The organism is Heyndrickxia sp. NPDC080065, from assembly GCF_050281185.1.
Lineage (GTDB): Bacteria > Bacillota > Bacilli > Bacillales > Bacillaceae_C > Heyndrickxia.
Map to the genome: position 1 here is coordinate 1 of NZ_JBNNWS010000026.1, position 54975 is coordinate 54975.

Below are 54975 nucleotides of genomic sequence, written 5' to 3' on the forward strand. Positions count from 1 at the left end.
GCGGTCAATTTCGGGGTCCCTTTAGGGGCTTTGTTGGTAAAGTGCCCTTATAGGGCGAAATTAAAACCGCCGGTTCTACCGGCGGATACTTACTTATTAAAATTCGTTTATTTTTATTAATCCCACATCTAACCTCTCACATTCAGAAAGGAGATGTCAATACTGCATAAGCTATTATCTATTCAAGCATTAAGAGGGAATCATAAATATTATTCCTATTTCCTGGGAGCGATCTTTCTACTCTTTTCGGCCATTATAGGCATCGCGGTTGGAAGTGTTTATGTTCCAATTAAAGAGATTATACAAATCATTGGTTCAGCAATTTTTCATTTTCCTTTAAGTGAGACGGTTGATCCAATGAATACAAATATAGTTCTGGATATCCGTCTTCCTAGGGTTATTTTAGCAGGATTGGTAGGTGCATCTCTTGCGATTGCCGGAGCAGCCTTTCAAGGTTTACTCAGAAACCCTTTAGCAGACCCATATACTTTAGGTGTTTCGTCTGGGGCTTCTGTTGGTGCGGTTATCACTCTCTTCTTTCATATTTCTTTACCTGTAATTGGAATGTTAACCTTGCCTTTAATGAGTATTCTAGGCGCGTTTATCACGATTTTCTGTGTATTATTATTTGCTCGAAAAATAGAACGCTCAATGAAAGTAGAGACCATTATTCTAACGGGAATTATATTTAGCTCTTTTTTTAGTTCTTTCATTTCATTAATTATTGCCTTAACTGGGGATGAATTAAGGCAAATTATTGGTTGGCTGCTCGGGAGTGTCTCCATGCGGGGTTGGAGTTATATTTTCATTATCGTACCTTTCTTTATTATCGGGTCTTTGTTGCTATTAATGAATACTAAAGAGTTAAATGCAATGTCACTTGGTGAGGAGAGAGCTCAACATCTTGGGGTTAATGTAGAGAAACGAAAATTGCTTGTTTTGATTGCCGGATCGATACTAACTGGTGCTGCAGTTTCTGTTTCTGGTGCCATTGGCTTCGTAGGTTTAGTTATTCCCCATTTGATACGAATCGTTTGGGGGCCGAATCATAAAGAGTTATTGCCGCTTTCAATCCTTTTTGGAGCTGGATTTTTAATCATTGCGGATTTAATATCACGGACAATAATTCAACCATCAGAACTCCCGATTGGCGTCATTACTGCACTAATAGGAGCTCCCGTCTTTGCATGGATTCTTATGAAAAGAAAAATAGGAAAAAGAGGTTAAGACATGTTAGAGATACAAGGTATAACGGGTGGGTACAATGGACAAAGCATTTTAAAGGATGTCACATTCCGAGTTCATAAAGGTGAATTCTTTGGAATACTAGGACCCAATGGCAGCGGGAAAACCACCTTATTAAAAATGATTAGTGGTATTTTACCTGTAATGGCTGGTTCGATTTATATAAAGGAAAAAGATATTTCATCATATACCACGAAAGAACTAGCTAAGGTTATATCTGTTTTACCACAGTTAGCAGGTGAAGCATTTTCGTATACGGTTGAGGAAACGGTACAGCTTGGCCGTTATGCACATCAAAATGGTTGGTTTCAATCTTTAAGTAAGGAAGACGAAACAATTGTAAAAGATGTCATGATACAAACGGGGGTGTATGATTTTAGAAATCAGTCTCTCCATGAGCTTTCCGGTGGTGAACAACAAAGGGTATTTCTAGCACAGGCTTTGGCTCAGCAGCCAAAAATACTCCTGTTAGATGAACCAACCAATCATTTAGATTTGTTTTATCAAAAAGAACTTCTTGATTTAATCAAACAAATGACAAAAAAGAATCAATTAACAGTCATTTCTGTTTTCCATGATATAAATTTAACCTCTCTTTATTGTGATCGCTTACTTCTTTTGAATAACGGCAAGATGGAAATGGTAGGTACCCCTAACGAAGTGATAAAAGAAGAACATATACAGCAGGTATATAAGACAATGGTAAAGAAACATTACCACCCAGCCATTCCTAAGCCCCAATTAGCATTAATCCCCGAACAAACAACAGGGAAAGGGGAGGTTAAGATTGATCAATCATGTTTAAAAAGGAAAGAAGATTATATTGTACTTGAATCTCCTATTCCATTAAAAACAATGTCCTCTGCAGTTATAAATCCTGGTGTTGGCTGGTTTTATACTTTTGTTAACCGTCATGTGTCTAAAGATTATAATTGTGTGGATCATCATGAGGAAATGGCTGAATATCTAACTTCAAAAGGATTTCAGCTGGATAATACAGTTGGTATGATGACGGCAGTGAAGATGGAGGATGCCGTTTGGGAATACATAGATGAAGACGAATTTTCTATGTTTACCGTTGTAACTGCCGGGATTGGGAATGCGGTGGATGTATCAAGGGGAGATGTTCACTCCTCTGAATTTTTGCCCGGTACCATTAATACATGGATCTTTATTAATGGCGAATTATCAGATGAAGCCTTTATACAAGCAATTGCAACCTCTACAGAAGCCAAGGTAAAGGTGTTACAGGATTTGAAGATAGTAGATCCTTTAACAGAGACGAATGCAACCGGCACTTCCACTGATAGTATACTCATTGCTGCTACTCAAACGGGGGTAAAGCTGCAATATGCGGGATCGGTTGCTCCACTTGGAAAAGCAATTGGACCAGCTATTTACCGTTGTACAAAAGAAGCTATCGAAAATTCTCGCGGAAGGACAGTCAAATGATTATCTATCACCTTTTAGCGATTACATTCGCTCTGATTATTGATTTATTTATAGGGGATCCGCCAAAGTGGCCACATCCTGTAAAATGGATAGGATCCTTTATTGCGTTTTTAAATAAAAAATGGAATAAAGGTAACCATCGTCGTTTCAAAGGGGTTATGATGCTTGGCTTGGTTTTAGTATTAACAAGCGTAATCACTGTTTCGATTATCATTTTGCTGTATCATTTACATCCTATCGCAGGGGTGATTGGTGAAGCATTAATTATCGCGACAACGATAGCACAAAAAGGTTTAAAGGATGCTGGTTTGGATGTTTATCAACCGCTTGTAAATAAAGATATTCCTTTAGCAAGAGAAAAATTATCGTACATAGTTGGAAGAGATACAGAACAATTAGATGAATCAGAGATTGTGAGAGGAACAGTCGAAACGATCGCCGAAAATACGAGTGATGGGATCACTGCTCCATTATTTTGGGCAATTATCGGCGGAGCACCACTAGCTATGGTTTATCGTGCGATTAATACTTGCGATTCAATGGTTGGCTATCGAAATCCACAATATGAACAATTTGGCTGGGCTTCAGCCCGTTTAGATGATATCGTCAATTGGATTCCCAGCAGGTTAACAGGATTCTTTATGCTTTTTATTACAAAACCTGCTTATAGGAATTGGAAATCGGCATGGAAACTGCTTTTTAGAGATGCAAGAAAACATCCAAGTCCAAATAGTGGCTGGTGTGAAGCAGCTGTTGCCATTATTTTGGGCGTGCAATTAGGCGGCTTGAATTATTATAAAGGAATTGCATCCAATCGTGCAAAGATGGGAGAGCCGTTTGAAACATTAGAAGCCGTTCACATTAAGAAAACGATTTATATTATGAATATGTCTGTCTTGTTTTTTTTACTTTTTATATGGATAGGAGGAATTGCGATTGACATTGCCATCACATGGCGCTAACCCGAAGTATGTATATGGTGCAGCCAAAATCAATCAACCGGACCATCTATTAGATTTCAGTGTAAATGTGAATCCTTTCGGAGCTCCTTCTGTAATAAAAGAAAAATGGATGGAATGGTATCAATATATTGAGGATTATCCAGATCCGCTGGCAAGCCAGCTTAAAAAAGAACTTTCAACAAAAGAGGGCATTGCAGAGAATTGTATATTAATAGGAAATGGCGGAGCAGAAATTATAACGCTTGTTGCTCAATTTCTCAAAGAAAAAAGAGTGTTAATTATTCAGCCTGCATTTAGTGAATATGAACAAGCATGTCTTGCACAAAAATGTATTGTGGAGCATCACATATTGAAAGAAGAGGATTGGACTCTTGAAATAAGTGACCTGCTGTATAAAGTGAAACAGTTCGATGCCATTTTTCTTTGTACTCCTAATAATCCAACAGGTGTGATATATGACAAACAATCGGTAATTGAGCTTTTGGAAGAGGGGAAAAGAAAGAATTGCTACATCATTATTGATGAAGCATTTTATGATTTTTCTCCTAATAACAGTACTTATATTTCTCTATTATTGGAGTATCCGAATCTTATTGTTTTACGATCTTTAACGAAAATGTTTGCGATTGCTGGATTACGTCTTGGCTATGGGGCTGCCCATCCTAAGGTTATTAAAGAGCTTTCTGTGCTAAAGCCTCACTGGAGTGTAAATGCGATAGCAATGAAAGCTGGAATTGAATGCATATTTCAAGATTCCTATATTCTGCAAACGAAACAGCATATTGAAGCGGAACGCCGTCGATTAGAAGTTTTCTATAAAGAATATGCTTTTCAAATGTCCGATTCTAAAGTGAACTTCTATTTACTAAAGGATCCTTCTCTTTCAGAAGCTGCACCATTATTTCACTTTTTATTAAAAAAAGGGATTGTCCCGAGACATACGATGAATTTTCCTGGACTGGATGGGCGGTGGCTGAGGTTTGCTATTAAGCGAGCAGAAGAGAATAACAGGCTAATGGAGGCTCTTGTTGAATGGAAAAATCGGAAATGATTTTTATCAGTGGCGGTGTAAGGAGTGGAAAGAGCAGCTTTGCGGAAAAATTAGCAATGAAATATGCGAAACAAATAAATGGTCGATTGAATTATTTGGCTTGTGGACAGGCATCAGATCCTGAAATGGCTTCAAGAATAGAGCATCATAAAATAACAAGAAAAAGCAGTGAACAGAAGTGGGAAAATTGGGAGTGTTCCGTTAATATAGAAGGAATCAGTTCTGAATTTAAACAAAGTGATGTTGTTTTACTTGATTGCTTAACGACATTATTAAATAATGAATTATTTCAAGATGAAAGTAGCTGGGAACAAGTTGATTTTCAACAAAAAGTATATGATTCCATTCTTAGTGGGGTTGACGCAATACGAAAACAATGCAGCGTGCTCATTATCGTATCTAATGAAGTATTAAATGAGGAATTGCATAAAGGGATGGTTGTTTATACTTATGCAAAATTACTGGGGCGTCTTCATCAAAGCTTAATCAATCAATCGTCAGCTGCCTATTTAATTGAATCAGGTATTCCTCTATTAATGAAAGGAGGTCAATAAATGACTCATAAGGTTCAGGGGGTAATGGTAGTAGGTACTTCTTCTGATGTTGGTAAAAGTCTTGTTGTTACAGCTTTTTGCCGCTTATTTGCTAATGAGGGAATCAAGGTTGTACCGTTTAAGTCGCAAAATATGTCCAATAATTCTTATATTACCGTTGATGGAAAAGAAATCGGACGTGCTCAAGGTATACAAGCCGAAGCGGCAAAGACAGAAGCAACTATGTGGATGAATCCTATTTTATTGAAGCCGACATCAAATCAGCAATCAGAGGTTGTTCTTTTTGGTAAAAGAGAAAAGATCATATCAGGAATCAGCTACCGTCAATCTTTTTATGAAAAAGGAATCGACTCCGTTAATATGGCATTACAACAATTATCACAAGATTTCGACGTCATCGTAATGGAGGGGGCAGGCAGCCCGGTCGAAATTAATTTGAAGGATTATGAGCTCGTAAATATGAAAGTAGCTGAAATTGCTGATGTTCCTGTAATTTTAGTAGCAGATATTGACCGAGGTGGTGTTTTTGCAAGTATAATTGGGACGCTAGAACTTCTAACAAAAGCCGAGCGGAATAGGGTGAAAGGAATTATCATAAACAAGTTTCGCGGCGATATTGATTTGTTTAAGGATGGGGTTACTTGGATTGAGGAAAGAACGAATATTCCTGTACTGGGCGTGCTTCCATATTTAGAAAAGCATATGATTGAAGGGGAGGATTCCTTATCTCTTCAAGATCGTTTTTCGCTTGTGAAGGATGGAGCAGTAGATATTGCTGTGATCAAGCTTCCGTATATTTCTAATTATACAGATCTTGAACCATTTATGTACGAGGATGATGTTACTATTCGCTGGATAGAGAACGCGCAACAACTCGGAAGCCCTGACGCCATTATTATTCCTGGAACTAAAAGTACCATTCATGATCTTCAATTTTTAAAGAAAAGTGGATTATATGATCTCATTCATAAGCATGTAGAGAAGGAAAAGCATCTTGTAGGTATTTGCGGGGGATATCAAATGATGTGTGAGACAATTATTGATGAAGCAGGAACTGATACTGGTTCGATCAATTTTTCCGAAAAAGGGTTTGGCTTCGTTCCTGCGGAGACAGCCTTTCATGAAAACAAACGAACCATTCGAGTGAACGGAAAAATTCATCCAAAAGCAGGTTTATCATATGAGCTTAATATTCAGGGCTACGAAATTCATTTAGGTCATACCTCCACTCATGATGATCCATTTGTGATACTTGATGATGGCTCAAAAGATGGCTATTATCAATCATCAGGAAAGATGATCGGAACATATATACATTCGTTGTTTCATAATGATGAGTGGCGTAACGTTTGGTTAAATTCCGTTCGCAAATCTAAAAATCTCCCTGAACAATCTGTCGTAAATCTCCAAAGCCAAAAGGAGCAAAAATATGATTTGCTGGCAAACCATGTGAAATGCTATTTAGACTGGGAGAAAGTCAAAGAAATTGTGAAAACGCGGGGATGAGGATGACAAAAATAAGAGAAATTTTCAAAGGCTTGCTCATCAACTTTCAATTTTTTACGATTATTCCGATTCCTTATGAACTGCCGATGGATAAAAAGCATATCACCTATGCTGTTAAAACATTTCCGATTTTAGGTTTATTCCAAGGAGGAATTTTTGCAGGATCATTATATTTGCTGCTAAACTTTACTCCTTTTTCACATCTTGCGATTGCTTTTATCATATGGTTATTAACTATTGTTGTAACAGGTGGATTACATCTGGATGGGTGGATGGATGCAAGTGATGCGTTTTTTTCGTATCAAGATAGGGAAAAACGCTTGGAAATTATGAAAGATCCACGAACAGGAGCGTTTGGTGTAATATCCCTTTTTATATTGCTAAGCGGTCGATTTTTATTTATCTATGAAATAGTGAATATGTTGACGTCTGTTAGTTTTATTCTCATTTTGATTATTCCATTTCTAAGTAAAAGTTTAATGGGTTATCTTCTATTAATGGTTCCAGCTGCAAGAAAAGAGGGACTAGGCTATTTTTTTCAAAAATCGGTTCATAAAGGTGCATTAATCATCTATCCTCTATACCTGTTGTTTTTCTTAGGGTTGGTGACATATCTGTTTCCTCAAGCTATATGGTTCGTGATCGTATTGATGTTGATCACGATTACGCTAGGACTATTTTTTAAGCAGAAAATCATCAAATGGTTCGGTGGAATAACAGGGGATGTTCTCGGGGCATCAGTTGAAGGAGCGGAGTGGATTTTATGGATGATAGTTTGGCTATTACATTATTACGTCACGGGTTAACGAAGGAAAATGAAAAACATGCTTATATTGGGTGGAGTGATGTTTCCTTAAGTTTGAAAGGGCGAGAACAATTAGGAATGTGTCGTTCATTAATGAATAACTTTGATCTATATGTTTGCAGTGATCTAAAGCGCTGTTTTGAAACGTCTGAAATCCTTTTTCCAAATCAGCCTTTTGAAAAATGGTCGTCCTTTCGTGAAATGAATTTTGGAGAGTGGGAAGGGAAAACATTTGACGAATTAAAGGAAGAGGAACGATATCAAGAATGGCTGACGGATTTTTTTTCTGTTCACCCTCCAGGTGGAGAGGGATTCAACCAATTTACTGAAAGAATTGATAATGGTTGGAGAAAACTGTTAGATTACCTTATAAAAAAAGATTTAAATAAAGCATTAATCATTTCTCACGGTGGTGTGATTCGTTATTTATTAAGTAAATTTGCACCGAAAGAAGCAGGATTTTGGGATTGGAATATTCCCCATGGCACTGCCTTTGAACTAAAATGGACAGAGAAAAAAGGGAGAGGTGAGGTTCGATGCACTTCGTTACAGGAGGTTACTTTAACGGAAAATCCAAGTGGGTAAGGAATCATTATGGAATGAAGGAACGAAATGATTTTACATGGGTTTCTTCGTATAAAAATGATAATGTAGATCAATTATTCCAAAATAAAAAAGTGTCTTTTTACATATTAGAAGGTTTAGAAATCTTTTTGAAAAATATGTTAGAAACAAACTTGGATATTTCCTATATTAGAGATCAGGTACAGAAAATGATTTCTGATGGTTTAGCATGGGAGCACAGTTCTGATGAGAGGAAATTCATAGTAATTGGAACGGATATTTCAAAAGGGGTCGTTCCAATTGAAAAGAAAGATCGATTATGGCGTGATCTTACAGGCTGGGTTTATCAAGACATTGTTTCCAGATCTGAAAAAGTAGATTTCATCTGGTATGGGATTTCGAGAACGTTAAAATAATTGTTAAGGTGATGATGATATGTCTAGTAGAAAAATCGTTTGGTTCGCACTAGGGTTTGCATTAACAGTGATTGGATCATCTATCAAAATTCCAGCTATTGTTGGTAGTGTTGGGTTGGACGTCTTCCCTGCTTTGGTCATAGCGAGTCTATTTAGTGTCGGAATGGGAGGAGTTGTTGCAGGACTCGGTCATCTGATATCAGCGTTGTTAACGGGCTTCCCCCTCGGTCCATTCCATATTCTAATTGCACTTGAAATGGCAATTTGTGTGTTAGTTTATGGATTTTTATATCATTCCGGTAAAAAGATTCTTGCATCCATTGTTTTTTGGATAGGGAATGCAATTATCAGTCCGTTGCCATTTATCTTGCTTGTAAGTTGGTCATTTTTCATCGCGATTGTTCCTTCACTAATGATAGGATCGGCGTTTAATGTAATTGTTGCCCTTTTGTTCGTAAAAGTTTTTCAGCAGAGGTTATCACCGGTAATGAAAAGAGGGATAAATGATGAGAGATGCTCTAATCATTCCTCTAAATGAAACGGAAAATATCATTATTACTACAGACAATAGCGGTGCAATAGGAATGAGAACCGATGATGTAGTAAAAGTTCCATATGATATTGTAGCTTATTTTTCTTTTCGAGTGGCAGTTATGGAGTGCATGGCGGCAGGGGGAGAGCCATTTAGTGTAGTTATTAATAACTTTTGTCCAGAAGAGTCATGGGGAGAAATGAAAGCAGGAGTACAAAAAGGCGTTGCTGAACTTGGGATGAAGGCCTTACCTGTTATCGGAAGTACAGAAAGTAATTTTCAATTAATGCAGTCGGCTATAGGTATAACTGTTTTGGGAAAAATGATTAACAAAGAAGAGAAGGAGCAGCCTATAGGATCTTCAACCCATTTTGCAATAATAGGGAGTCCTTTAGTAGGGAATGAAGTAATTGAGCAAAGTAAACTTGTGGCTCCCCTTTCTTTATTTGCATGGATGTGCCAGCAAGAAAATATAACACATATTGTTCCAATAGGTTCGAAGGGAATTTTATATAAATTAAATAAATTACAGCCTCAATTGGAAGCTAAGGATATAAAAAGTGATTTGAATTTAATAAAAACTTCAGGTCCCGCTACCTGTTTTTTAATCGCCTATCATCAAAACATCGAGGACATCATTGTCAAAAAATCTGGATCATACTTTCATCGATTATGTATAAAGAGCCGTTAAAATGACTTTAACGGCTCTGTTTATGCAAAAAATGCATAAATGGTGCCTGACACCCTCCGTGGACATTTGATGTTTTTTTCCATCCGAGGTGGACACCTGTAACAAATTTTGTGAATATATCAGATAGTGTCCATGTGGGGTGGAAAAATATCCTGTTTGTCCACGAATGGTGCCTGACACCTTATTTTATTTTTTCGAAAATAGTTTCTGCGGTGTTTTTACCGTTTGTGATGCAGTCGGCAATGCCTACGCCGTAGTATGAGCAGCCTGCAAGGGTGATATTAGGGTATGAATCGTTCATTTTTTTAGTTAATGATTCAATGGTTTCCCGGTGCTTTAAATGGTATTTCGGCATATTATCAGCCCATTTTGTTATTTCAGTACAAACGGGTTCCCCGCTAATTCCTAGACTCTTTTCAAGATCCTTTAATGCGACTTGAATTAAATCCTTTTCATTTAAGCTGTTAAGATGATTAAACTTTTCAGGATCTGTATTTTTATAAAAAAGTCTAAATAATAAGTGTCGATTTTTCGAGGTGTGTGTCCACTTTCTACTTGTCCATGTACATGCATTACATACTAAATCACTGTTTTCTGGAACAATAAAGCCTGTCCCATCAGCAGGGAGTTTCTCATCAGGTATGTCAAAACCAATATAGACACTTATAATCGATGAGTTGATAAGTTGATTGAAATATGGGTCCAAGTTCTCGTCTTGCAAAAGACTTTGTGTCACTTGATGTGGAGTACTCAAAACTATATAGTCAGCGTTTATATCCTGATGGTTTTCGAGTGTAATTTTATATCGATTATCATTGTGATCAATTTTGGTTACTTTGCTACCTTTAAATATTTCAATATCTTTTAGCTCATTTTCCAAACGATTAATCAAAGTTGATAAACCATGCTTAAATGAGACGAATTTTTTATTATCCTTCGACTGGAATTTTTCCTTATTTTCTTCTAACCCTTTTATAATACTGCCGTATTGATTTTTATAATCTAATAAATAAGGAAGGGTAGTTGCTAAGGTAAGTTCATTTAATTTACCGGAATACACACCAGAAAGTACAGGTGCAATTTGGTTTTCGACTATTTCCTTACCTAGGAAGCTTTCAAGGAATAATCCGATGGAACTATCCTTTGTAAAATCCGTATTTTTAGTAGTAAAATCCTTTAATGCTTCTTTTTTTCCGTCCTCAGAAATTAATTCACTACTAAATAAGGCTTCCTTACTCATTGGGATGCCAAAAACTGTATCGTCTGGAATGGGCTTTAATTGATGATTTTGGTAAATGTAAGATTTTCCAGTTGCATTGTTCACTACTTCATGATGCAAATTTAACTCATCCAATAAAGCTGAAACACCTTGTTTACGAGCAACAATTGAATCTGCACCTGTCTCCATAATAAACTCATCATTACGGACTGAATGAATTTTTCCTCCAAGTACATCATTTTCTTCAATTAAAATTAATCTAACTGCTTCTTTAGAAGTTTTTAATTTTTTTTGGAGGTAGTACATAGTAGAAAGTCCAGTAATACCTCCTCCAATAACAACAACCGTTTTCATAAAGAGGTCACTCCTCAATATATTGAATGATTTTTTTACATATATATTTAAATTATAGTCTAATCATAAGAAAAAATTTAATTGTGAATTTGTACACAATGTGAAACTTTGGTCATCTTAATAATGGCCAAAAATAATAATAATATCAATTGTTCTCATTTCGGTATCGTTTTTATCTATTTTTTATATTGGTTTATTATTTGGAAATGAAGGAAAATTAAATAAAATTTATAAATGATGATAAAAGGGGTCAGGGAGATGAAAACTAGTGAGAGTGAAATTATACATATACAGCAGCATGCTGCTGAAAAATATGTGAATGATATATATGAAACAATCAAACAACGAAATCCCAATGAAAATGAATTTCTACAAGCGGTAAAAGAGATTTTGGATTCTCTTTTACCCGTTTTTATGAAGCATCCAAAATATATGGAAAATGGAATTCTAGAAAGAATCACAGAACCGGAAAGACTAATCATTTTTCGTGTTCCTTGGGTGGATGATAATGGAAAAGTAAGAGTGAATCGTGGATTTCGCGTCCAGTTTAATAGTAGTATTGGTCCTTACAAGGGTGGCTTGAGATTTCACCCAACGGTTAATGCTAGTATTATCAAATTTCTTGGATTTGAACAGATTTTTAAAAATGCTCTTACTGGTTTGCCGATAGGTGGTGGAAAAGGAGGCTCAGATTTTGACCCAAAAGGTAAATCTGATGGGGAAATAATGAGGTTTTGCCAGAGCTTTATGACGGAACTTTGTAATTATATTGGTCCAGACGTAGATGTTCCAGCAGGTGATATAGGCGTTAGTGCAAGAGAAATAGGATATTTATTTGGACAATATAAGCGAATTCGCGGTGGTTATCAAGCGGGAGTTATTACTGGAAAAGGTCTTGCATACGGGGGAAGTTTAACAAGGAAAGAAGCTACTGGGTATGGAACGGTTTATTTTGTTGAGGAAATGCTTAACAATAGTGGTTTGACTTTTAAAGGCAGTACTGTAGTTGTTTCAGGTTCAGGAAATGTTTCTATATATGCCATTGAAAAAGCTGCACAATTAGGTGCAACTGTTGTTGCATGCAGTGATTCAAATGGGTATATATATGATCCACTTGGAATCAATCTTTCAACTGTTAAGAGACTAAAAGAAGTAGAGAGAAAAAGAATAAAAGAATATATTAATGTCCATCCTCATGCAAAATATGTTGAGGGCTGCTCAAATATTTGGGCCATCCCTTGTGATATTGCGTTACCTTGTGCGACACAAAATGAAATAGATATCAATTCAGCTAAGTTACTAATCGAAAATGGAGTAAAAGCAATTGGGGAAGGTGCCAACATGCCATCCACATTGGAAGCAATAGAGTTATTTCTTCAGCAAAAAGTTCTTTTTGGACCTGGAAAAGCGGTTAATGCTGGAGGGGTAGCTGTTTCAGCTCTTGAAATGTCACAAAACAGCATGAGACTTTCGTGGACATTTGAAGAGGTGGATGAGAAGTTAAAGGAAATAATGAAAAACATATATCAAAAAAGCGTTAAATGTTCAGAAGAATTTGGTCATCCAAATAATCTGGTCGTCGGAGCGAACATTGCAGGATTTTTAACCGTAGCAGAAGCCATGCTTGCACATGGGATTATCTAAATTAGTTTAAATAACAGGGAGAGGATCACTCTAAAATGGTGAATCCTCTTTTTTCCGTATAGGGCAAAAAATAATGATATTAGTAAAATATAAGTATCCATTAATTAACAAGAAAAAAATAAATAAAGAATTGAAAAATATCGAGACTTCTAAAAAATAACGTGATAAAATGAAAACTGTAAATGAGAAAGTTTATCATTATCAATTAAGGCTCTTTTCTAAATTTAGGTGCTTTATATCGAAAATCTTATTTATTGAAAAAGCATTGTTTTCAGTAAAGCTGCCGTTAAATCGAATAGTAATTGGATTGGTTTCCGTGTAAGAAGAAACAATCCTAAGAAATCAGTTTTAACTAGTGATAATAAAAATAGAGTGGGGTTTGCATCATGACGTTATTAGAGTTAATAGACGGAGAGACTGGTTATATCGTAGACGTTTCGAATTTAGATGAAACAGTCAAGCATCGATTACTTCATATCGGGGTTTTTGAAGGTTGTCCGGTTAAATTAAAGCATCGTATGCCATTTGGTGGACCTTGTATGCTAGAATGCCAGGGGCAATTAGTTGGTATTCGTCGTTGTGATGCCGCACAGATAAAGGTAGAAGATGAACAATGCAAACAGCTTTAGTAGGTAATCCCAATACAGGGAAAACATCATTATTCAATCATTTAACAGGTTCATATGAATATGTAGGAAATTGGAGCGGTGTAACCGTCGAAAAAAAGGTAGGGAAATTAAAAGGGGTACACGGTGATCTCATTGATTTACCTGGGATATATTCTCTATTTCCATTATCTAAAGATGAATCGGTAGTGACTCAATTTTTCTTAAATGAAACTTTCACAAATATCATTAATATTGTTGATGCTTCACAATTAGAAAGAAATTTGCAGCTAACGATTCAAATTCTCGAGTTTGGCAAACCCGTAATTATTGGATTAAATATGGTGGACGTAGCTAAGCGAAGAGGTTTTGAAATTGATGAACAAGTACTCGCCAAAAAGCTTGGAACACCTGTTGTTCCAATCACTGCACGTAATGGAAAAGGGTGTAATGATCTTACTGGGCTATTGAAAACTGTAGATAACTCTTCATCCAAGATTCCATATGTTTATTATGGAAAAGCGGTTGAAAAAGGAATCATGAAAATTATTCGATTGTTAGAGGAAGAAAATATTGATCTTCCTTCTCGATGGCTGGCCCTTCAGCTTTTGGAAGGTAATCCAGATGCCCATGCTTATTTCAAAAATGAAAAGTTGACAAATATAATAAGTGAAATTGAGCAGGAAGTAAAAGAAACAACATCCTACTCCACGATTACAAGGTTAATCTTTGATTCAAGAAAACAATGGATTGATCAAGTTATTGAAGAAAGTATTCGTAAAAATCATCAACCAAAACAAAATTGGACAGAAAAAATTGATAAAATCGTTACGAATCGTTGGTTAGGTATTCCTATATTTTTAGCATTTATGTTTCTTATGTTTGAGATCACCTTCGATTGGTTAGGAACGCCTTTATCAGATGGATTAGATGCATTTTTTTCAGGTCCGTTAAGCGATTGGATCCAAACAGGATTGCAGGCCGTCCATGCTAGCTCCTTTATTCAAGATCTCGTATTGGATGGGATTGTTGCAGGTGTTGGCGGTGTTTTAGTATTTGTACCGCAAATATTTATTTTATTCTTATTTATTTCCTTTTTAGAAGACTCTGGTTATATGGCTAGAGCTGCACTAGTGATGGATAGAATGATGGAAAGAGTTGGATTAAACGGAAAAGCCTTTATTCCTATGATTATTGGCTTTGGCTGTAATGTCCCTGGAGTCATGGCGGCAAGAACGATTGAACAACCAAAGGAACGATTGTTAACAATATTATTAACGCCACTTATGTCTTGTTCTGCACGTCTATCAATCTATGCTTTATTTGTTGGCGCATTTTTTGAAAAGTATCAAGCACTTATTGTGTTTTCATTATATGTATTAGGCGTGGTTGTTGCTCTAGTTTTAGCATTAATTTTTTCTAAAACACTTCTGAAAAACGAATCATCCGTATTCGTTATTGAGCTCCCGCCATATCGGATTCCACAGGCTCGCACATTGTGGCGCAGTACATGGGATAAAGGAAAAGGCTTCGTTAAGAAAGCTGGAACCTTTATTTTTGGAGGTTCTGTTGTCATATGGTTATTATCCTATATAGGTCCAGGTGGAATGGGAGTAGACATGGACGATAGCTTTTTGGCGATGATTGGAAAGGCAATAGCTACTTTAACAGCTCCTCTCGGTTTTGATATGTGGCAAGCAGGTGCGGCATTAATACCAGGATTTTTGGCGAAAGAGGTAGTCGTATCTACGATGAATATCATTTACCATACGCCAAATGATGCTTCGTTGCAAGGAATATTGACGGATTCCTTTACGCCATTAGCTGCCTATAGCTATTTAGTTTTCGTACTTCTATATATCCCATGTGTAGCGACAGTTGCAGCCATTCGAAATGAAGCAGGATCATGGAAATGGACTTTATTTGGAATCGTCTATTCACTTGTCATTGCATATGTATTATCATTTATCATTTATCAAGGTGGAAGGTTAATTTTTGGATTGTAAAAATTATTACTAAAATAGTTAAAGAGGAGTGATTTTTCATGACTGCAAGTATAATTATTGGTGCATTAATATTTGGATATGCCACCTTTACCCTCTTTAAATTTTTTAAAAAAAGCAAACAGGGTGCTTGTGCACATTGTTCCTTAAAGAATAATTGTCAATCAAGCTGTAATACAGTATTAAAAAAGTAACTTACTATTATTCAAGTTCTAATAATTGAAGATATAAAAAAAGGGAAGTAAAGTATTCATCATGAGTACTTTACTTCCCTTTTCCTATTCTTTATTTTCATTCTCAAATCTAATCAAGGCGTTTTTCGCGCGATCCCTTAATAAAACCAGATCTGCTTCAACTTTCAAAATCTTTTTCTTTTTTTGATCAATTAGTTTTAGTTGTTCCTCTACGGTGTAAAAAACTTTCTCAAGCTTCTCCTTTTGTAGACTCGTTCCTTTAACTTTACGATAATCTATTTTTTGAAGCTCTAATATATCGCTGAGTCTGATAAATTCATGCAGCTCTTGTAGGGAAAATCCCATAACCTCTTTTGCATTGGTTATTTTTTTTAAGAATTCCACGTGATTCTGTGTATATAATCTAGTGCCTCCCTCACTACGTGGAGGGGAAGGTAGAATTCCAATTTGTTCATAATAGCGAATTGTACGTTTAGTTAGTCCGCTCTGTTTCGCTACATCATCAATTTTAAGTTCATCCATGACTACTCTCCTAATAAAGTTTTTTGAAGAAGGAGCTAAATCTATTATACAACATCTTCTTTTATATCTGTAAAACTTGAAACAGTTTCAATTAATTTTAACTTATATTCATCAAAAAATAACGTTGACGTCAACGTTAGATAGTTATATACTTTATAAGTAAATTAAATGAAATCCGAATGTATGAAAATAAGTAATGGTTAAACGAACGTGATTATTCCATTGCTTTTTTCATTTTTTATTTCCTTTAACCTGAGGAAACTTTGGATTGAAAACAATACTAAAGGGGTTTTGAATGTATGACTGAAGAAGCACTAAAAACTTATAGTCAGCCGGAAAAGCAGCCACTTGTCATTTGGGTAATCTTTTTTGCGACGATTATTTCTTTTATGGGATTAGGTCTTGTTGATCCAATTTTACCTGCGATTGCAGAAAAATTACATGCAACCCCAAGTCAGGTATCATTATTATTCTCAAGCTATAATCTGATTACAGGTGTGGCGATGTTGATAACCGGCGTAGTGTCCAGCCGTATCGGTGTTAAATGGACATTGTTAACAGGCATTATTTTTATTATTATTTTTTCAGCTTTAGCAGGTTCATCCAATGGGATTTGGGGTGTAGTTAGTTTTCGTGGCGGATGGGGTCTTGGTAACTCCTTATTTATTGCTACAGCATTATCTGCGATCGTTGGTTTATCAGTAGGTGGTACAGCGAAAGCGATTATTTTATATGAAGCGGCGATTGGACTAGGGATTTCTGTTGGTCCATTGCTTGGGGGAGAATTAGGTTCGATTTCATGGCGTGGCCCTTTTTATGGTGTAAGTGTGCTGATGATTATAGCATTTTTGGCACTATTAATTAAAATGCCTAAAGTGGCAAAGCCTAAGACGAAAAGTTCTGTATTAGATCCGATTAAAGCACTGAAGTTTCCAGGGCTATTCAGGCTTGGTCTAACAGCTTTTCTTTATAATATCGGATTTTTTACATTAATGGCATACGCACCATTTGTTATGGGATTGGATGAACATGGCTTAGGCTATGTGTTCCTCGGATGGGGGCTTTGTCTTGCGATTACATCTGTCTTTGTTGCTCCAAAGATACAAGCAAGATTTGGAACCATTAAATCTATGTGTGCAATGCTGATTCTTTTTGCATTAACACTATTAGCTATGGGAATCTGGACGGATTCAAGTACTGTTGTTATTATTTGTGTAATTATTGCTGGATTATTTTTAGGGACCAATAATACATTAATCACGACTGCAGTTATGCAGGTTGCCCCTGTTGAGCGAGCTACAGCATCTGCGGCGTATAGCTTTGTTCGTTTCATTGGCGGGGCAATAGGTCCATGGCTAGCAAATAAACTTGCTGAAAGCTTTACTCCACACATACCTTTTATTTCTGGAGCAATATTCGTTCTTTTAGCTATGCTGGTCGTTGCTTTTGGACGGAAACATCTTGCTCATGTTGATAGAGCTACACACTAATTAGAAACATAATGACTGAGTAAAGCAGGGATTTATTAAAGATGGCTTATCAGGCATAGTTAGTCCCGCTATTTCCCAGTCATTATTGTAAAATGAAAATTTTTAAAATAGAAGACTTGTCCTACTACTGGACAAGTCTTTTTTGTCGAAGTTATGTGATTTTTTTTTATAAAATCACTAAAATCTTTCATGTTTTAATAAATCGACGAAGTTTTGAGCGGTCTTAGATAAGTAATGGTTTTTCAGCCAAATTAATCCCACTGATGAAGACAAAGTGGTGCTAGAAATTTTGTAGGTGTGTATAGGATATCCTTTATGACGCTTAAGTATAGTTTCAGGAACTATGGATGCACCAAAATCAGATGAGATTAAATCCATCAAAAGAGTAATGTCAGAACACTCACCAACAATGTTGGGATGTAATTGGTATCGAGAAAATGCTTCATTAATTAAATAATGCACACCCAATCCTTCCGTACTAGGTAAAATGAGTGGATAGTTATGAATTTCAGCAAGTGTGACTTCATTGTCGGACAGTTTCTGTTTTTTTGATGTAATAAAGTAAAATGGTTCTGTATGTAGATGAAGGACTGAAAGATTATCCAATTCGAGTGGCAAGCGGATAATCGCAAGTTCTACTACCCGATCTCTCACTAATTTACAAAGATGTGAGGATTCATTTTGTTGAATTTTATAAGTAACCTTAGGGTATTGTTTTTGAAATTTATGAAGTAATTCGGGTAATTCAACAACCGAAAACGTATTGATGCCTATCGTCAGTCTTCCGTTAACCCCATTTCCAACTTCCTTGACTTCCATTTTGGCCTCTTCCATTAACTGTGTCATACGTAAGGCATATTTATATAAAGCTTTTCCTGCTTCTGTTACTTCGAAATATTTTCCACTTCTCTCTACTAATTTTGAGCCTAATTCTTCTTCCATTGTTTTTAAATGTTGGCTTAACGGAGGTTGGGAGATATGTAGTCTTTCAGCAGCAGCGGAAATTTTTCTTTCCTCTACAATCGCAATAAAATATCGTAGCTGTCTAATGTCCATCGTTAAAACTCTCCTTTTATTATATGAAAAACTTAAGTAAAACTTATTTTTTTTATATTTTTCATATAGTAATCCCTATGTTAGCATATTTGTATAGACGGGAAAAGGAGATGTGGAAGAAGTGATAGATACAGCATACTGGCTAACGAATGTCAGTTTAGAAACAGGGTATTATTATGAAAATGGTAAAGTTACAGGAACAAAAACAGAACATTTTCATGTAAAGATTGAAGATGGAAAAATAAATGAAATGGTTGTAGCAGATAAACCTTTAGAAACCAGTTTACCTATACGGGATACGAATAATTATCTGATGCTTCCATCATTTAGAGATATGCACATTCATATTGATAAAACATATTATGGAGGTCCTTGGAAAGCGCCAACAATTCCAACTAAAGGGCTAATAACAAGGTTAGAAGAAGAGGAGGAATTACTTCCACGCTTACTGCCAGTTGCCGAAGAAAGAGCGAAAAAATTACTAGACTTGCTCTTATCTTCAGGTTCGACCCACATTCGTACGCATTGTAATGTTGACCCTGTAATCGGGTTGAAAAACCTAGAAGCAATTTTACGAGCTATAGAAGCTTATAAAGAAAAAGCTTGTGTCGAAATTGTCGCTTTCCCACAACACGGTTTATTGCGTAGTCATTCTGTTTCGCTTGTTAGAGAGGCATTGCGCAGTGGAGCTTCATTAGTAGGTGGTGTCGACCCTGCATCAATAGACGAAAATATTGAGAAATCATTGCAAACGGTGATGGAACTGGCTGTAGAAGCAGATGCAAATATAGACCTTCATATACATGACCCAGGTCATCTTGGTATTTTTACGTTTAAGCGTTTGGCCTCTTTAACGGAGGAAGCTGGATGGCAAGGAAGAGTGACGATAAGCCATGCGTTGGCATTTGCTGATATCTCACCTAAAGAGGCGAGTGAAGTCGCAGAGTTACTTGCTCATCAAGGGATTTCGATTACATCATCTGTGCCTATTGGCAGGACGATACCGCTTCCACTCTTGCATGAAAAAGGAGTAGAAGTATCCCTAGGTGATGATAGTATTACAGATCATTGGTCTCCATTTGGAAAAGGAGATAGTTTGGAAAAAGCAGGGACGTTAGCGGAACGTTTTAGTTTAAGTGATGAACGTTCATTGGGACAAACCTTAGGATTTATTACAGGAGGCATAACTCCATTAAATAAAAATGGTGAACGTGTTTGGCCGAATATTGGTGACGATGCCGATCTTGTTCTTGTTGATGCAAGCTGCTCCGCTGAAGCTATTGCAAGAAGAGCAGAAAGAAAGGCTGTTATATTTAAAGGAAATGTCGTTTTTGGATCACTTTAATTAATGAATGAGAAAGGGTAGATACTAATGAGTTCTAATTTTTGGTTAACGAATGCACGTTTAGAGACTGGATACCAAGTCGATAACGGCGTCATCACGGGTACAAAGACTGAATGTTTCCATTTATTGATTAAGGATGGGAAGATTGCAAAGATAATATCGTCAACTGAAATCATTACAGATGATTTACCGAAAAAAGATGTGAAACAATTGTTGGTTCTTCCTTCTTTTGTTGAAAAACATTGTCATTTGGATAAAACATTACTTGGTGATAGATGGCGTGCAGTAACACCTGTTAATAGTATTTTTGAAAGATTAGAAATAGAGAAGGAAGTTCTGCCAAACTTAGAAACAACTACACAAGAACGTGCAGAAAAGTTACTTGATATATATTTAAAATCAGGGGTTACTCATGTCCGTACACATGTTGACCTATATCCTGAGGTAGGATTAAAGAATTTAGAAGAAGTACAGAAAGTATTGCAAACGTTTGAAGGAAAGTTGTCTTATGAAATTGTTGCATTCCCCCAACACGGTTTATTGCGTACGAAGGCAAAAGATTTAGTAAGAGAAGCCCTTCGCCAAGGAGTAAGCTTTGTTGGTGGTGTCGACCCTGCCACCGTGGATGGAGATATTGAAGCCTCTTTACAAGAAATGGTTGAACTTGCTGTTGAAGGAAATGCGGGAATAGACTTGCATTTGCATGACCCGGATCATCTAGGAATTTTCACAATGAAAAGATTGGCAAAGTTAACAAAAGAAGCAGGTCTACAAGGGAAGGTTGCTATTAGCCATGCATTTGGACTTGGAGATATCTCTGAAGTACAAGCAGAAGCTATGGCTGAAGTATTAGCTGATGCAGGTATCACCATTATTACGAGTGCTCCTCTTGGGAGAAAGTTTCCTCCTGTTGGTTTATTACACAGAAAAGGCGTTTCGGTTGCCGTCGGATGTGATAATATTTTTGATGTTTGGTCACCATTTGGAAATGGAGATATATTGGAACGGGCCGGCCGTTTAGCAGAAGTTTCAGGATGGAGAGATGAAAGGTCATTAGCTCAAACGCTACACTTTATTACTGATGGCAAAACACCGCTTAATTCTGAAGGAAAACCAGTATGGCCGCAAATGGGAGACGAAGCAACTATCGTATTAGTTGAAGCATCATGTTCCGCTGAAGCTATTGCAAGAAGGTCAAAACGAGTAGCTACGATGTTCAAAGGAGATATCGTCTCGGGTTCGCTTTAAAGTGGTTTAAATAATTTTTAAATGTAATTATTCACACAACGTCCATTGAAAAATGATACATTAATAGGTATTCTAGATTTTGTAATTGTTACTATTTGTTTTAATTTTATGTGTAAGTTCGGTGGGGTAAGATGAAAAAGATTTTGCTATTTTTGTTGATCATATTGGGTGTTTTCCTTTCTGCCTGTAGTAATGATAAGAATGAATCTAAAGAATTCAAAATGCTTGAAGTTAAATTTCTCGTTCCAAAAACAGCTAAGATTAAAGAATTAGTAGAGCTAAAAGCAATCGTTACATACGGTGATGAAAAAGTAAAAGATGCTAATGAAGTATCGTTTGAGTATTGGGAAAAAGGGAATAGAAACAAAAGTACGATGGTTGAAGCAAAGAATAATAAAGATGGTACATATACAGCAAATGTATCATTTGACCATGCTGGTGCCTATGAAATGTATGCACATACAACGGCGAGAGATTTGCATATGATGCCGAAAAAGTCGATAGAGATTAGAAAAGCGGAAGCGCCTTGATTATCGGCGTACGGATTTTGTAGTCTTCGACTTAGATAAAGGAAACACGACGAGGGAGACGAGTCGATGTTGACTTATCGTAGGGAGAAGACGGAGAAATCCGTACGCCGATAGGCGCTGGAGCTAGACACAGCAGACACTTTTCATGTCTAATATCCTTAGTAAATTTTATACTTTCTTACCTTTTGAAAAAGTAGATGATTTTACTGATTCTATTTATCTTTGATGGTGAAAGAGACTCTAGATTCTAGCAAATTAAATTTCTATGTAAAGCTTTTGTGTAATTAAGGAGGGGATAATTATTTATAATATAGTCAATGCAAAAAAACAAAATAAACAAATGCCTCGAATAATTACCTTTGCTGCATTATGTATTGGATTTTTTATATTTTTTTTGCAGGCACCACCTGTTGAAGCGCATTCCACTTTACTAGAGACAACTCCAGCAGAAAAGATTGTTACAGAAGAATCACCTCCCACTCTAAAACTTCGCTTTAATGAGCCAATAGAGCAGGATTTAGCTATTGTTACTATATATGATTGGAATGCTAAACCGGTCTTCACAGGGAAACCGGATGGAGATGGGGCAAAGAGAACATCGCTTCTTGAATTTTCGCTTCCAAAGCTGAAGCAAGGAACTTATACAGTTCAATGGAGTGTTGTCTCCTTGGACGGTCACCCAGTGAGTGGTGCGTATCATTTTGCTGTCAGTAAGGCAACAAAAGGCGGAGTCAAATCAGTTACAGGAGCAGGTGAAAATAAAGGGCCACTTATTGCCTCACGTACTATTGCTGAAGGATTGCTCTTATTAGGTGCTGGTCTATTCTGGTTTAGTTGGTTAGCTGAGAAGAAACATTTTCCTAGTCTCGGTTCGCTATTTAAGAGAGGTAGAGGAATTGGAGCATTTGTTCTTGTACTAGCGACGATTGCTGAACTAATAACATATGCAGCTGCACTTCCATCAGGATTGATACAAACAATTTTTAATGGAAGATGGGATTTATTACTTCAGTTTCCTTTTATACTTATGGTGTTAGCACAATTGTTTTTCCTAATTATGCTTTTCATTCCAGGGATGATGCGAGGCTGGTACTTGTTCATGTGGTTGGCGCTTGTTATTGTTCCAGCCTTTGGTGGGCATGTTTGGGGGCTAGAAAATCCGATTATTGCTCTAATTCCTCGAATCATTCATCAACTGTCAATCGCTTTATGGCTTGGGGCGCTTTGTTATGTTATTCTGCTCGTTATTTGGCAGAAGAAACAAGAAGAAGGTGTTTCATGGAAGGAATTTAGACCATTTTTTGTAAATAAGATGATGGTTGCTTCAGGATTGGTTGTCATATCCGGTATTATCATGGTCTTTCTGCAGTCCGGTTGGATTGCGGTTGTTACCGATTGGTCAGGATGGAGTACATTGTTACTCATTAAAATTATTTTCACTATTCTCATGCTAAGTCTGGCGTTATTCCAAACATTAAAATGGAAAAGACAGCAGAATTTCACCACTATAAAGATCATCCGGGTCGAATGGATTGCAGGATTGGTTGTTATTTTAATGGGTGTGTGGATGAGTCAGACTGCTTATCCAATCGCCTCCAAATCATACAATAGTACATTGACTGATGGTCAGGCAAAAGCGGAAGTCAATATTAGTAAATTGCAGGTGGGAGAACAAAGAATGATCGTGCAAATTCCAGATGTAGATGGTAAACTACCTGAAGAAGTAACCGTCAATCTTACTATGCCGGATCATGGAATGAAATATAGTGCATCTAGTGCAGGAACAAAGGATTCTAGTGAATATCAAGTGAATTTACCGTTCTCTATGATCGGAACCTGGCGTATTGAAATTATTGCTAAATATCCAGGTGGCAAGCAGAAGGAATGGACAGATGACATATTTGTTGCTGGAGGCGGAAACGGTTGATTTAGTTCTTTATATTTATTAATTTTATAATTTTGGAGGTTTAGTTAAATGATGAAAAAGACAAAATGGATTATTCCATTTTTGGCAGGAATATTCCTGTTCATAATAGCTCCTATAGCTGAAGCACATGTAACAGTGCGTCCGGACGTAAGTTCGACAAATGCATATGAAAAATATACAGTTCGAGTACCTGTTGAGAAGAATGCCCATACAACAAAAGTGAAATTGGAGGTTCCAGAAGGAATCAATCTTGTCTCTGTTTTACCTATTACCAATTGGGATTACCAAATTGAAAAAGATAAAAATGATGTGATTACTTCAGTAACTTGGATCGCGAAGGATAAAGGAATTGGACCAAATGAATTTATGGAGTTTTCTTTTATTGGGGCAAATCCGAGTAAACCTGGGGAATTCAGTTGGAAAGCTTTACAGACCTATGATGATGGTTCTGTTGTAGAGTGGGTTGGCCCTCCTAGTGCAGAGGAACCGGCTTCTGTGACGAAGGTTGTAAAAGGGGATACAGCTGCACCTCATGGTCATAACGAAACATCCAAAACTGACACAACAAAAGAAGAATCTAATGATAGTAGTACTGCTACTAGTTCAACTAGCTGGCTGCCAATTTCACTAGCAGCAGTAGCAATTTTATTAGCATTAATCAGCTTGTTTCGTAAAAGAGGCTAAGAAATCGCACTCTGATTAAAATGAATGATTGGTCCTAGAGTAAATACTCTAGGACCGTTTTTATTATTCTCATCATTTATTATTAACTTTTTTCACAGTCATAATGGGTAGATCAAATAAAGGATCCCAAATAACATATTCTTTCTTTATAATTTTTCTAACTCGTACCAATAATGGCAAAGTGTAAGCAACCCTTTATCAAAATTTTCTAGATGAAAATGTTCATTCGGTGCATGGAAATTCTCGGTCGGTAACCCAAATCCCATTAAAACAATAGGGGCTTTAAGGGTTTGATCTAAGTTTGAAATAATAGGTAAGGAGCCGCCCATTCGTGTATAGGATACAGGGACATTGTAAACCGCTTCATATGCCCTAGCCGCAGCTTTTATGACAGGATGATCAATAGGTGTTACATAGGGAGCACCTTTATCAAAAACTGAAATATTAACCTCTACACCTTTAGGAATATTTTTTTCTATATGACGTTTAAGAAGTTCGACAATTTCCTCGGGATCTTGGTCTGGCACAAGACGACATGTGATTTTAGCATGCGCTTCTGATGGAATAACTGTTTTTAAGCCTTCTCCTTGGAAACCTCCATAGATACCATTTACTTCTAGTGTTGGTCTTACGGTAATTCTTTCAAAATAAGTATACCCTTGTTCACCATATAAATGATTGACACCTAATTCTTGACGAACTTTTTCTTCATCTATTCCTAATTTAATAAATGCTTCTCTTTCTTCATCTTTTAAAGGGATAACTTGATCATAGAATCCTTCAACAGTAATTTCACCACTTTCATTGTGAAAAGAGTTGACGATTTCAACTAGTGCATGAATGGAATTTTGTACACCACCACCATATAATCCGGAGTGAAGATCACTGCTTGCTCCTTTAACATCTATTTGAATACCGCATAGCCCTCTAACTCCGTAGCATATCGTTGGTTTTCCTTGATCAATCATTGTCGTATCAGAAATAACAATAACATCCGCAGCTAATAAATCCTTCTTTTCTTCAACAAAAGCTTCTAGGTTTGGACTTCCTATTTCCTCTTCACCTTCAATGCAAAATTTGAAATTCAGTGGAAGTGTACTAGTGGTTTGAAGGAGTGCCTCTAATGCTTTTATGTGCATAAAGGTTTGCCCTTTGTCATCACTAGAACCACGTGCGTAAATTTTTCCATCCCGGATGGATGGTTCAAACGGAGGGGATTCCCATAATTCGATTGGATCTACAGGTTGTACATCATAGTGTCCATAAATTAAAACAGTTGGCTTTCCTTCCGCTTTCAGCCAATCCGCATAGACAACAGGATGTCCTTTCGTAGGGAAGATTTCTACATTTTCCATTCCAATATTTTTTAAAGCATCTGCTAACCAATTGGCAGCTGCTTGCGTATCTTCCTTATGCTCAGAGAGAGCACTAATACTGGGTATTGAAAGTAAGTTTGCTAACTCTTTTAAGTGCTGATCTCTATTTTCCTTTAAGTACTGTTCAAAAGTTTTTGCCATGTTCATTCCTCCATAGAAGTTTAAAATACTCTAAGATTTCTTGATTATTTAATCAGATTCCTTCTTTATCTTGAAAAAATATTTGAATTATTCAAAGGAAGCAGATTTATATCCTTATTCCTATCAAAAATGAAATTTTTTTAATGGAAAGATTAACTTATTTTCAAGTTGTATTTATAGTTACTTAATAGCTGATAGATAAGATATTTTTGTAAAAGATTAAAAAAAAAAATAGGAGGAAGATTAATGAAAAGAAATTGAAAAGATAATATTAAAATTTTTTAAGAACTACTTGATTCGTTGGTAGGACTTAGTATCTTCAAAAATTGTGATACTATATTAATTATTGGTTTTGGCATATTCTAATAGCAGATTTTTTTATAAGCTTTAATATACATTAGAATAGATTTTTTAAAGGAGTGGCAGGTTTGGGAATTTTAGTCATTGAAGATGAAGAAGGGTTATCAGAATTTATCGAACTGGAATTAAAGCATGAAGGCTATGAGGTTTCGACAGCCTATGATGGTAGAGAAGGTCTTAAACTTGCCCTTGAAGAAAATTGGGATGTCATTCTATTGGATTTAATGCTTCCAAGCTTAAATGGGATAGAGGTATGTAGAAGATTAAAAAGTGTAAAGGATACACCTATTATTATGATAACCGCAAGAGATAGTGTGATGGATAAAGTATTAGGATTAGATAGTGGAGCAGACGACTATCTGTCAAAGCCTTTTGCAATCGAGGAATTATTAGCAAGAATTAGAGTCATTTTGAGACGAGAAGAACGACGTAATGATCCGCAAACATTAAATATATTTTTTAAAGACTTAGTATTGAATATTGAGTCTAGAATGTTGCAAAAAGAAGATCAGTTAATAGAGCTTACAAAAAAAGAATTTGATTTACTGTATATGTTTATGAAAAATATTAATCGAGTGATGACAAGGGAATTATTACTAGAACATATATGGGGATATGATACTGAGATTGAAACGAATGTCGTTGATGTATATGTCCGTCATTTAAGAAATAAAATTGATCCAATGAATAAAGAAAAGTATATACAGACGATGAGAGGTATGGGATACGTGATGAGAGAGTGAAGACAACAGAAAGATTTAGTTTCAACCCTAGAAAAATAAATATTAAATGGAAATTAACCATTTCTGCGGCTGTATTAATACTTACCTTTTTTTTATCTTATAATTTACTTCAATATTTCATTATCCAGAATTGGGGGGTAAACCAAGAAAAACAAAGGATACAAAAAAATATGGATGAAGTTTTTGCCTATATTAAAGAGACAAATCCCCAGAAAAACATCGCTCAAAATGAGAGTTATTTAGACACACTGAATGAAAAATATCAAATGATACGTATCGTTCAAAAAAATAATAAGCCTTTATTTACAATTTCAGACGAGGTACCTCAAAGCTTAGTTCCACCAAAGCATGTCAATAAAGAAGATCTGAGTGAGGGTACACCTGAGGGAGAACGTTTACTCATTTATCGGAAACCAATTAATGTTAATGGATTTAATGGAACGATAGAGATTGTCCGTAATATGGAAAACTTCGATAGTTTAATCCATTTATTTTTCATTACTATGATCATTGCAGGAATTGGCTCCATTGTCATTAGTTTATTTGCAGGACGTTTAATTTCATTTATATTATTGAAGCCTATAAAAGCGATAATATTAACGATGAAAAAAATTAAGGAGCATGGATTAACCGAAAGGGTGCCGATCCCACCGAATCATGATGAAATGACAGAGTTAGGAATTATGTTTAATGACTTAATGAATAGTTTAGAGAAGTCATTCCATCAACAACAACAATTTGTTGCAGATGCTTCACATGAATTAAAGACCCCTTTATCAGTCATACATGGCCATTTATCGCTTATTAATCGGTGGGGAAAGGAAGACCCAAAAGTCCTTGAAAGATCGCTCCAATTAAGCCTTAATGAAACAAACCGTTTAATACGTCTTGTCTCAGAACTTTTGGAATTATCAAAAGCAGAGAGAAACGGACAAGAGAAAATGATCGTCGAAGAGATTAAGTTAGGGCCAGTATTACATGATATTATTGAAAATTTTAAGATCTTTAGAAATGATTTTACTATTAATCTTTCTTCGATGGTAGATGAAACGACAACTGTTCGAATTTCCAAAAGGCATTTAGAGGAAATTCTAATTATTTTGCTTGATAATTCAATGAAATATTCGAAAGAGAAAAAGCTTATAGAGATTCATGTTTCCAAAATGAATGAAAACTTAGATATTGCAGTAAAAGATTACGGAGTCGGAATTCCTGAAGAGGACCTTCCATTTGTTCTAAACCGTTTTTATCGTGTAGACAAGGCTAGGAGCAGGAAGTTTGGTGGAAACGGTTTAGGTCTTTCCATAGCAAAGAGGTTAGTTGAAATGTATAAAGGTAATATTTATTTAGAAAGCGTATATGGAAAATGGACAGAAGTTACAGTAGTACTGCCTCTTAATCCCAAATATTGATCAACGGAAAATAATCGGAGTTCATATCTAGATAAAAAAAGAATTTATTAAATGAACTTTTTGTCGTATAGAGACGTCTTTTATTTTTAAAGGATGTAGTAAGAATAATAGAAAGCAGGAGTGTATATTGAATTACGAAATATTTAAGATGATTCATAATTTTTCAGGACATAATCAATTCTTGGATAAGATAATGATTTTCTTTACTAATTATGCACTTGAGTTATTTGCACTAGTATTAATAGCAATGTGGTTCTTTGGTAATACCAATTATAAACGATCCGTTCTTTATGCAGGGGGAACTGGGATTATCGCTTTATTTATTAATTTTCTCATTACATTGGTTTACTTTGAGCCGCGGCCGTTTGTCGCACACCATATACATGTGTTACTACCTCATGTAGCAGATGCGTCTTTTCCTAGTGATCATGGAACCGGAGCATTTGCCATTGCATTTGCTCTGTGGCTTCGTCATCGCAAAATAGGAACAGCTATGATCATCTGTGCATTTCTAACGGGATTTTCGCGTATTTGGGTAGGGCACCATTATCCATTTGATATTGTAGGAAGTATTATTGTAGCAATTTTGACAGCAGTATCCATAATTAAGTTTTCTAGATTTATTGATCGTCCTATTAATATGATCCTTGATGTATACAATTCAATTATCAATCGTCTAAAAAAGTCCTTACCTCAAAAATAAAATGATGGATAATAAAAGTAATTTAAAAAAAGTGGCTGCTATTATGATTGGCAGCCACTTTTTTTAAGTCTTATTTGTTAACTCGCTCCTATTTGCTGTTGAATATCAGAAAGGATGCTTTCTAGAGAAAACACAACACCTTTATCATCTTTATACATAATATGTTTTGGACTAAAATGGACAGGTGAATCCAAACCTGCGGCAGCCGAAATTCGAAATAGTCCTTTTCGAAGTGTAACAAGAAAATTTACTACTCGATATTTCTTTTCATCGATGACAAGAGCTTTTTGTAATTCTGGATCGGTAGTTGCAACACCTACAGGACATGCATTGGATTGACATTTTAAGGTTTGAATACATCCGACAGTAATCATAAATCCACGAGCAATATTAACAAGATCTGCTCCCATAGCCAAAGCGATAGCAATTCTATCAGGTGTGAATAGTTTACCTGAAGCGATTATTTTCACTCGATCGCGTACCCCATATTTTTGAAGGGTTGAAACAAGAATAGGAAGGGCTGATTTAATAGGCAAGCCTACACTATCAATCAGTTCTTGATAGGAAGCACCTGTACCGCCTTCACCACCATCGACCGTAATAAAGTCTGGACCTTTGCCTGTTTCCTTCATATATTTTGCCAATTCCTCAACACTATCGTTACCACCTACAACGATCTTCATCCCAACAGGTTTTCCAGTAACATTGCGGATTTTTTCAATAAAATCGCACATTGACGGCACATCACCAAACTGTTCAAAACGATTTGGACTATCAACGGATTTATACGCTTCAACTTTACGGATTTCAGCAATTTCCGGATTTACTTTTTCACCATCAATATGACCACCGCGTGTTTTGGCACCTTGAGCAAGTTTTATTTCGAATGCTTTTATTTGAGGGATTTCACTTTTTCTCTTTAACTCGTCCCAATCCATTTCTCCATTTTTATTACGGACCCCGAACATGGCTGGGCCAATTTGCATAATGATATCAACCCCACCTTCTAAATGATAGGGAGATAGTCCGCCTTCTCCCGTATTCATCCACGTTCCCTTAGCCATCCCTAATCCTTTAGATAAGGCTGTAATAGCGTTTTTTCCCAATGCACCATAACTCATCGCGGACATTCCGATAAGACCTTTCAGAACGAATGGATATTTCGTATTTGGGCCAATGACTACTGCATCATCGTCATGTAATAAGTAAGCTGAGGATTCTTCATCTTCCCACTTTTCCTCTCTTTGTGAAAAAAGTGGGTCCTTCAACAAAATATATCTTTTTGTTGATACTCTGGTTTCTTCATCCATTTTTAACTCTTCCGTTAATTTTGGAAACATATCATTTCGAACAAAAAAACCTTCTTCGTCAAAATCACGTTTTGAACCAAAGCCAACAACATCTCTCTTATATTTCGCACTTTTAACAATATGTTCATAATCATCCCGTGAAAAAGGTTTGCCTTCTTTATCACTGTTAAACCAGTATTGGCGCATTTCCGGACCTATTTTTTCAAAAAAGTAACGAATTCTACCGAGCGCAGGGTAGTTCCTTAATATGGAATGTCTCTTTTGATTTCGATCAAACAATAACAAATATATCAGAAAAATTAGAAGCGCTATTATTACTAGTGCAATTAATGCAAATCCAATGATAATTAATAAATCTGCGATCCTCATCAAAATTCCTCCTATAATGCTTAAATTCCATTAATTTTAATTTTCTCGAATTTGGAAAAATATATACGAGCAGGTAATGCGCTCGTGTTAATTACATATTTTGTTTGTTTCAAGGAAAACTATGTGCATATATTGGATAGATTTAAAAGACATAAATTAAAGGAGGGAAAAAACTTGAAGGCTTCGGATTTGTTTGTGCGGTGTCTAGAAAATGAGGGGGTAGAGTATATATTTGGTATTCCAGGTGAGGAAAATACTGATCTTGTTGATTCTCTAATAGGTTCAAAAATTAAATTTATCCTCGTCCATCATGAACAAGCGGCTGCATTTATGGCAGATGTATATGGTCGATTGACAGGGAGACCTGGGGTTTGTTTAGCCACATTGGGACCAGGTGCAACCAATTTATTAACTGGTATTGGTGATGCTTACTTGGATCGTTCACCTGTTGTCGCGATTACAGGTCAAGCCGGGCTTGAAAGAATCCATAAAGAATCACACCAATATGTAGATATTATTGGTGTTTTTGAAGAAATTACGAAATGGAACCAACAAATTCGGGTGCCACATACGATTCCTGAAATTATTCGGAAAGCATTTAAAACAGCTCTTCTAGAGAAACCAGGTGCTGTTCATATTGAGCTTCCAGAAGATATTGCCATGATGGATACAGATGGTGAACCCCTTCCTGTAACACCAATGCCTGTATCTTGTTCTTCTGTAGATGAAATCCAAAAGGCAGCTAATGCAATTAATCGTGCTAAAAAGCCGATTATTTTAGCTGGAAATGGAGTTATACGTGATGGGGCTGTAACTGCATTAAGGCAATTTGCTGAAGCGAAAAACATTCCGGTTGTAAATACTTTTATGGCAAAAGGGGTTTTGCCTTCCGACCATCCCTTAACATTGTATACGGTCGGAATGCAAGCAAAAGATTATGTACTATGTGGTTTTGATCAGGCAGATGTGATTATTACTGTTGGATATGACTTTGTTGAATATTTGCCAAAATACTGGAATGACGAAGCGATGAATCCGATTATACATATTGATAGTCTTCCAGCTGAGGTTGACGCTTACTATCCGCTTGCTTGTGAGCTAGTCGGAAACGTAAAAGAGGCTGTCGAAGCTTTAACTTCTCTTGTAAAAGAAAAAGAGCTTTGGCCAGGAGTAAAACGTTTAAAAGCTCAACTTGATGAAAATCTTCATATGTCAGATGAAGTTTCAGGAAGCCCGATCATTCCTCAGCGTATTATTGGCGATTTGAAAAAAGCGGAGAAAGGTGAAGCCATCATTATTTCTGATGTTGGCGCACATAAATTGTGGATTGCACGTTTGTACCAACCTGAAAAGCCGAATCATACAATTATTTCGAATGGATGGGCGTCAATGGGAATTGCTGTTCCAGGTGCTATAGCGGCAAAACTAGTCTATCCAGATAAACCTGTTATTGCTGTTACAGGTGATGGCGGTTTTCTTATGAATGGTACAGAATTAGCAACAGCTGAAAGATTAGGACTTGCCATTGTAATTGTTATTTTCAATGATTCGAAATTTGGCTTAATCGAATGGAAGCAATTGAATAAATTTAATCGCTCCAATGATATTGAATTTAAGGATCCAGACTTTTTAGAGTTTGCCAAAAGCTTTGGAGCTAAAGGAATTAAGGTAACCCATTCGGATGAATTATTACCGGCTTTAGAAGAAGCGATTTCCAGCAAAGAAATCGTCCTTATTGATGTTGATGTCGATTACTCAGAGAATGTAAAGTTATCAAAAACTCTTGGAGACTATATTTGTAAGCTGTAAGAAAGAATTTAGCTACCTTTGTAAATATATAGGAGGAATTAGGAATGAAGAAAAAATGGCAATTGTGGATAGGCGGTAAATGGAGAGAAGCAAAGACTTATGAGGCATTATTTAATCCGCATACAGAAGATGAGATCGCACAAATCGGACAGGCTGAACCAGAAGATGCTGTTGAAGCTGTTGTCGAGGCAAATGCTGCTTTTCAAAAATTTAGATCCTATCCTGCACATGCTCGCGCAAAGATTTTGGCAAAAGTAGCTACGATTATGGAAGAGCGCAGTGAAGAATGTGTAAAAATCATGGTTTTAGAGTCGGCTAAATCGATTAGGAATGCAAGAGAAGAAATAAGTCGTACCATACAAACCTATCGTTTTGCAGCAGAGGCCGCAAAAAGTAATTATGGAGAACAAATTCCGATGGATGCAGCAGAAGGCGGTGAAAAACGTTTTGGATTTACGACCCGTACGCCTATTGGGGTAGTAACAGCCATTACACCGTTTAATTTTCCTTTTAATTTGGTCGCGCATAAAGTGGGTCCTGCAATTGCTGCAGGAAATTCGATTGTATTGAAACCAGCTGAACAGACTCCATTAAGTTCGCTCATTCTAGCAGAAATCTTTAAAGAAGCGGGTCTCCCGGATGGAGTATTGAACATTATTCCCGGAAAAGGAGATGTGTTAAGTGAAGTGTTAACAACACATCCTCATGTAAAAAAAGTGACTTTTACAGGGAGTGTTGAGGTCGGCCATATTATTCAGCAGCAAGCTGGTTTCCGAAAGCTAACTCTTGAGCTTGGGTCTAATTCACCATTTATTATTGATGAAGGTGTCGACATTGATAAAGTGATTGAACGGACAGTTCTAGGGGCTTTTTCGTATAATGGACAGATTTGTATTTCAATTCAACGAATTTATGTCCATCAATCAATTTATCAACAGTTTTTAGAACGATTTGTAACCCGTACAAAGCAGCTCGTTACCGGATCACCTTTCGATGAAAATACGAATATTACAGCAGTCATTTCAAAAAAGTCGTTGGAACGTTTAAAAAGCTGGTTAGATGAGGCAGTTCAGGAAGGTGCTAAAATTGAGTGTGGTGGTAAGATTGAAGGAAATGTATTGACTCCAACCGTATTAACAAATGTAAACCGCGATTCCAAAGTATCTCGTTTCGAAGTATTTGGGCCTATAGTTTGCGTTTTCCCATTTGACACTATAGATGAGGCGATTAAAGAAGCCAATGATTCGCGTTATGGTTTGAATTCAGGAGTGATCACCCCAAGCCTTGAACGTGCATTCTATGTAGCAGAGAGACTTGAAACAGGTGGCGTGATTGTTAATGATATTCCAACATATCGAATTGATAATATGCCTTATGGGGGATGGAAAGATAGTGGTGTAGGGAGAGAAGGAGTGAAATATGCAATGGAAGAAATGATGGAACAAAAGTTTATTAGCATTAAGGTTGGTGATTGAGATTTAAAGCAACATTTTGAGGAAGGTAAAAAAATTCATGTTGCATACACCAACATGGATTTTTTTATATACAAAAGTGTCCATCCGAGGTGGAAAATGTCCATTTAAGGTGCCTGACACCATTTTGAGTGTATAGATTCATTCTTATAGGTAATTATGTAAATAATTGGACATGAAGGGAGGTTTGATCATGGAAGTAGATATGAGTGCAGAGCAAGTTCTTAATGAGATTCAAAAATTGCATATGAGTGGAAGTGCTTTAAACAAAAAAAGCATAAAAAAATCACATCCACAGTTAATGAGACATGCACTATATTACTTTGCTGATTGGGATAGTGCGATAAACAAATCAATTTCATAGAACATCTTACATATTCGTCCTCCCTATAAAATGGGAGGATTTTTTTGATTTTATTATTTGGTCACAATATTGCAATAAAAATTTATCTTTCAATTTTTAGCAAAAATAGTATAATATTTTTATATTTATGAAAATAGAAATTTTTTGAAAATGGTTAAAATGGAGGTTCCAAATGGGAGAGTTTAGCTTTGTTTTATTGTCTGGTGGAATAGGGAAAAGAATGCAAGTGAACATTCCTAAGCAGTTTTTATTGCTAGGTGGGAAACCAATACTTGTTCATATTTTAGAAAAAATTGATTTAATAGAATCCATAAAGGAAATAATAATCCCTTCACCTAAGGAGTTTATTCATAAAACAGAGGAAATTATTAGGAATTATGGATTCTCCACTCCTATTCACTGCATTGAAGGTGGAGCAACAAGGCAGGAATCTGTTTATTTAGCCCTAAAATCTGCAAGATTTGATCAAGTTATTGTTCATGAGGCAGTGAGACCATTTGTTACAAAGGAAGAATTTATTAATCTAATAAATGCAGGAAATGAAAGCGCAATCTATGGACTGGACATTCCTTTTACTGTCCTAGAAGGGAAGGATTTTATCGAAAACAATTTAGTCCGTGATCAATTAATTAATATTCAATTGCCACAAAAATTTAATAGAAATAAATTATTATATGCGCATGAATGTGCACGAGAAGAAAGCATGGAATTTACTGAGGACGCAAGCTTATTCTTTCATTTTTTCAAGACAGATATTAAAGTCCTTAAGGGAAGTGACTATAACATAAAAATAACTAAACCAGTTGATAGAAAGATTGCGGAAGTTTTATATAAAGAATACATCCTAATGGAGGAATAAGTATGTCAAAAACATGTGTAATCACAGGTGCTAGTCGTGGAATTGGAAGAGCAATTGCTATTAATCTTAGCCATAGAGAAGACATAACGAATTTTATTCTTATTTCTAGATCTAAGGAAGGTTTATTGGAAACTGCTGAGCAAATGCAATCAGGGAAAACAATTGAATGCCATGCAATTGATTTAACGAATTATGAAGAAGTAGAAAATCTTATTTTCGCTGTTGGAAATCGATATGGAAGCATTGATTATCTCTTAAATGTTGCAGGATTTGCAAATCCAAAATCTTTATTAGAAACCTCAATTGATGATTGGGAAACGACTTATAAAATTAATGTTCATTCAATTTTTTACATTACAAAAGAAGTTGTAAAGTTTATGAAAAAAACAGGAGGAAAAATCCTAAATGTTGCTTCAACAGCAGGCATGACAGCTCGTCCAGGCTGGTTGGCTTATGCTTCCTCTAAGGCAGCTATTATTAGTATGTCTCAAACATTATCAGAGGAATTATCAGAGTATGGTATTTTAGTATATTGTATTTCTCCTGGACGATGTGCAACAGAGTTGAGAAAAATTTTGGCTCCAGATGAGGATCCGACTACAATTATGCAACCAGAGCATGTCGGCGAAGTTGTTGAGAATTTACTTTCTGACACAGGGATATGTCTTGACGGGCAAAACATAATTGTTAGAAAGCAGGTCCAAAAAACATTTGTGAAAAAGGGAAATGAAAAAATTCTTTCAAAACAAACATCGTAATTGATCAAGGTTCTTTTCTTAAACGTTGCTGCTCTTGAATCGATTTTCTAAGAAAAGATGCCCTGACACATTAATAGTAGGATTTCCAACTTGTTATGAAATAGCAACAGGTTAAAATCAGCTGAGATTTTACGTAGTAATATCTATTTAAGGTGTTTTACAATTATTGAAAAAACTGCTTTGATCAACTAAAGAGGGATAAATAATATGCAAGTTCACAATATTATTCAAATCATTTTATTGGTTTTGATATTAATTTCAGTTAATAAAAATCTTATTAAGAAAAGCAAACTTATTGGGAAAAGAACAGTTGTCGTTACCATTTGGTATTTATCAAAACTGATTCCCAAAGATAAGAATCTAGTTATATTTGGTGCAGAGAATGGAAGAGGATTTAGAGGAAATCCGAAGTATCTTTTTTTAGAAATGGTGAAAAATCCTGAATTAACATGTGTTTGGATTTCTAAAGATCCAAACACTGTTTCAGAGTTAAGAGAAAAGGGGTTTCAGGCTTTTAAACATAATTCCTCTAAAGGAATTGTTTATCAATTAAGAGCGAAACTGGCTATCCATTCCCACTCTATCAATGATGACTTTTATAAAGTTTTGCTCGGTGGAGCAATTTCTTACAATACTTGGCATGGTGTTGGCCTAAAAAAGGTGTGGGGAGCTAATAAAAATACTTTTACGTATAAAATTCTGCATGAAAAGAGTTTGATTAAAAGATTTTTTGGTAAATTTGTTGTAAAAACTAATTCAGCCAAGACAAATTACGTTGTCTCCACAAGTGAAAAAGTTTCATCCTATTATCCTGAGACGTATCTAGTCAAAGAGGAAAATGTTTTAGAACTCGGCCAGGTAAGAAACGATATCTTTTTTATCGATTCTGAAGAAGATGCGGATGTCCCATCTTTTATAAAGGAAAATAAAATTATTACTTACATGCCTACACACCGTAACTTTGGAAAAATTGATACCGATATTAATCTCGTTTTCGACTTTCAAAAAATGGAACAGTTCTGTGAGGAAACAGGATATAAATTTGTCATTAAAAGGCATATGTATAGCAGTGGATATATTCCGAAACAGTTTAAGCATATTATTGATATTAGCGAAGATAATATTGACCCTCAATTCTTGCTTAAATATACGGATATTCTATTAACCGATTATTCAAGCTGTTATACTGATTATCTGCTCCTGGATAGGCCGGTTGCTTTTTATTGTTATGATCTAGAAAAATATTTGGAAAAATCAAATGAAATGTATCATGGCTATTTTGATGTTACACCTGGCCCAAAAGCACGTACTTTCCCAGAATTGTTAAATGACTTAAAGGAATATATAAACGATCCAAGCCTATATAAGGATGAAAGACAAAGGGTCCTTAATATTTTTTACTCTAAGGAAAATCAGGGAAGGGTTTTAGAAAAACAAGTAGATTATATGTATAAAAACATTTTAGAAATATAGCTATAGATCGAGGACGCATAAATGGATGGATGCTTCTATGAAAGGTAGGTATAGGCATGAATAAAGTAAAATTAGTACCTACAATCTTTGTGAAAATTATGATTCAAATTGTTTTTTATAGCTTTTGTTTGCTGTTTAGAGTAAAGAAGAAGAAGGTAACATTTGCTTCGTATCGATCAGATAAACTTACTGGAAATTTGTACTTTATCTGGAGGGAGCTTCAAAAGCAGTATCCCAATTATGAGTCCCATTTTGTCTTTAAAAAATTTAAAGCTTCTGCTTTAGGTAAATTTAGTTATTTCATTCATATGGTTCGTGCCTGCTATTATTTGGCGACTTCACGATATTTCGTCATCGATGATTACTATTTTCCGATTTACGTGATTAAACCAAGAAAGGGAACGGAAGTCATTCAGCTTTGGCATGGATCTGGTGCCTTAAAAAAATTTGGACTTAGCACGATCGGTAAATCTTATGGCCCGAGTTTAGAATATTTAAAACATGTAAAAATTCATTCAAATTATTCTAGGGTATATGTGAGTTCATCTGAGGTTGTCCCATTTTATGCTGAAGCCTTTGGCATGCCAAAGGAACAAATTTATCCATTAGGAATACCGAGAACTGATTATTTTTTCGCAACTGATGAAATAATTAAATTGAAAGATAGATTTTATCAGGCTTTTCCTGAATTAATAGATAAGAAATTAATTTTATATGCACCAACATATAGAGGGAAAAGTCATGATCAAGAGTCTTTTGCTTGTCCCATTGATATCAGTTATATGAAAGAAAAGCTCGAATCCGAATATGCACTGCTTATTCATTTGCATCCATACATGCAGTCGGGGCTGATTTTACGTGAAGAGGATTTGGATTTTGCCTATCATATTCACGACAATTTTCATATTCAAGAATTATTAGTTTTAGCGGATCTTTTAATTACAGATTACTCAACTGTATTTGTAGATTATAGCTTACTTTGTCGCCCAATTGCTTTTTTTGCAAATGATTTGCAAGAGTATGTGGAGCAAAGGGATTTCTACTATGATTACGAATCTATTATTCCTGGTCCACTTTTTAATGAGACAAGTTCTTTAATAGAATGGATTCAGGAAGAGAAGTTTGACCTGCAGCGCGTTAATCAGTTTAGACAGAGATTTTTTGACTATATTGATGGAAATGCTTCAAAAAGAATTGTAAAGCATTTTATTGAAGTAGAGAATGAAATAAGCGAGGATGTAAAGGAAAAGGTATCGTAGTTCTCATATTTTAAAATAAAAGGCTAAACTATTGGTTTAGCCTTTATTTTTTGATCAAGTATTCATTAAAGCAACTGAATTTTAGTTTGATAATTTGGCACTATCATTACTCCGTTTGAAACTGGCTGTAAAACTTCAAAATGATAATCTATAAATATTTCGGAAATATGCTGTGCTATCTGTTTCCCTTTATTTATTGGAACGAATGAGATGATTGTTGGTCCTGCGCCGCTAAGAATTGTCCCATATACTCCTAAGTCATGTCCAAGTGCAGTTATTTTAGGTAAATCCGGCACGAGTTCTGAACGATATGGTTGATGGAATATATCTTTTTCCATCATTTTTCCTGCCATTATCCAGTCGTTTTGAAGGATAGCTGCTATCAGCACATTGCTAATGCTGCTGCCTTCAATAGCTTTTCGAAATGCTAATGCTTCAGGCAAGACTGATCTAGCTTCTTTGGTTTTTAATTCAGACTCTGGAATCATTGCTATAATCTCAATCTTTGGTGCGGGAAAAATAATTGTTTCTGTCGTTTCTTCAGAATGAGTGGAAATTGTCAGCCCACCATATAATGAGGCAGTTGCATTGTCTGGATGCCCCTCAAAGCGGCTGGCAAAATGTCCTTTTTCTTTCGAGCTTAATTTGAGCTTAAGAATAATGTCAGCTATTTCTATTCCTGCAACGATTGCTGCAGCACTGCTCCCTAGGCCGCGTGCAAGTGGTATTTCACTATGCATCGAAATTTTTAATGGAGGCAATTCTTTTTTGAAATAATTACTAATATGCGTAGCTGCAAGGTAGATAAGATTTTCTTTTGTATCTGGCAGTGACATTGATTCGCATGCAATTTGTATGTCCCATTTATCTGATTCCTCAACATTTACATATAAATATCGATCGATAGCTAGGCCGATTGAATCAAATCCTGGTCCAAGATTTGCTGTGCTTCCTGGAATTTTAAGACAAAAAGACGGGTGCTTCATATTGTCACCAGCTTAAGATTGTTGAGCAGTTCTGCTTTATTTGCTTTTAATGTTACTGGTTGAATGTTTAATTGGTCCATCGCAATAGCTGGATCTTTTAATCCATTTCCTGTTAAAACAGCAACGACTTTACTTCCCTTCTTAATTTCACCTGTTTGAATTTGTTTCTTAATCCCTGCAATTGAAGCACATGAAGCAGGCTCTGCAAATATTCCTTCTAAAGCCGCAAGCTCTTTATAGCTTTCTAAAATCTCATTATCTGTAACACTATCTATTTTCCCTTTCGATTCGTTTGCAGCTGCCACTGCCAGCTTCCAGCTTGCAGGGTTACCAATTCTGATGGCGGTAGCAATCGTTTCAGGAGATTCTATGATTTTATTTCTAACGATTGCAGCAGAGCCTTCTGCTTCAAATCCACGCATTTCTGGAAGAGAATAGCCTTTTTTATTATGAAATTCTTTAAACCCTTTCCAGTAAGCTGATATATTTCCTGCATTTCCTACAGGGATTGCTAATATATCGGGTGCTACACCTAATTGTTCACAAATTTCAAATGCAGCTGTTTTTTGCCCTTCCAAACGAAAGGGATTGACAGAATTAACTAGTGTAAATTCTGATTGTTCAGCAGTATGTATCACCATTTCCAGAGCTTGATCAAAGTTCCCTTCAATCTCGAAAATTTTCGCACCATACATGACAGCTTGAGCTAATTTGCCTAATGCAATTTTCCCCTTTGGAATAACAATCACACAATCAAGTCCAGCCCTAGTACTATATGCTGCAGCCGCTGCAGCTGTATTTCCAGTGGAAGCACAAATAACCCCGCGACTACCATTTTCCTTGGCCTTTGCAACGGCAAGAACCATTCCACGATCCTTAAAGCTTCCAGTAGGGTTTGCCCCTTCATATTTTACATAAATTTCAGCTTGCATTTTTTCAGATAGTATATTTAAAGGAATTAATGGAGTATTACCTTCCATTAGGCTTAGGCCAGGTGTTTGCTCATTTATAGGTAAATACTCTTTATATTGATTGATTAATCCTTGCCAGTACATTTAATTCATCCCTTCTACTCGATAATAGCTTTTGACATCTCTAACAACCTCTAAGTCTTTTAATAACTGATAGATTTGCTCAAATTGATGCTGCTTTGTTGTATGGGTAATGATTGCTACTTCTGCTAGCTTCTCTGATAATAATGGCTCCTGGATGATCTTTTGCAAGCTAATCTCTTGCTCATTAAATAATCCCGTAATCTTCGACAATGCACCAGGTTGATCCTTAACATGTAAACGCATGAAATACTGCCCTTCAATGTCTTCGACCAATTTACACTTCTTTTCTTGGTTTGGAAGGAAAATATGGTGACCACTTGTACCATGTTTTATATTTTTTACTACGGAAATCAGGTCAGATACTATTGCGATGGCTGTTGGAAGCTCACCGGCACCTGGTCCGTAAAACATCGTTTCCCCAACAGATTGCCCATAAACATAAATAGCATTATATTCATTATCAACTGAAGCGAGTGGATGACCGGTAGGTAATAAGGTTGGTCCTACACGAATATCGATCTCATCATCTTCGACCTCTGCAATACCAACAAGCTTTATCGTGTAGCCAAGTTTTTTACTATATAAGATATCTTCTTCTGCAACACGTGTAATTCCTTCAACAACCACATCTTCTAATGTAACTGGAATCGAATAAGCTAAATGACTTAAAATAACCATTTTTCTTGCTGCATCTAATCCTTCTACATCTGATGTCGGATCCGCTTCAGCAAAGCCAAGTGATTGTGCTTCTTGTAATACTTTTTCATAATTGACAGATTGGTGACTCATTTTACTTAAAATATAATTCGTTGTTCCATTCACAATTCCAATGATTTTTTTTATTCTATCAGCCGCTAGCCCATCTGTCAGACTCCGGAGGATCGGTATTCCTCCGCCAACACTAGCTTCATAGTATAGATCACAGCCTTGATCTGAAGCAGCTTGTAAAAGTTCACTTCCATGAATGGCCATTAAGTCTTTATTAGCTGTAATAACATGCTTTTTATTTTTTAAAGCAGTATGGATGTATTGTCTTGCTTCCTGGATTCCTCCCATTACCTCTATAACAATGTCAATCTCAGGATTTTCTAATATTTCACTAGGATCTAAGGTTAAGAGATGATCATATTCATTTATTTTTCTATTTTTTTCACGATCTTTAACAAGGATTTTTTGAATTTCAACTTTAGAACCTGTTTGTTGTTGAAATTTATTCTGTTCATTTGTTAATAAATGAATGACTCCTGTACCAACTGTTCCAAATCCTAATAGTCCGACTGAAATTTTCTCCAAATGTACCACTCCATTCTTGGAAGTTATCAATAATCGTGTAATCCACTACAGAAAAACAATTGTCTATCTATAACGGACATTATAATCCTAATAACTAGTATTTCACAACCCCGTTTTAATAAAAATTCATTTTATCTTTTTAAAAACTTACAAATACAAAAAATTATTACAATTTTTTGAACGATAAAGAACATGATAGCGGTAGTAATGTAAGCGTTTTCTAATTTGACAGTCTAATCTAAATAGTCAAAAAATTTACCAAAAAGGGGTTGACCGGCAAAATTTATAGGCGTATGATTGTCAACAATTAAATGTTTTTTCAAAAGATTCATTAATTGAAATCAAGGAGATGAAGAGTGACGGCATGAGAAGTGACATGATAAAAAAAGGAATTGACCGTGCTCCGCATCGAAGTTTACTGTATGCAGCGGGGGTAAAGACAAAGGATTTAAATAAACCTTTTATCGGTGTTTGTAATTCCTATGTAGATATTATTCCAGGACATAAGCATTTAAATAAGTTTGCAGAAGTAGTTAAGGAAGCGATTTGGGAGGCTGGCGGTGTTCCGTTTGAATTTAACACAATCGGTGTTGATGACGGAATAGCCATGGGACATATCGGAATGAGGTATTCTCTTCCAAGTCGAGAATTGATCGCTGATAGTGCCGAAACGGTTATTAATGCGCATTGGTTTGATGGGGTGTTTTACATTCCTAACTGTGACAAAATCACACCGGGAATGTTGATGGCTGCTGCAAGGACAAATGTTCCATCCGTCTTTGTATCTGGGGGACCGATGGAAGCAGGAAAATCAGCAGAAGGAAAAAATCTTTCCCTCACATCGGTTTTTGAAGGTGTTGGAGCATATAAATCTGGAAAAATAGATGAAGCAGAATTAATAGCACTTGAAACAAGCGCTTGTCCAACATGTGGTTCATGCTCGGGAATGTTTACAGCGAATTCGATGAACTCTCTGATGGAAATTTTAGGACTTACCCCGCCGGGGAATGCAACGATCGTTGCTACTTCAGATGAAAGACATCGGATCATAAAAGAAGCCGTAAAACATTTAATGAACTGCATTGAAAAAGACATTAAACCCCGTGACATCATTACAAAAGAAGCGATCGATGACGCTTTTGCACTAGATATGGCAATGGGCGGATCAACCAATACTGTATTACATACTTTGGCAATTGCTCATGAAGCTGGTATTGAATATGAGCTTGACCAAATCAATGAAGTAGCTAAACGGGTTCCATATTTATCAAAAATAAGCCCGGCATCCGATTACTCCATGCAAGATGTTCATCGGGCAGGAGGAATTAGTGCCATCGTCAAAGAGCTATGTACAATCGATGGGGCGATTCATAAGGATCGAATAACAATAACAGGAAAAAGTATATACGAGAATGTAAAGGATGCAGAAATTCATGATAAGGATGTTATTCGTCCGATAGAGAATGCATACAGCCCTGTTGGGGGATTATCGATTTTAAAAGGAAACATTGCCCCTGATGGTGGAGTGATCAAAGTAGGAGCAGTCGATCCTTCGATTAAAACATTTTTAGGCGAAGCGATCGTCTTCGAATCACAAGATGAAGCACAAGAGGGTATCGATAGTGGATTGGTCCATGAAAGTCATGTAGTAGTGATTCGCTATGAAGGTCCAAAAGGAGGACCGGGAATGCCAGAGATGTTAGCACCAACTTCCTCTATTGTAGGAAGAGGATTGTCTACAAGTGTTGCACTAATTACCGATGGTAGATTCTCAGGAGCTACTAGAGGGATATGTGTTGGACATATTTCTCCAGAAGCCGCAGATGGCGGCCCAATTGCTTTCATAGAAAACGGAGATCAAATTATGATCGACTTAACTAATCGTTCGATCAATGTGATGCTAACAGATGCTGAACTAGAAAGAAGAAAAAATAATTGGATACCTCCAGAGCCAAAAATAACTTCTGGTTATTTAGCAAGATATGCAGCTCTTGTAACATCAGCAAATACTGGAGGAGTATTAAAAATTATATCACCGCAAAAAACGTTGACAGGGACCAAATGATAAGACCAGGTATTCAAAGAGAGTCGGGATTGCTGGAAACCGATAATACCCCTTATCAGGACTCACCCTTGAGTGCTAGTCTGAAAGGAAACAAGTAGGATTAGCCGAGTGTACACTTAAACACTCGTTACAAAAAAGGTAACAGCAAGTAATGTTTTTTATACTTAGCTGCTACATGAGGTGACGTTCGTAAGATCGTCATAAAGATGGGTGGTACCGTGAAAAGAAGTCTTTTCATCCCTGAATATTTGGTAGATTAAAAGCTGCTATATTTTTGAGGATGATTGGGCTTTTTTTACATTAATAATGGTTCTTTTCTAAAGGCTGTTTTCGTATAGATTGTTGCTTTTCGCATATAGTGTGAAGCCTGAATAAATATAGTGTCGTGCTCTTTTCTACATCCTATATTTCATTCTGATAGCAGAAAATAACCGTAAAAATCCTACTAGATATTTACTGCGTAAAATCTCTGCCGATTTTTACTCTATTTACAAATAGCAACAAAGTTTAAGAAAAGAGCCTTTCTAAAAGATTGTTGTTTTTGAAACAATTTTTGAAAAACGCAAACTGTTGATAAACATGTTGATTGGAACGGAAGGTGCGAGACTCCTGCGGGATCAGCGGGACAGGTGAGACCCCACAGGAGCGCAGCGAAGAGGAGGCTCACCGTCCGCCCCGCGGAAAGCGAGCATCCTGGAGTGGAAATCAACACACCTTGTCAAGAGCAACAAAGTTTTGAAAACAGCCTTAATAATAATCAAACCTAGGAGGGAAAATAGTGCGGGCTAAAGCAATTGAAGATAGTCAACTGGATGAATTAAATGGAGCAGATGCATTAATTCAATTAATCATCAATGAGGGTGTAGAAGTCTTATTCGGATATCCAGGAGGAGCAGTATTACCAATCTATGATGCACTCTATGGGAAAGAAATTAAGCATGTGCTTGCAAGGCATGAACAAGGTGCAATTCATGCTGCTGAGGGTTATGCACGGGTAACAGGGAAACCTGGAGTAGTAATTGCAACATCCGGGCCAGGTGCTACAAACCTAGTTACCGGTTTAACCGATGCCATGATGGATTCCTTGCCACTTGTTGTATTCACAGGGCAAGTAGCAAGTACGGTTATTGGATCTGATGCATTTCAGGAAGCCGATGTAATCGGCATTACAACTCCAATTACAAAGCATAATTATCAAGTGCGGGATCTTAAAGACCTTCCTAGAATTGTAAAGGAAGCTTTTCATATCGCATCAACCGGACGTCCAGGACCTGTTTTGATTGATATTCCGAAAGATATTTGCTCACAAAAAATTCAATTATCAACAGAAGTAGACATCCAGTTACCAGGATATCAACCAAACTATAATCCAAATCCATTACAAATAAAGAAACTGTTAGAAGCTATTTCACGGGCTAATAAACCAATTCTATTAGCCGGTGCAGGTGTTTTACATGCAAAAGCAACGGAATTATTACTTGAATTTGCCCAAAAGTACCAAATTCCAGTTACCAATACTTTACTAGGACTAGGAAGTTTTCCTGCAAAGCACCCACTTTTCTTGGGGATGGCAGGTATGCATGGAACATATACAGCCAATATGGCAATATACGAATCGGATCTGCTCATTAATATCGGAGCACGCTTTGATGATCGATTAACGGGAAACTTATCCCACTTCGCTCCTAATGCAAAGGTAGCACACATAGATATCGATGCAGCGGAGATTGGTAAAAATGTTTCGACACACATCCCGATTGTGGCAGATGCAAAGGAAGCATTAGCTAAACTTCTAGAAGAAGAGATTCCTTCTGTAAATATTGATCAGTGGCATAGTAAGTTGACTGAAAATAAGGATAATTTCCCTCTTTGGTATAAAAAAGATGAAGAAGAAATGTCGCCGCAGCGTTTAATTGAACTAGTCCATCAATATACAAATGGTGAAGCGATTATTACTACTGATGTCGGCCAGCACCAAATGTGGACTGCTCAATATTATCACTTTGAGAAGCCTCATCGCTGGGTAACCTCAGGTGGGCTTGGAACGATGGGATTCGGTTTTCCAGCAGCCATTGGTGCACAAATAGCCTTACCTGAACATCCAGTCGTTTCAATAGTAGGTGATGGTGGCTTTCAAATGACATTCCAGGAACTCGCTGTTGTTAAAGAATTGAATCTGCCTGTTAAGGTGGTTATTGTAAATAATTTAGCGCTAGGTATGGTAAGACAATGGCAACAAACTTTTTATGATAAGCGATATTCTTATTCCCATATACCTGTTCAACCAGATTTCGTTAAATTAGCTGAAAGCTACGGTATTAAAGGAGTCAGAGTGTCAAATGAACAAGAAGCTGAGGAGATATTTTCACAGCATTTAATGGATTCCATGCCAATAGTAATCGATTGCCGAGTGAAACAGGAGGAAAATGTAAATCCGATGATTGCTCCAGGAAAAGGATCACACGAAATGATAGGAGTGAAGCCATGAAACGGATTGTAACCTTAACCGTTTTAAACCAGAGTGGTGTGTTAAATCGGGTAACAGGGGTGCTATCAAAAAGGCAATTCAATATTGACAGTATAACGGTTGGACATACAGAAAATGAAGAAATTTCTAGAATGACAATTGTGGTTAATGTTGAAGATGACCGACAAGCTGAGCAGCTTACTAAACAATTAAATAAGTTAATAGATGTATTAAAGGTAACGGATATAACCGATCAAGCTATTGTTGCAAGAGAATTGGCTTTGATCAAAGTATATAGCAATCCTCAAACAAGAAATGAAATTAGTGGAATTGTTGAACCGTTCAGAGCTTCCATCATCGATGTGAGTAAGGACAGTGTCACGATTCAAGTAACAGGTGATACCAATAAAATAGAAGCTCTCATCGATTTATTAAAACCATATGGAATCAAAGAAATGGCGCGAACTGGTTTAACCGCTTTTCTGAGAGGGGCACAAAAACCAGTCGCAGAATTAGCTTCGTTTTCACTATTGAAGTAATAAATAACGCTAGTAACAAAAATTTAAATAAATATAAGAGATTAAAAGGAGAAGATAAAAAATGGCAAAAGTATATTATGATTCTGATATTCAAGTGGAAGTTTTGAAAAACAAAAAGATTGCAATTGTTGGATATGGTTCTCAAGGTCATGCACATGCACAAAATTTACGTGATAGTGGATTTGATGTTGTCGTTGGGCTAAGAAAAGGGAAATCATGGGAACAGGCAGAGCAGGATGGCTTCTCTGTAAAGTCTGTTAGAGAAGCTAGTGAAGAAGCAGATTTAATTATGATTCTTTTACCAGATGAAAGACAAACTCAGGTGTATAAAGAAGAAATTGAACCCGCTTTGTTTGCAGGAAAGGCACTAGCATTCGCTCATGGATTCAACGTACATTTTACGCAAATTGTTCCACCGGAAAATGTTGATGTATTTCTTGTTGCACCAAAAGGACCTGGTCATCTAGTGAGGAGAACATATGTTGAGGGTGCAGGTGTTCCAGCTCTAATTGGTGTTTATCAAGATGTATCTGGCGAAGCGCGCGAAATTGCTCTAGCTTATTCAAAAGGAATTGGAGGTTCAAGAGCAGGTGTGTTGGAAACTACATTTAAAGAGGAGACAGAAACTGATTTATTTGGGGAGCAGGCCGTACTATGCGGTGGATTAACATCCTTAATTAAAGCGGGATTTGAAACATTGACAGAAGCAGGATATCAACCTGAAGTAGCTTATTTTGAATGTCTTCATGAAATGAAATTGATCGTTGATTTGATCTATGAAGGTGGACTTAAAAATATGCGTTACTCTATCTCAGATACAGCTCAATGGGGTGACTTTGTTTCAGGACCTCGAGTGGTTAATGAAGAAACGAAAAAACGAATGGGTGAAATTCTAAAAGATATTCAAACTGGTCAATTTGCAAAAGGCTGGATTTTAGAAAATCAAGCGAATCGTCCTGTATTTAATGCAATTAATTCTAGTGAAAATAAACATCAAATTGAAGTAGTTGGCGAAGAATTAAGAGAGCTCATGCCATTTGTGAAAAAGAAGCAAAAACAAGAGGATGTGGCAGCATATGCGAAAAATTAATATTTTTGATACAACCCTTCGAGATGGTGAACAGTCTATTGGTGTTAATTTAAATGAATTAGAGAAACTAGAAATAGCTAAGCAGCTTGAAAGACTTGGAGTGGATATTATGGAAGCAGGTTTTCCTGCTTCCTCCAAAGGAGATTTCCAAGCGGTTCAATCAATTGCGAAATCAATTCGTAACAGTTCTGTTACTGGATTAGCAAGAACAAATAAACAGGATATCGATATTGCTTGGGATGCACTTCAATATTCGGCGGAGCCACGAATTCATATTTTTCTTGCTACATCCCCTATCCATATGACCTATAAATTAAGAAAGACTCCCGATGAAGTTCTATCGTTGGCAGTAGACGCTGTAAAATATGCCAAGAAAAAATTTCCACAGGTGCAATGGTCTGCAGAAGATGCCAGTCGGTCGGATAAATGGTTTTTAGTCAAAATCATTACAGAGGTTATTAATGCAGGAGCAACTGTTATTAATTTGCCAGATACAGTTGGTTATGCAACACCTGAAGAATATGGCGAACTTTTTGCCTTTGTTCAACAAAATGTTCCAAATATATCGAAAGTAATCCTATCAGCACATTGCCATGACGATCTTGGGATGGCCACCCCAAATTCATTGGCAGCAATCGAAAATGGCGCTGGTCAAGTTGAAGGGACGATCAATGGGATTGGTGAAAGAGCAGGGAATGTGGGTTTAGAAGAAATCGCGGTCGCATTGCATATTAGAAAAGACTTTTATCAAGTAAAAACTGGATTAAATCTTAGTGAAATTAAACATACGAGTCAATTAATTAGTAAGTTAACTGGGATGGTCGTCCCGGGAAATAAAGCAATTGTCGGGGCAAATGCTTTTGCACATGAGTCGGGAATTCATCAAGACGGAGTATTAAAAGAAGCATCTACCTATGAAATAATTACTCCTGAATTAATTGGAGTTCACTCTAATCGTCTTGTTCTCGGAAAACATTCTGGACGTCATGCCTTTAAGCAAAGGGCATCAGAGCTTGGGTTTGAACTTTCTAATGAAAAGCTGAAAGAAGCATTCGATTCATTTAAAGCCTTAACAGATCGGAAAAAAGAAGTAACCGATGACGATTTATTTGCCATCTTAGCAGATAAGCAAACAGAGCAGCCAGATATTAAAACATATGAGCTTCAAAATGTTCAAGTTCAATATGGAACGAACAATATACCGACAGCCACAGTTGTTGTAAAATCTCCAGATGGAAGAATTTTGGAGGAAGCAGCAACAGGTGCAGGTAGTGTAGAGGCAATTTATAATACGTTAAGTCGTATCATTGATAGTTCAGTGGAATTAATAGATTATAAGCTCCAATCCATTGGTTCTGGCAGGGATGCATTAGCAGATGCTTTTGTAAAAGTTAAGTACGATGGCGTCGAATTTGGAGGAAGAGGATCGGCACAAGATGTACTAGAGGCATCAGCTAGAGCATATTTAAATGCTGTTAATCGTGCCCTTATACATGAAGGGTTTAGAAGTGAAAATGCCTTAGTAAGCCATTAATTATTTATAAATTCAAATTTCAAAATGATAGGTTCTTTTCTTAAACTTTGTTTATTTTAACACCAAAGTAAAAATCGGCTTTAAGATTTTTACGATTATTTACTGCTTACTTAGTGAGTAAAGGATGAAGAAAAGAGCACGAAGCCATTTTATATAAGGATTGGAGCAATATACGAAAAGCAACAATCTATGCGAAAAGAGCCAAATAATAAAAGGAGGCAAGGTTTATGGATAAAAGAATTGCTGTTCTATCTGGTGATGGGATTGGCCCTGAAGTAATGAGTGGTGCTGTCTGTGTTCTTCAAGCAATAGCTGATTGCTTTAACCATCATTTTACTTTTGAAGAAGGATTGATAGGTGGTGCAGCAATTGATGAATACGGCACTCCTCTTCCGGAATCGACTTTAAAATTATGTAAGGAAAGTGATGCCATTCTTTTAGGCGCAGTTGGTGGACCGAAATGGGATTCCGTTTCCAATCATATCCGACCAGAGCAAGGGTTGCTTGGACTTAGGAAGGAATTAGGCCTTTTTGCGAACCTTCGTCCTGTATGTGCATATGAACCACTCATTCACACATCGACTTTAAAAAAGGAAGTAATTGAAAATGTTGATCTATTAATTGTTAGGGAACTAACTGGCGGCCTTTATTTTGGAAAGCCGAGTGAAAGGCGCGGTACAAATAAGGAATTGGCAATAGATACATTAACATACACGATTCAAGAGATTGAAAGAATAGTAGATAAAGCCTTTCAATTGGCGAGAAAACGAAAGAAAAAATTAACATCTGTCGATAAGGCGAATGTTCTTGAATCAAGCAGAATGTGGCGTGAAGTCGTTAATCGGATCGCCAAAAACTATCCAGATGTAACTGTCCAGCATATGCTTGTTGATTCTGCCTCTATGCAATTAATTTATCGACCGGAACAATTTGATGTCATTGTCACAGAAAATTTATTTGGAGATATTTTAAGTGATGAGGCTTCTATGATTACAGGTTCATTAGGAATGCTTCCATCATCAAGTTTGAGAAGTGATTCAGTAGGAATGTATGAACCAGTACATGGATCAGCACCAGATATTGCTGGTAAAAATCTAGCCAATCCACTTGGAATGATTTTATCAGCTTCGATGATGCTCAAATTTTCATTTGGTCTAGATAAAGAGGCAAATATTGTTGAAGAAGCGGTTATGAAAGTATTGATCGAAGGCTATCATACTACAGATTTAAATCTGCAGCATGGAACACAGGTTGGAACGAAAGAAATGATTGATAAAGTTATTGAAGCAATAAATGAAAACCAGGCCATTTCAGGAATACAATATGCCTATATTTAATTAATACGAGGTGGGAAATAATGCAACCTAAAACAATTATAGAGAAAATATGGGATCAGCATTTGATCCATCATGAAGAAGGAAAACCTGATTTGCTTTATATAGATTTACATTTAGTTCATGAAGTCACATCTCCTCAAGCATTTGAGAGTTTAAGAGTAAACAATCGAAAAGTGAGAAGACCTGATTTAACATTTGCGACGGTTGATCATAATATTTCTACTATGAAACAGCGTATATCAAATGATCCTATTTCCAAAAAGCAAATGAGTGCCTTAGAGAAAAACTGCGAGGAATTTAATATTCCTCTTGCAGGGATTGATCATCCCGATCAAGGAATCGTCCATGTAATCGGTCCAGAGCTTGGATTAACAACCCCAGGAAAAACCATCGTTTGCGGAGATAGTCATACATCAACACACGGAGCTTTTGGAGCGCTTGCATTCGGGATTGGGACTAGTGAGGTGGAGCATGTTCTTGCCACACAAACATTATGGCAGCGTCGTCCGAAAACATTACAAATAAAAGTGAACGGACGTCTCGGTTACGGTGTATCAGCTAAAGATTTAATATTAGCGATTATCGCGAAATATGGAATCGGTGTCGGAACAGGCTATATCGCCGAATATACAGGTGAAGCAATTCGATATATGTCTATGGAAGAACGTATGACGATTTGTAATATGTCGATAGAAGCGGGTGCAAGAGCAGGGTTAATTAGCCCTGATGAAACGACCATTTCCTATCTACAAGGAAGAAAGTATTCGCCTCAAGGAGAGGAATTTAAAAAAGCGGCAGAGCATTGGTTAAGCTTGGCATCTGATGAAGGTGCTGAATATGATCATACTATTGAAATTGATGCTGAAACAGTTGAACCACAAGTAACGTGGGGAACAAATCCATCAATGTGTTTACCAATTAGTGAACGATTGCCAGTAACTGACAAGATCGAGAATAAAAGTGAGAAGGAATCTATTGAGAAAGCCCTTCAGTATATGGGATTAATAGGTGGTACCCCAATTAAGGACATAGAAATTCAACATGTTTTCATAGGTTCCTGTACGAATTCAAGATTAAGTGACCTGCGTGCTGCGGCTGAAGTAATTAAAGGGCAGCATGTTCATGAAAAAGTAAGAGCATTAGTGGTTCCAGGGTCGCAAACTGTTAAGGCTCAAGCAGAAGCAGAAGGCTTAGATAAAATATTTATTGATGCAGGCTTCGAATGGCGCGAATCAGGATGCAGCATGTGTCTTGCGATGAATGATGATGTCGTTCCTACTGGTGAAAGATGTGCGTCTACCTCAAATCGTAATTTTGAAGGACGTCAAGGCAGTGGGGCAAGAACACATCTTGTTAGTCCTATCATGGCTGCAGCAGCTGCTATTAATGGAAGATTTATAGATATAAGAAAAATGGAAAAAGTAGTTCTGTAGGAGGCTGACCATTTGTGCAACCATTTCAAACTTTTAAAGGCTTAGTCGTACCATTGGGGCGAGCGAATATTGATACCGATCAAATTATACCAAAACAGTTTTTAAAAAGAATTGAAAGAAAAGGATTTGGTGAATGCCTTTTCTATCACTGGCGTTTTAATGATAATGGGGAAGTGCAGCAAGATTTTCCTCTGAATCAAGAAAAGTATCAAGGTGCCCAGATACTTGTTACAGGACTGAATTTTGGCTGCGGCTCCTCAAGGGAACATGCTCCTTGGGCACTTCAAGATTACGGATTTAAGGTTATAATTGCACCAAGCTTTGCAGATATTTTTTATAATAACTGTTTAAAAAATGGGATATTACCGATTGTATTGGGTGAAAATGCAGTAGATTCCATTCTTCAAGAAGCTGAATTAGAATCACTATATTTTACCGTAGATCTTGAAAATCAATTGCTTATTTCGGGAAATTACCAGTATAAATTTACGATTGATGCTTATCAGAAAGAAACACTTTTAAAAGGTTTAGATGATATTGCAGTTACAATGATGCTGGAAGGAAAAATTGCAAAATATGAGGAGAAACACAGTGTTGGAAGCTGATTATATGAATCACTGCTGATTTGAGCAGTGATTTTTGATCGTTTAACTAAATTTATAACTTTCTGAAGAGTGAAGTTAAGTCTAGATCAACCGAAAGTATGCAATTAGGAAATCAGCGGAGTGGGAGTTTTTCAACGATAGACAAACAAAACAATCATTATTATAATGGGCTTTTTTCGTATGTTCAAATAATTCTTCTGTGTTACACTAATAAGATAAAGGAGGGTATTCATGATACAACACATTTTGTTTGATGTTGATGGAGTTTTATTAAGTGAAGAAAGATATTTTGATGCTTCTGCTTTAACTGTGTGGGAGCTTTTACATAGCGACAATTATTTAGGGTTGGGTCCTGATAAATTTACAACAGAACTTAGTAATCAAGAGATTTCTACTATACGGGAAATGGTATTTCAAAATGATAAAGTTCTTAAGTTTTTTAAATCAAGAGGCTTAAATGCCAATTGGGATATGATTTATTTAACTTTCAGCTGTCAATTGCTTCATCTTTTATCTCAAATCAATGGCAAAGAACATAAAAAAGTTCTAAACTGGCTGCAAAAAGATATTGATCGTCAAACGTTACTCGAGATGAAAGACGTTTTCGCTAAGTATGATGTAGAGGTTCAATTCGATTCATTTTTTCTTGATTTCAATCTCTGCAAGGCAAATGGAAAAAACTTATTCCATTATTTAAATATCCTCGCGGAAAAAAAGCTTGGTGTCATAACAACGATTTTTAACGCGAAAAGTGCATTATGGTCCGTTTGTGAGCATGTTTCCCAAGAATGGTATGTTGGTGATGAATATGTCCTTTCCTCAACAGGAAGGCCTTCTGTTCAGACTGGAAAAAAAGGTTTTCTTTCGGAGGAGAAGACACTGGCTGCTCCAAGCGATATTGGCCAGCTTTTTCAGGATTTAACTGATGCGGGTATGTCTATTGGTATTGGGACTGGGAGACCTGAGCTTGAAACGATTAAGCCTTTTGAGTATTTAGATTGGATTAACTATTTTGATCAAAACAAGATTGTTACAGCAGATGATGTTCTACGGGCGGAAAAGGAGAAACCGAGCTATGCCCCATTATCAAAACCGAATCCTTACACATATATTCAAGCATCGAAAGGTAAACAGACACCCGTTACTTCATGCTTAAATATGAATTTACCCATTGAAAATGGAGACCAGATATTAGTAGTAGGCGATTCATTAGCCGATCTTTTAGCAGCAAGAAAAATGGGGTGTAGGTTTGCAGCTGTCTTAACAGGATTATCTGGAAGGGATGCAAGAAGAGAATTTGAGGAATACAATGCTGAGTTTATACTTGATTCCGTCTTAAAAATAAAAGAATTAGTAAAAGCACATTAAATAAAATACCGGGCTATTCCTAACGGGTTCTGTTTTGAAGTACAAAACTAAAAATAGATGGAGAAATAACAGGTTAAATATCATACAAAAAACACCGAAATTGAAGTGACCCCATAAAGTTAGACAGGTTTTTTCGGTTAGGCAGCTTGTTGGGTATGAGCTCGGTATTGTACTGGGCTCATGCCTTTTAATTTTG

48 protein-coding genes and 1 other annotated feature are annotated in these 54975 nt (G+C 36.4%); of the genes, 40 read left to right on the forward strand and 8 right to left on the reverse strand.

The window, feature by feature from the left end; all coding sequences use genetic code 11:
- Positions 1-153: 153 nt before the first annotated feature.
- Genes ACQKP0_RS22905 through ACQKP0_RS22955 form a run of 11 tightly spaced genes read left to right on the forward strand, consistent with a single transcriptional unit; the run spans position 154 to position 9778 of the window.
- Positions 154-1227, forward strand: coding sequence for a FecCD family ABC transporter permease (locus ACQKP0_RS22905; RefSeq protein WP_427408134.1), 1074 nt, complete (start codon positions 154-156; stop codon positions 1225-1227).
- A 3-nt stretch (positions 1228-1230) separates the two neighbouring features.
- Positions 1231-2697 (forward strand): adenosylcobinamide amidohydrolase, encoded by a 1467-nt coding sequence (locus tag ACQKP0_RS22910; protein ID WP_427408135.1) that lies wholly within the window; start codon positions 1231-1233, stop codon positions 2695-2697.
- Positions 2694-3659, forward strand: coding sequence for an adenosylcobinamide-phosphate synthase CbiB (cbiB, locus tag ACQKP0_RS22915; protein ID WP_427408136.1), 966 nt, complete (start codon positions 2694-2696; stop codon positions 3657-3659). Before ACQKP0_RS22910 ends, cbiB begins: the two co-directional genes overlap by 4 nt.
- The gene (gene cobD / locus ACQKP0_RS22920; protein WP_427408137.1) at positions 3634-4710 is read left to right on the forward strand and encodes a threonine-phosphate decarboxylase CobD; all 1077 of its coding nucleotides are present in this window, start codon (positions 3634-3636) and stop codon (positions 4708-4710) included. Before cbiB ends, cobD begins: the two co-directional genes overlap by 26 nt.
- Positions 4692-5264, forward strand: a complete 573-nt coding sequence (locus ACQKP0_RS22925; RefSeq protein WP_427408138.1) for a bifunctional adenosylcobinamide kinase/adenosylcobinamide-phosphate guanylyltransferase — start codon at positions 4692-4694, stop codon at positions 5262-5264. The genes cobD and ACQKP0_RS22925 overlap by 19 nt, the downstream gene beginning before the upstream one ends.
- Positions 5265-6770 (forward strand): cobyric acid synthase, encoded by a 1506-nt coding sequence (locus ACQKP0_RS22930; RefSeq protein ID WP_427408139.1) that lies wholly within the window; start codon positions 5265-5267, stop codon positions 6768-6770. It begins immediately after the preceding gene.
- 2 nt (positions 6771-6772) lie between these two features.
- On the forward strand, positions 6773-7576 hold the full coding sequence (cobS, locus tag ACQKP0_RS22935; protein ID WP_427408140.1) for an adenosylcobinamide-GDP ribazoletransferase: 804 nt from the start codon (positions 6773-6775) through the stop codon (positions 7574-7576).
- Positions 7534-8160, forward strand: a complete 627-nt coding sequence (locus ACQKP0_RS22940; protein ID WP_427408141.1) for a histidine phosphatase family protein — start codon at positions 7534-7536, stop codon at positions 8158-8160. The genes cobS and ACQKP0_RS22940 overlap by 43 nt, the downstream gene beginning before the upstream one ends.
- A complete protein-coding gene (locus ACQKP0_RS22945; RefSeq protein WP_427408142.1) occupies positions 8112-8555 on the forward strand; it encodes a bifunctional adenosylcobinamide kinase/adenosylcobinamide-phosphate guanylyltransferase in 444 nt (147 codons plus the stop codon). Before ACQKP0_RS22940 ends, ACQKP0_RS22945 begins: the two co-directional genes overlap by 49 nt.
- Before the next feature lie 19 nt (positions 8556-8574).
- Positions 8575-9093, forward strand: coding sequence for an ECF transporter S component (locus ACQKP0_RS22950; RefSeq protein ID WP_427408143.1), 519 nt, complete (start codon positions 8575-8577; stop codon positions 9091-9093).
- Positions 9062-9778: an ATP-binding protein gene (locus tag ACQKP0_RS22955; RefSeq protein WP_427408144.1), complete on the forward strand. Its 717-nt coding sequence runs from the start codon at positions 9062-9064 to the stop codon at positions 9776-9778. Before ACQKP0_RS22950 ends, ACQKP0_RS22955 begins: the two co-directional genes overlap by 32 nt.
- A 181-nt stretch (positions 9779-9959) precedes the next feature.
- On the opposite strand, the gene ACQKP0_RS22960 is transcribed toward ACQKP0_RS22955, so the two are convergent.
- Positions 9960-11351 (reverse strand): protoporphyrinogen oxidase, encoded by a 1392-nt coding sequence (locus tag ACQKP0_RS22960; protein ID WP_427408145.1) that lies wholly within the window; start codon positions 11349-11351, stop codon positions 9960-9962.
- Between the two features lie 258 nt (positions 11352-11609).
- Here ACQKP0_RS22960 and gdhA point away from each other — a divergent pair, with 258 nt between their 5' ends.
- The 4 genes from gdhA to ACQKP0_RS22980 all read left to right on the forward strand — a co-directional run bounded on the left by gdhA (position 11610) and on the right by ACQKP0_RS22980 (position 15797).
- Positions 11610-12995, forward strand: coding sequence for an NADP-specific glutamate dehydrogenase (gdhA, locus tag ACQKP0_RS22965; protein ID WP_427408146.1), 1386 nt, complete (start codon positions 11610-11612; stop codon positions 12993-12995).
- A 386-nt stretch (positions 12996-13381) separates the two neighbouring features.
- Complete coding sequence (locus tag ACQKP0_RS22970) at positions 13382-13624, forward strand: FeoA family protein (protein ID WP_427408147.1); 243 nt, start codon at positions 13382-13384, stop codon at positions 13622-13624.
- Complete coding sequence (gene feoB, locus ACQKP0_RS22975) at positions 13609-15606, forward strand: ferrous iron transport protein B (protein WP_427408148.1); 1998 nt, start codon at positions 13609-13611, stop codon at positions 15604-15606. The genes ACQKP0_RS22970 and feoB overlap by 16 nt, the downstream gene beginning before the upstream one ends.
- A gap of 38 nt (positions 15607-15644) precedes the next feature.
- Positions 15645-15797, forward strand: coding sequence for a FeoB-associated Cys-rich membrane protein (locus ACQKP0_RS22980; RefSeq protein ID WP_427408149.1), 153 nt, complete (start codon positions 15645-15647; stop codon positions 15795-15797).
- Positions 15798-15881: 84 nt separating this feature from the next.
- Here the strand turns inward: ACQKP0_RS22980 and ACQKP0_RS22985 are convergent, their stop codons facing one another.
- Positions 15882-16319 (reverse strand): MerR family transcriptional regulator, encoded by a 438-nt coding sequence (locus ACQKP0_RS22985; protein ID WP_427408150.1) that lies wholly within the window; start codon positions 16317-16319, stop codon positions 15882-15884.
- A 299-nt stretch (positions 16320-16618) separates the two neighbouring features.
- On the opposite strand from ACQKP0_RS22985, the gene ACQKP0_RS22990 reads away from it, so the two are divergent.
- Positions 16619-17809 carry an MFS transporter gene (locus ACQKP0_RS22990; RefSeq protein ID WP_427408151.1) on the forward strand — a complete coding sequence of 397 codons (1191 nt, stop codon included), beginning with the start codon at positions 16619-16621 and terminating at the stop codon, positions 17807-17809.
- A 177-nt stretch (positions 17810-17986) separates the two neighbouring features.
- Here the strand turns inward: ACQKP0_RS22990 and ACQKP0_RS22995 are convergent, their stop codons facing one another.
- A complete protein-coding gene (locus ACQKP0_RS22995; RefSeq protein WP_427408152.1) occupies positions 17987-18865 on the reverse strand; it encodes a LysR family transcriptional regulator in 879 nt (292 codons plus the stop codon).
- Positions 18866-18989: 124 nt separating this feature from the next.
- Between ACQKP0_RS22995 and ACQKP0_RS23000 the strand changes: the two genes are divergently transcribed.
- The 5 genes from ACQKP0_RS23000 to ACQKP0_RS23020 all read left to right on the forward strand — a co-directional run bounded on the left by ACQKP0_RS23000 (position 18990) and on the right by ACQKP0_RS23020 (position 24599).
- Entirely contained in the window at positions 18990-20210 is a 1221-nt protein-coding gene (locus ACQKP0_RS23000; protein ID WP_427408181.1) for an amidohydrolase, read from the forward strand.
- 27 nt (positions 20211-20237) lie between these two features.
- Positions 20238-21458 (forward strand): amidohydrolase, encoded by a 1221-nt coding sequence (locus ACQKP0_RS23005; RefSeq protein WP_427408153.1) that lies wholly within the window; start codon positions 20238-20240, stop codon positions 21456-21458.
- Between the two features lie 131 nt (positions 21459-21589).
- A complete protein-coding gene (locus ACQKP0_RS23010; protein ID WP_427408154.1) occupies positions 21590-21988 on the forward strand; it encodes a FixH family protein in 399 nt (132 codons plus the stop codon).
- A gap of 340 nt (positions 21989-22328) precedes the next feature.
- Complete coding sequence (locus ACQKP0_RS23015) at positions 22329-23915, forward strand: copper resistance protein CopC (RefSeq protein WP_427408155.1); 1587 nt, start codon at positions 22329-22331, stop codon at positions 23913-23915.
- Positions 23916-23963: 48 nt separating this feature from the next.
- On the forward strand, positions 23964-24599 hold the full coding sequence (locus tag ACQKP0_RS23020) for a YcnI family protein (RefSeq protein ID WP_427408156.1): 636 nt from the start codon (positions 23964-23966) through the stop codon (positions 24597-24599).
- Between the two features lie 146 nt (positions 24600-24745).
- Here the strand turns inward: ACQKP0_RS23020 and ACQKP0_RS23025 are convergent, their stop codons facing one another.
- Positions 24746-26122, reverse strand: a complete 1377-nt coding sequence (locus tag ACQKP0_RS23025; RefSeq protein ID WP_427408157.1) for a dipeptidase — start codon at positions 26120-26122, stop codon at positions 24746-24748.
- A gap of 422 nt (positions 26123-26544) precedes the next feature.
- Here ACQKP0_RS23025 and ACQKP0_RS23030 point away from each other — a divergent pair, with 422 nt between their 5' ends.
- The 3 genes from ACQKP0_RS23030 to ACQKP0_RS23040 all read left to right on the forward strand — a co-directional run bounded on the left by ACQKP0_RS23030 (position 26545) and on the right by ACQKP0_RS23040 (position 29334).
- Positions 26545-27219, forward strand: coding sequence for a response regulator transcription factor (locus tag ACQKP0_RS23030; RefSeq protein ID WP_427408158.1), 675 nt, complete (start codon positions 26545-26547; stop codon positions 27217-27219).
- Positions 27216-28631, forward strand: a complete 1416-nt coding sequence (locus ACQKP0_RS23035) for a HAMP domain-containing sensor histidine kinase (protein ID WP_427408159.1) — start codon at positions 27216-27218, stop codon at positions 28629-28631. The genes ACQKP0_RS23030 and ACQKP0_RS23035 overlap by 4 nt, the downstream gene beginning before the upstream one ends.
- Positions 28632-28758: 127 nt before the next feature.
- A complete protein-coding gene (locus ACQKP0_RS23040) occupies positions 28759-29334 on the forward strand; it encodes an undecaprenyl-diphosphatase (RefSeq protein ID WP_427408160.1) in 576 nt (191 codons plus the stop codon).
- Positions 29335-29411: 77 nt separating this feature from the next.
- Here ACQKP0_RS23040 and ACQKP0_RS23045 read toward each other — a convergent pair whose 3' ends face one another.
- Complete coding sequence (locus ACQKP0_RS23045; protein ID WP_427408161.1) at positions 29412-31013, reverse strand: FMN-binding glutamate synthase family protein; 1602 nt, start codon at positions 31011-31013, stop codon at positions 29412-29414.
- 174 nt (positions 31014-31187) lie between these two features.
- On the opposite strand from ACQKP0_RS23045, the gene ACQKP0_RS23050 reads away from it, so the two are divergent.
- The 7 genes from ACQKP0_RS23050 to ACQKP0_RS23080 all read left to right on the forward strand — a co-directional run bounded on the left by ACQKP0_RS23050 (position 31188) and on the right by ACQKP0_RS23080 (position 39007).
- Complete coding sequence (locus tag ACQKP0_RS23050) at positions 31188-32822, forward strand: acetolactate synthase large subunit (protein WP_427408162.1); 1635 nt, start codon at positions 31188-31190, stop codon at positions 32820-32822.
- Between the two features lie 44 nt (positions 32823-32866).
- Positions 32867-34297 carry an aldehyde dehydrogenase family protein gene (locus ACQKP0_RS23055; RefSeq protein ID WP_427408163.1) on the forward strand — a complete coding sequence of 477 codons (1431 nt, stop codon included), beginning with the start codon at positions 32867-32869 and terminating at the stop codon, positions 34295-34297.
- Positions 34298-34487: 190 nt separating this feature from the next.
- Complete coding sequence (locus ACQKP0_RS23060) at positions 34488-34658, forward strand: hypothetical protein (protein ID WP_427408164.1); 171 nt, start codon at positions 34488-34490, stop codon at positions 34656-34658.
- 172 nt (positions 34659-34830) lie between these two features.
- Positions 34831-35517 (forward strand): IspD/TarI family cytidylyltransferase, encoded by a 687-nt coding sequence (locus ACQKP0_RS23065; protein ID WP_427408165.1) that lies wholly within the window; start codon positions 34831-34833, stop codon positions 35515-35517.
- 2 nt (positions 35518-35519) lie between these two features.
- On the forward strand, positions 35520-36275 hold the full coding sequence (locus ACQKP0_RS23070; RefSeq protein WP_427408166.1) for an SDR family oxidoreductase: 756 nt from the start codon (positions 35520-35522) through the stop codon (positions 36273-36275).
- Positions 36276-36482: 207 nt separating this feature from the next.
- A complete protein-coding gene (locus ACQKP0_RS23075; RefSeq protein ID WP_427408167.1) occupies positions 36483-37748 on the forward strand; it encodes a CDP-glycerol glycerophosphotransferase family protein in 1266 nt (421 codons plus the stop codon).
- Positions 37749-37804: 56 nt separating this feature from the next.
- A complete protein-coding gene (locus ACQKP0_RS23080) occupies positions 37805-39007 on the forward strand; it encodes a CDP-glycerol glycerophosphotransferase family protein (RefSeq protein WP_427408168.1) in 1203 nt (400 codons plus the stop codon).
- Between the two features lie 65 nt (positions 39008-39072).
- Here the strand turns inward: ACQKP0_RS23080 and thrB are convergent, their stop codons facing one another.
- The 3 genes from thrB to ACQKP0_RS23095 are packed head-to-tail and all read right to left on the reverse strand — an operon-like array spanning position 39073 to position 42341.
- Positions 39073-39993 (reverse strand): homoserine kinase, encoded by a 921-nt coding sequence (gene thrB, locus ACQKP0_RS23085; protein WP_427408169.1) that lies wholly within the window; start codon positions 39991-39993, stop codon positions 39073-39075.
- Entirely contained in the window at positions 39990-41048 is a 1059-nt protein-coding gene (gene thrC / locus ACQKP0_RS23090) for a threonine synthase (protein WP_427408170.1), read from the reverse strand. The genes thrB and thrC overlap by 4 nt, the downstream gene beginning before the upstream one ends.
- Positions 41049-42341: a homoserine dehydrogenase gene (locus tag ACQKP0_RS23095; RefSeq protein WP_427408171.1), complete on the reverse strand. Its 1293-nt coding sequence runs from the start codon at positions 42339-42341 to the stop codon at positions 41049-41051.
- Between the two features lie 364 nt (positions 42342-42705).
- Between ACQKP0_RS23095 and ilvD the strand changes: the two genes are divergently transcribed.
- From ilvD to ACQKP0_RS23140, 9 genes are all read left to right on the forward strand, one after another.
- On the forward strand, positions 42706-44406 hold the full coding sequence (gene ilvD / locus ACQKP0_RS23100; RefSeq protein ID WP_427408172.1) for a dihydroxy-acid dehydratase: 1701 nt from the start codon (positions 42706-42708) through the stop codon (positions 44404-44406).
- Positions 44380-44651, forward strand: a binding site (T-box leader). Its footprint overlaps the gene before it by 27 nt.
- A gap of 533 nt (positions 44652-45184) precedes the next feature.
- Complete coding sequence (gene ilvB, locus ACQKP0_RS23105) at positions 45185-46894, forward strand: acetolactate synthase large subunit (RefSeq protein ID WP_427408173.1); 1710 nt, start codon at positions 45185-45187, stop codon at positions 46892-46894.
- Entirely contained in the window at positions 46891-47412 is a 522-nt protein-coding gene (ilvN, locus tag ACQKP0_RS23110) for an acetolactate synthase small subunit (protein ID WP_427408174.1), read from the forward strand. The genes ilvB and ilvN overlap by 4 nt, the downstream gene beginning before the upstream one ends.
- A 61-nt stretch (positions 47413-47473) precedes the next feature.
- Positions 47474-48502, forward strand: coding sequence for a ketol-acid reductoisomerase (ilvC, locus tag ACQKP0_RS23115; RefSeq protein ID WP_427408175.1), 1029 nt, complete (start codon positions 47474-47476; stop codon positions 48500-48502).
- Positions 48489-50036, forward strand: coding sequence for a 2-isopropylmalate synthase (locus ACQKP0_RS23120; protein ID WP_427408176.1), 1548 nt, complete (start codon positions 48489-48491; stop codon positions 50034-50036). The genes ilvC and ACQKP0_RS23120 overlap by 14 nt, the downstream gene beginning before the upstream one ends.
- 227 nt (positions 50037-50263) lie before the next feature.
- On the forward strand, positions 50264-51373 hold the full coding sequence (gene leuB, locus ACQKP0_RS23125) for a 3-isopropylmalate dehydrogenase (RefSeq protein ID WP_427408177.1): 1110 nt from the start codon (positions 50264-50266) through the stop codon (positions 51371-51373).
- Between the two features lie 20 nt (positions 51374-51393).
- Entirely contained in the window at positions 51394-52806 is a 1413-nt protein-coding gene (leuC, locus tag ACQKP0_RS23130; RefSeq protein ID WP_427408178.1) for a 3-isopropylmalate dehydratase large subunit, read from the forward strand.
- 14 nt (positions 52807-52820) lie between these two features.
- Complete coding sequence (gene leuD / locus ACQKP0_RS23135; protein ID WP_427408179.1) at positions 52821-53411, forward strand: 3-isopropylmalate dehydratase small subunit; 591 nt, start codon at positions 52821-52823, stop codon at positions 53409-53411.
- A gap of 231 nt (positions 53412-53642) precedes the next feature.
- Positions 53643-54779 (forward strand): HAD family hydrolase, encoded by a 1137-nt coding sequence (locus ACQKP0_RS23140; RefSeq protein WP_427408180.1) that lies wholly within the window; start codon positions 53643-53645, stop codon positions 54777-54779.
- Positions 54780-54975: the final 196 nt, after the last annotated feature.

Coding starts and splice junctions, on each gene's coding strand:
- ACQKP0_RS22905 (WP_427408134.1), top strand. CDS start 154: ATGTCAATACTGCATAAGCTATTATCTATTCAAGCATTAAGAGGGAAT.
- ACQKP0_RS22910 (WP_427408135.1), top strand. CDS start 1,231: ATGTTAGAGATACAAGGTATAACGGGTGGGTACAATGGACAAAGCATT.
- cbiB (WP_427408136.1), top strand. CDS start 2,694: ATGATTATCTATCACCTTTTAGCGATTACATTCGCTCTGATTATTGAT.
- ACQKP0_RS22925 (WP_427408138.1), top strand. CDS start 4,692: ATGGAAAAATCGGAAATGATTTTTATCAGTGGCGGTGTAAGGAGTGGA.
- ACQKP0_RS22930 (WP_427408139.1), top strand. CDS start 5,265: ATGACTCATAAGGTTCAGGGGGTAATGGTAGTAGGTACTTCTTCTGAT.
- cobS (WP_427408140.1), top strand. CDS start 6,773: ATGACAAAAATAAGAGAAATTTTCAAAGGCTTGCTCATCAACTTTCAA.
- ACQKP0_RS22940 (WP_427408141.1), top strand. CDS start 7,534: ATGGATGATAGTTTGGCTATTACATTATTACGTCACGGGTTAACGAAG.
- ACQKP0_RS22945 (WP_427408142.1), top strand. CDS start 8,112: ATGCACTTCGTTACAGGAGGTTACTTTAACGGAAAATCCAAGTGGGTA.
- ACQKP0_RS22950 (WP_427408143.1), top strand. CDS start 8,575: ATGTCTAGTAGAAAAATCGTTTGGTTCGCACTAGGGTTTGCATTAACA.
- ACQKP0_RS22955 (WP_427408144.1), top strand. CDS start 9,062: ATGAGAGATGCTCTAATCATTCCTCTAAATGAAACGGAAAATATCATT.
- ACQKP0_RS22960 (WP_427408145.1), bottom strand. CDS start 11,351: ATGAAAACGGTTGTTGTTATTGGAGGAGGTATTACTGGACTTTCTACT.
- gdhA (WP_427408146.1), top strand. CDS start 11,610: ATGAAAACTAGTGAGAGTGAAATTATACATATACAGCAGCATGCTGCT.
- ACQKP0_RS22970 (WP_427408147.1), top strand. CDS start 13,382: ATGACGTTATTAGAGTTAATAGACGGAGAGACTGGTTATATCGTAGAC.
- feoB (WP_427408148.1), top strand. CDS start 13,609: ATGCAAACAGCTTTAGTAGGTAATCCCAATACAGGGAAAACATCATTA.
- ACQKP0_RS22980 (WP_427408149.1), top strand. CDS start 15,645: ATGACTGCAAGTATAATTATTGGTGCATTAATATTTGGATATGCCACC.
- ACQKP0_RS22985 (WP_427408150.1), bottom strand. CDS start 16,319: ATGGATGAACTTAAAATTGATGATGTAGCGAAACAGAGCGGACTAACT.
- ACQKP0_RS22990 (WP_427408151.1), top strand. CDS start 16,619: ATGACTGAAGAAGCACTAAAAACTTATAGTCAGCCGGAAAAGCAGCCA.
- ACQKP0_RS22995 (WP_427408152.1), bottom strand. CDS start 18,865: ATGGACATTAGACAGCTACGATATTTTATTGCGATTGTAGAGGAAAGA.
- ACQKP0_RS23005 (WP_427408153.1), top strand. CDS start 20,238: ATGAGTTCTAATTTTTGGTTAACGAATGCACGTTTAGAGACTGGATAC.
- ACQKP0_RS23010 (WP_427408154.1), top strand. CDS start 21,590: ATGAAAAAGATTTTGCTATTTTTGTTGATCATATTGGGTGTTTTCCTT.
- ACQKP0_RS23015 (WP_427408155.1), top strand. CDS start 22,329: ATGCCTCGAATAATTACCTTTGCTGCATTATGTATTGGATTTTTTATA.
- ACQKP0_RS23020 (WP_427408156.1), top strand. CDS start 23,964: ATGATGAAAAAGACAAAATGGATTATTCCATTTTTGGCAGGAATATTC.
- ACQKP0_RS23025 (WP_427408157.1), bottom strand. CDS start 26,122: ATGAACATGGCAAAAACTTTTGAACAGTACTTAAAGGAAAATAGAGAT.
- ACQKP0_RS23045 (WP_427408161.1), bottom strand. CDS start 31,013: ATGAGGATCGCAGATTTATTAATTATCATTGGATTTGCATTAATTGCA.
- ACQKP0_RS23055 (WP_427408163.1), top strand. CDS start 32,867: ATGAAGAAAAAATGGCAATTGTGGATAGGCGGTAAATGGAGAGAAGCA.
- ACQKP0_RS23060 (WP_427408164.1), top strand. CDS start 34,488: ATGGAAGTAGATATGAGTGCAGAGCAAGTTCTTAATGAGATTCAAAAA.
- ACQKP0_RS23065 (WP_427408165.1), top strand. CDS start 34,831: ATGGGAGAGTTTAGCTTTGTTTTATTGTCTGGTGGAATAGGGAAAAGA.
- ACQKP0_RS23070 (WP_427408166.1), top strand. CDS start 35,520: ATGTCAAAAACATGTGTAATCACAGGTGCTAGTCGTGGAATTGGAAGA.
- ACQKP0_RS23075 (WP_427408167.1), top strand. CDS start 36,483: ATGCAAGTTCACAATATTATTCAAATCATTTTATTGGTTTTGATATTA.
- ACQKP0_RS23080 (WP_427408168.1), top strand. CDS start 37,805: ATGAATAAAGTAAAATTAGTACCTACAATCTTTGTGAAAATTATGATT.
- thrB (WP_427408169.1), bottom strand. CDS start 39,993: ATGAAGCACCCGTCTTTTTGTCTTAAAATTCCAGGAAGCACAGCAAAT.
- thrC (WP_427408170.1), bottom strand. CDS start 41,048: ATGTACTGGCAAGGATTAATCAATCAATATAAAGAGTATTTACCTATA.
- ilvD (WP_427408172.1), top strand. CDS start 42,706: ATGAGAAGTGACATGATAAAAAAAGGAATTGACCGTGCTCCGCATCGA.
- ilvN (WP_427408174.1), top strand. CDS start 46,891: ATGAAACGGATTGTAACCTTAACCGTTTTAAACCAGAGTGGTGTGTTA.
- ilvC (WP_427408175.1), top strand. CDS start 47,474: ATGGCAAAAGTATATTATGATTCTGATATTCAAGTGGAAGTTTTGAAA.
- ACQKP0_RS23120 (WP_427408176.1), top strand. CDS start 48,489: ATGCGAAAAATTAATATTTTTGATACAACCCTTCGAGATGGTGAACAG.
- leuB (WP_427408177.1), top strand. CDS start 50,264: ATGGATAAAAGAATTGCTGTTCTATCTGGTGATGGGATTGGCCCTGAA.
- leuC (WP_427408178.1), top strand. CDS start 51,394: ATGCAACCTAAAACAATTATAGAGAAAATATGGGATCAGCATTTGATC.
- ACQKP0_RS23140 (WP_427408180.1), top strand. CDS start 53,643: ATGATACAACACATTTTGTTTGATGTTGATGGAGTTTTATTAAGTGAA.